Source organism: Shewanella violacea DSS12 (genome assembly GCF_000091325.1).
Lineage (GTDB): Bacteria > Pseudomonadota > Gammaproteobacteria > Enterobacterales > Shewanellaceae > Shewanella > Shewanella violacea.
The window spans coordinates 2133848-2191518 of the sequence record NC_014012.1 but is presented as its reverse complement, the minus strand read 5'-3'; the positions used below and the strand labels follow the sequence as shown (position 1 = coordinate 2191518).

General features: G+C 42.7%; 43 protein-coding genes and 4 tRNA genes (1 of these 47 cut by a window edge). 12 read left to right on the top strand and 35 right to left on the bottom strand.

Features of this window, described 5'->3' with window-relative positions; translation table 11 throughout:
• Nucleotides 1–147: 147 nt before the first annotated feature.
• Nucleotides 148–360, bottom strand: a complete 213-nt coding sequence (locus tag SVI_RS08975) for a cysteine peptidase family C39 domain-containing protein (RefSeq protein ID WP_013051179.1) — start codon at nt 358–360, stop codon at nt 148–150.
• Nucleotides 361–721: 361 nt separating this feature from the next.
• On the bottom strand, nt 722–2023 hold the full coding sequence (locus tag SVI_RS08970) for an IS4-like element ISShvi2 family transposase (protein ID WP_013051177.1): 1302 nt from the start codon (nt 2021–2023) through the stop codon (nt 722–724).
• A gap of 705 nt (nt 2024–2728) precedes the next feature.
• Between SVI_RS08970 and SVI_RS08960 the strand changes: the two genes are divergently transcribed.
• Nucleotides 2729–3067 carry a hypothetical protein gene (locus SVI_RS08960; RefSeq protein ID WP_013051175.1) on the top strand — a complete coding sequence of 113 codons (339 nt, stop codon included), beginning with the start codon at nt 2729–2731 and terminating at the stop codon, nt 3065–3067.
• Nucleotides 3068–3384: 317 nt separating this feature from the next.
• Here SVI_RS08960 and SVI_RS08955 read toward each other — a convergent pair whose 3' ends face one another.
• Nucleotides 3385–3996, bottom strand: coding sequence for a LysE/ArgO family amino acid transporter (locus tag SVI_RS08955; protein ID WP_013051174.1), 612 nt, complete (start codon nt 3994–3996; stop codon nt 3385–3387).
• Between the two features lie 127 nt (nt 3997–4123).
• On the opposite strand from SVI_RS08955, the gene SVI_RS08950 reads away from it, so the two are divergent.
• On the top strand, nt 4124–5017 hold the full coding sequence (locus SVI_RS08950) for a LysR family transcriptional regulator ArgP (RefSeq protein WP_013051173.1): 894 nt from the start codon (nt 4124–4126) through the stop codon (nt 5015–5017).
• Nucleotides 5018–5095: 78 nt separating this feature from the next.
• Here the strand turns inward: SVI_RS08950 and SVI_RS08945 are convergent, their stop codons facing one another.
• Together SVI_RS08945 and SVI_RS08940 are read right to left on the bottom strand one after the other, a co-directional pair.
• Complete coding sequence (locus tag SVI_RS08945; RefSeq protein ID WP_013051172.1) at nt 5096–6178, bottom strand: AI-2E family transporter; 1083 nt, start codon at nt 6176–6178, stop codon at nt 5096–5098.
• 59 nt (nt 6179–6237) lie between these two features.
• A complete protein-coding gene (locus SVI_RS08940; protein WP_013051171.1) occupies nt 6238–6453 on the bottom strand; it encodes a sulfurtransferase TusA family protein in 216 nt (71 codons plus the stop codon).
• Nucleotides 6454–6737: 284 nt separating this feature from the next.
• Here SVI_RS08940 and bepA point away from each other — a divergent pair, with 284 nt between their 5' ends.
• The 3 genes from bepA (at nt 6738) to SVI_RS21425 (ending at nt 9117) form a co-directional block, all read left to right on the top strand.
• The gene (gene bepA / locus SVI_RS08935) at nt 6738–8198 is read left to right on the top strand and encodes a beta-barrel assembly-enhancing protease (protein WP_013051169.1); all 1461 of its coding nucleotides are present in this window, start codon (nt 6738–6740) and stop codon (nt 8196–8198) included.
• A 187-nt stretch (nt 8199–8385) separates the two neighbouring features.
• On the top strand, nt 8386–8736 hold the full coding sequence (gene arsC, locus SVI_RS21430) for an arsenate reductase (glutaredoxin) (RefSeq protein WP_013051168.1): 351 nt from the start codon (nt 8386–8388) through the stop codon (nt 8734–8736).
• A 9-nt stretch (nt 8737–8745) separates the two neighbouring features.
• Complete coding sequence (locus SVI_RS21425; protein WP_013051167.1) at nt 8746–9117, top strand: DUF2069 domain-containing protein; 372 nt, start codon at nt 8746–8748, stop codon at nt 9115–9117.
• A gap of 414 nt (nt 9118–9531) precedes the next feature.
• Here SVI_RS21425 and hda read toward each other — a convergent pair whose 3' ends face one another.
• The gene (gene hda / locus SVI_RS08920) at nt 9532–10242 is read right to left on the bottom strand and encodes a DnaA inactivator Hda (protein WP_013051166.1); all 711 of its coding nucleotides are present in this window, start codon (nt 10240–10242) and stop codon (nt 9532–9534) included.
• Between the two features lie 76 nt (nt 10243–10318).
• Nucleotides 10319–11425, bottom strand: coding sequence for a DUF2066 domain-containing protein (locus SVI_RS08915; protein WP_013051165.1), 1107 nt, complete (start codon nt 11423–11425; stop codon nt 10319–10321).
• Between the two features lie 193 nt (nt 11426–11618).
• Between SVI_RS08915 and SVI_RS08910 the strand changes: the two genes are divergently transcribed.
• Nucleotides 11619–12839 (top strand): uracil-xanthine permease family protein, encoded by a 1221-nt coding sequence (locus SVI_RS08910; RefSeq protein WP_013051164.1) that lies wholly within the window; start codon nt 11619–11621, stop codon nt 12837–12839.
• A gap of 388 nt (nt 12840–13227) precedes the next feature.
• Here the strand turns inward: SVI_RS08910 and grxD are convergent, their stop codons facing one another.
• Nucleotides 13228–13581, bottom strand: a complete 354-nt coding sequence (gene grxD / locus SVI_RS08905) for a Grx4 family monothiol glutaredoxin (protein WP_041419823.1) — start codon at nt 13579–13581, stop codon at nt 13228–13230.
• A 225-nt stretch (nt 13582–13806) separates the two neighbouring features.
• Between grxD and sodB the strand changes: the two genes are divergently transcribed.
• The 4 genes from sodB (at nt 13807) to SVI_RS08885 (ending at nt 19441) form a co-directional block, all read left to right on the top strand.
• Nucleotides 13807–14388: a superoxide dismutase [Fe] gene (sodB, locus tag SVI_RS08900; RefSeq protein ID WP_013051160.1), complete on the top strand. Its 582-nt coding sequence runs from the start codon at nt 13807–13809 to the stop codon at nt 14386–14388.
• A 260-nt stretch (nt 14389–14648) separates the two neighbouring features.
• Complete coding sequence (locus SVI_RS08895; RefSeq protein ID WP_013051159.1) at nt 14649–16583, top strand: PrkA family serine protein kinase; 1935 nt, start codon at nt 14649–14651, stop codon at nt 16581–16583.
• Between the two features lie 51 nt (nt 16584–16634).
• Complete coding sequence (locus SVI_RS08890) at nt 16635–17903, top strand: YeaH/YhbH family protein (RefSeq protein ID WP_013051158.1); 1269 nt, start codon at nt 16635–16637, stop codon at nt 17901–17903.
• Between the two features lie 8 nt (nt 17904–17911).
• A complete protein-coding gene (locus SVI_RS08885) occupies nt 17912–19441 on the top strand; it encodes a SpoVR family protein (RefSeq protein ID WP_013051157.1) in 1530 nt (509 codons plus the stop codon).
• A 62-nt stretch (nt 19442–19503) separates the two neighbouring features.
• On the opposite strand, the gene rplY is transcribed toward SVI_RS08885, so the two are convergent.
• The 16 genes from rplY to SVI_RS08800 all read right to left on the bottom strand — a co-directional run bounded on the left by rplY (nt 19504) and on the right by SVI_RS08800 (nt 37389).
• Complete coding sequence (gene rplY, locus SVI_RS08880; RefSeq protein ID WP_013051156.1) at nt 19504–19791, bottom strand: 50S ribosomal protein L25; 288 nt, start codon at nt 19789–19791, stop codon at nt 19504–19506.
• A gap of 143 nt (nt 19792–19934) precedes the next feature.
• Nucleotides 19935–20429, bottom strand: a complete 495-nt coding sequence (locus SVI_RS08875; RefSeq protein WP_408005168.1) for a DUF882 domain-containing protein — start codon at nt 20427–20429, stop codon at nt 19935–19937.
• A 164-nt stretch (nt 20430–20593) separates the two neighbouring features.
• Nucleotides 20594–21994: a L,D-transpeptidase family protein gene (locus tag SVI_RS08870; protein WP_041419822.1), complete on the bottom strand. Its 1401-nt coding sequence runs from the start codon at nt 21992–21994 to the stop codon at nt 20594–20596.
• A 172-nt stretch (nt 21995–22166) separates the two neighbouring features.
• Nucleotides 22167–22730, bottom strand: a complete 564-nt coding sequence (locus SVI_RS08865; RefSeq protein WP_041419821.1) for a type II secretion system protein — start codon at nt 22728–22730, stop codon at nt 22167–22169.
• Nucleotides 22731–23793: 1063 nt separating this feature from the next.
• Nucleotides 23794–23879, bottom strand: a tRNA-Leu gene (locus tag SVI_RS08860).
• 85 nt (nt 23880–23964) lie between these two features.
• Nucleotides 23965–24038, bottom strand: a tRNA-Cys gene (locus tag SVI_RS08855).
• Nucleotides 24039–24136: 98 nt separating this feature from the next.
• Nucleotides 24137–24212 (bottom strand) — tRNA-Gly (locus SVI_RS08850).
• Between the two features lie 152 nt (nt 24213–24364).
• On the bottom strand, nt 24365–24922 hold the full coding sequence (pgsA, locus tag SVI_RS08845) for a CDP-diacylglycerol--glycerol-3-phosphate 3-phosphatidyltransferase (protein ID WP_013051152.1): 558 nt from the start codon (nt 24920–24922) through the stop codon (nt 24365–24367).
• Nucleotides 24923–25380: 458 nt separating this feature from the next.
• Nucleotides 25381–26313 carry a LysR family transcriptional regulator gene (locus tag SVI_RS08840; protein WP_013051150.1) on the bottom strand — a complete coding sequence of 311 codons (933 nt, stop codon included), beginning with the start codon at nt 26311–26313 and terminating at the stop codon, nt 25381–25383.
• A gap of 66 nt (nt 26314–26379) precedes the next feature.
• Entirely contained in the window at nt 26380–27966 is a 1587-nt protein-coding gene (locus SVI_RS08835; RefSeq protein ID WP_041419820.1) for an MFS transporter, read from the bottom strand.
• Between the two features lie 723 nt (nt 27967–28689).
• The gene (locus SVI_RS08825) at nt 28690–30300 is read right to left on the bottom strand and encodes an MFS transporter (protein WP_041419819.1); all 1611 of its coding nucleotides are present in this window, start codon (nt 30298–30300) and stop codon (nt 28690–28692) included.
• A gap of 166 nt (nt 30301–30466) precedes the next feature.
• Nucleotides 30467–32134: an amidohydrolase gene (locus tag SVI_RS08820; RefSeq protein WP_013051146.1), complete on the bottom strand. Its 1668-nt coding sequence runs from the start codon at nt 32132–32134 to the stop codon at nt 30467–30469.
• A gap of 26 nt (nt 32135–32160) precedes the next feature.
• Nucleotides 32161–32997, bottom strand: a complete 837-nt coding sequence (locus SVI_RS08815) for a hypothetical protein (RefSeq protein WP_013051145.1) — start codon at nt 32995–32997, stop codon at nt 32161–32163.
• Between the two features lie 550 nt (nt 32998–33547).
• A complete protein-coding gene (gene uvrC / locus SVI_RS08810) occupies nt 33548–35377 on the bottom strand; it encodes an excinuclease ABC subunit UvrC (protein WP_013051144.1) in 1830 nt (609 codons plus the stop codon).
• Between the two features lie 103 nt (nt 35378–35480).
• Nucleotides 35481–36125 (bottom strand): UvrY/SirA/GacA family response regulator transcription factor, encoded by a 645-nt coding sequence (uvrY, locus tag SVI_RS08805; protein WP_013051143.1) that lies wholly within the window; start codon nt 36123–36125, stop codon nt 35481–35483.
• A 1173-nt stretch (nt 36126–37298) separates the two neighbouring features.
• Nucleotides 37299–37389: transfer RNA gene (locus tag SVI_RS08800), tRNA-Ser, on the bottom strand.
• Between the two features lie 311 nt (nt 37390–37700).
• Here SVI_RS08800 and SVI_RS08795 point away from each other — a divergent pair.
• The gene (locus tag SVI_RS08795) at nt 37701–39470 is read left to right on the top strand and encodes a S16 family serine protease (protein WP_013051142.1); all 1770 of its coding nucleotides are present in this window, start codon (nt 37701–37703) and stop codon (nt 39468–39470) included.
• A 68-nt stretch (nt 39471–39538) separates the two neighbouring features.
• Nucleotides 39539–40054 carry a bifunctional 3-hydroxydecanoyl-ACP dehydratase/trans-2-decenoyl-ACP isomerase gene (fabA, locus tag SVI_RS08790; RefSeq protein ID WP_013051141.1) on the top strand — a complete coding sequence of 172 codons (516 nt, stop codon included), beginning with the start codon at nt 39539–39541 and terminating at the stop codon, nt 40052–40054.
• Nucleotides 40055–40145: 91 nt separating this feature from the next.
• On the opposite strand, the gene rmf is transcribed toward fabA, so the two are convergent.
• The 11 genes from rmf to SVI_RS08740 all read right to left on the bottom strand — a co-directional run.
• Nucleotides 40146–40322 (bottom strand): ribosome modulation factor, encoded by a 177-nt coding sequence (rmf, locus tag SVI_RS21060; protein WP_013051140.1) that lies wholly within the window; start codon nt 40320–40322, stop codon nt 40146–40148.
• A 239-nt stretch (nt 40323–40561) separates the two neighbouring features.
• Nucleotides 40562–42472, bottom strand: a complete 1911-nt coding sequence (locus SVI_RS08785; protein ID WP_041419817.1) for a DUF3466 family protein — start codon at nt 42470–42472, stop codon at nt 40562–40564.
• 39 nt (nt 42473–42511) lie between these two features.
• Nucleotides 42512–44431 carry an ABC transporter ATP-binding protein gene (locus SVI_RS08780; protein ID WP_013051138.1) on the bottom strand — a complete coding sequence of 640 codons (1920 nt, stop codon included), beginning with the start codon at nt 44429–44431 and terminating at the stop codon, nt 42512–42514.
• Nucleotide 44432: 1 nt separating this feature from the next.
• Nucleotides 44433–44666, bottom strand: a complete 234-nt coding sequence (locus SVI_RS08775; protein WP_013051137.1) for a glutaredoxin family protein — start codon at nt 44664–44666, stop codon at nt 44433–44435.
• On the bottom strand, nt 44656–46791 hold the full coding sequence (gene rlmKL, locus SVI_RS08770) for a bifunctional 23S rRNA (guanine(2069)-N(7))-methyltransferase RlmK/23S rRNA (guanine(2445)-N(2))-methyltransferase RlmL (protein WP_013051136.1): 2136 nt from the start codon (nt 46789–46791) through the stop codon (nt 44656–44658). The genes SVI_RS08775 and rlmKL overlap by 11 nt, the downstream gene beginning before the upstream one ends.
• 524 nt (nt 46792–47315) lie before the next feature.
• The gene (locus tag SVI_RS08765) at nt 47316–47849 is read right to left on the bottom strand and encodes a cell division protein ZapC (RefSeq protein ID WP_013051135.1); all 534 of its coding nucleotides are present in this window, start codon (nt 47847–47849) and stop codon (nt 47316–47318) included.
• A 178-nt stretch (nt 47850–48027) separates the two neighbouring features.
• Complete coding sequence (gene pyrD / locus SVI_RS08760; RefSeq protein WP_013051134.1) at nt 48028–49047, bottom strand: quinone-dependent dihydroorotate dehydrogenase; 1020 nt, start codon at nt 49045–49047, stop codon at nt 48028–48030.
• Between the two features lie 61 nt (nt 49048–49108).
• Complete coding sequence (locus tag SVI_RS08755; protein WP_013051133.1) at nt 49109–53950, bottom strand: NAD-glutamate dehydrogenase; 4842 nt, start codon at nt 53948–53950, stop codon at nt 49109–49111.
• A 266-nt stretch (nt 53951–54216) separates the two neighbouring features.
• On the bottom strand, nt 54217–56532 hold the full coding sequence (locus SVI_RS08750; protein WP_041419816.1) for an efflux RND transporter permease subunit: 2316 nt from the start codon (nt 56530–56532) through the stop codon (nt 54217–54219).
• Nucleotides 56533–56545: 13 nt separating this feature from the next.
• The gene (locus SVI_RS08745; RefSeq protein WP_013051131.1) at nt 56546–57571 is read right to left on the bottom strand and encodes a WD40/YVTN/BNR-like repeat-containing protein; all 1026 of its coding nucleotides are present in this window, start codon (nt 57569–57571) and stop codon (nt 56546–56548) included.
• A gap of 53 nt (nt 57572–57624) precedes the next feature.
• Nucleotides 57625–57671 carry the end of a DUF1329 domain-containing protein gene (locus tag SVI_RS08740; protein ID WP_013051130.1) on the bottom strand. 1318 nt of this gene lie beyond the right edge of the window, so 47 of the gene's 1365 nt are visible here — the last part of the coding sequence; its start codon lies beyond the right edge, outside the window; it ends in the stop codon at nt 57625–57627.

Sequence of the window (57671 nt, the reverse complement as noted above, 5' to 3'; positions counted from 1 at the left end):
ATTAATCGGCGGGTGCCTGTTTTAATCTCTACCGTGACTGACATACCAGGCTTTAACTTAACCCACTTGCCATTGACATTTATTTCATCTGTCGCTAATGACGCTTTAAGTGGAAATAATAATCCGAGTTGCTCATGTTCGATGGCATCAGCGGAAATGCCTAGCTATCGCAGGCAATACGTGTTCACTAAGCTTATCCGTTGTATCTGCAATAAATTTGGCTTTAAAACCGAGACTTTTAGCCGCACGAACTAAATTAATATCTGCCAAGGGCGAGTTCGTATCATCTGCATCATTGAATTGAAATTCACGCAACAGCGCACTCGGCTCAGCCGGGATTTGGTGAAAACGGGCAACCAATGATAAACATTGAATCCCAGAAAAAAGTTGCTCGACATCTTATTCCTGAGTCTTCTTCATCCTTGATGGCGGAAATATACCCGAAACACAACACACCCGCAACACATGTAAGCCATTGTTTTAGATTAATTTAACACACAGTGCAGATAGTGAGTAAAGCGCCAATTTAACACTATTCGTCAAAAATATGCTCAAGCACACTTTCTACCATCACACCCTCAGAATGTAACCGTTCACCTGTTCAACAAGTTTAAGGCTAAAGATCACCATGAAGTGGTACTTGAACATCTTAAGCAAGACTAATTCAATCAACTTATTCAAACAAAAGCCCGCTCATCGCGGTAATGCCGGTAAGTTAAGCTTACTGGCATTTTTTATTTCTGGCATATTTCTGTGGTCTGCGCTTGACCATCCTAGGGTAAGACCGAGTTCGTCGAGGTTCTAAAATCAGGCTCTCTGCCATGTCGTAGAAGTATTTAAGCTGACGAGGAATAGCACCTGGTGTCGAGTAAGGCAAACCCACTAATAGCCTCAAAATATGAGCCAAAGAACCATTAAAACTCAATTGATAAGGGAGATAATCCCCTTTGAGTTTATGACACATTTTCACCATCTGATAACGCACTAGATTGTAGGTGAGTAAGATCCCCCACAACTCCTGTTTTACAAGCTCTGGCAGTCGACTTCTCAACGTTAAACGATTACCTAGCATGTATTGTTTCTGCTCTCGATAACCTAATTCTATTTCCCATCGATGCACGTATAAGTCAGCTATGTCTGTAACTGGATAACGCATGGGATCTATCATTGATGTCAAAACCGAGTATTCCTTGCCATTAATCTTTCGACTTATTAACCTAACTTCCAGTTCATAAGGCAGCTTTGGCCATCGTTTTCTGGCATGTGGATTGCTTTTTAATTGGACGATTTTATCGTTGCGCCCCAAGCTACGAACCACCTCATATTGGACATTTTTTTTCAAAGGGATCAACCAGTGTCGCTCGTTACCCGTGGTTTGCCACTGATGAAGTAGCCCCAGTGAATAAAATCCTCGGTCAAACAGTGTTAGGCTATGATCCGGTGTCGAGTCGATGAGCTTTTCGGCCAAAATCATCTCATTAACGGCGTAATCATCGAAAGCACTAGCGGTAATAAGATGACTACTTAATTCCATTTGGCAGACCATACGAACTTGAGGATATTGAGTATCTTTTTGTCGAGAGAAGGCTTCTGCGTTATCTGGAGTATCTTCTGTCCGCCACACTACCCCATCGACTCCGAGTAACATCAGTCCATTCCAACTTGGGTGCAGGGCTTCACGATTCCAGTGAGCTTGAGTGCACTCAAACAGTGCTTTCATTGCCGCTTCACCCAGATCTTTGCGTCGTTGAGTTAATGCGCTCGGAGCAACAAATGGCTTGCCCTCCCTATCAACGATGTCGAGCATATTAACGATATGAGCCATCGACTTATCGTTATAGATAGCCATACCGATAAGAAGCCAAGCCATTGACTCTAAGGTTAATTTACGTTTTCTTATCGTGACTGTATCAGTCAATGAATACGCTTCCTCTATCAGTTCCAGAGGGAGTAAATCTGCGAGAGTTTCAACTTGATGAGGTTTGAGTTGGTTGATCATGTCAAAAGCTTGAGAAACTTGCATAAAAAATCCGAGGCCTAGAGATAGGACCCGGATTCTGAAGCATCTAGAAGATCAGTCAACCGATCGATAAATCACTAAATGATCGGCATTACGCTCATCGCGGGCTTTTTTGTGCTTATAAAACACATAAATAAAAAGTGCTACAGAGAAATCTAAGCGAAATAGGGCCATATCAAGACGCTAGCAATGGTCCAGATAACTCCAGATAAAGGCAGATAAAGGGGTCGGAACGAATAAGGTAAAATAGCCTAAAGTTTCATTCGTAACTAACACGCTTTGGGCTAAATTAGTTACAGCATGCTAGTAATCAAGCTCAAATTGAAGAGACCCCATTCTTGTAGAACAGCCAGTGTAGAGGCGGCTGCGAGCTTCGGCAGCATGGACGCTGCCGCAGAGACTACAGGGACCGTACTCGCGTCGTCTCGCAGAAGTAGCTGCACAATCCTCGCCGGACAGGCGTTAGGTTACAGTGAAGGTACAACCTTCAAACACTCGTCCCGATGTAAAACCAGCCAAATGAAACCAATACAAAATGTAACCAGTCTTCATTTGAAGGCTAGCAAGCTTTGGGGCAAAAACGTGTTTCAAGTTGGCCTAGTGAATGTCCGGTAATGGCACAGAATTACCGGCTTTAGCAACTAAATCACTACTAGGTTCTCCTCTGATAGTGATAAAATCTCAGCATCAGAATTAACGAGAAACTCTATGTTTATCCATCATGCTAACGGCATCGACTGGCTTGTGATTACAGCTTTTGAAGAACTGAAAACTATATTTATCGAAGAAGCCGGTGAGATTCCCTTTTGCTTCTCTACCGCTAGCGAATTGAACCTGATTGATCAAGCCAAGCGTACTTATGGATATTTGCCTACACTCAGCGGCGTAATCACCGATACCGGCACTTTTCAAAGTCAGGATAACGAAGAAGATTTGGACCCACAGCTTGCCTGCCTAGTAGAGGGGCGTGGTCGGGTGTTTATCTATCACGGCGGCTTTGTGGCTTTTGTGGATAACGAGCAAACCTTTATTACCCGAATGGACTGAAAATTATTCAGTAAGTTGAAATCAGCGAATTGGCATCCCTAGCCGTTCTTCCGCAAGCATTTCGTTTATTAACAGGGTGGAATCGAATGGAGCCGGATCCTAGCTTCAATAATAAAAGCAATGCTGGGTTAACTGGCGAGCTGTATCCCTAGCAAGGAATGGGGCATAAATGATTTAGGTCGACTGCACTAAGTCGTTTTGTCCCAAAGATCAATTGAAGCAAGACTAATTTAATCAACTTATTCAAACAAAAGCCCGCTTATCGCGGGCTTTTTTGTGCCTATAAAACACATAAATAAAAAGTGCTACAGAGAAATCTAAGCGAAATAGGGCCATATTAAGACACAAGCAATGGTCCACATAGTCAGGCAGATAAACCTGTCCAGATAGCACCAGGCCTTGGGTTTCTGAAATAATGGACTTAAATACCTAGCACCAAAACTTAAGCTGAAAAACCACACAAAAGAAGCCAGAACAGCGCCTGCGCCAAACAAAGGTCTATCGGCCCCTTCAAATTGAGCACTTATGCTGCCCAATAACACCACAGTGTCTAAATACAGATGAGGGTTGAGGAGACTGATGCCTAATGTGGTTAACACGGCCGCTTTTAGCGTCCCAGTGCCATGATTGCCCTCCTGGGCCATAACCTGCTCGCTAAATGATGATTTAAGCGCCCTGGCACCATAGACCAGTAGAAAAATGGCTCCACCAATACTGGCAATATCCTTTATCAAGGGAAATGTCACAATGAGATGGCCTAAACCCGCAACCCCCGCGGTGATCATCAAGGCATCTATGATAGAGCACAGGGCCGCAATGGGCAGAGAGTGGGAACGCATTAACCCTTGTTTCAATACGAAGGCATTTTGCGCCCCTACTGCCATAATAAGGCTCCCGCCTATTCCTACACCTTGAATGAATGCCTGCATCGGTTTTTCCTAAAATATCTGATTGATCGCAAGGGTACACAAGCTGGATAAATAAATATAACTAATATTTATTATGCTGTATAAGTAAAACTAATACAGCAGCTAATTTATTCTGAGGAGTTAAGCTTTGCTCGATTATGCACACCTGCGAGCCCTATCTGTAGTGATCTGTGAGGGCGGTTTCGAACGTGCGGCTAAGGTACTTTGCATCACTCAATCCGCCGTGTCCCAACGCATAAAACTGCTAGAGGAGAGAGTCGGTCAGGCCTTAGTCATTCGCTCCAGTCCTGTAGAAGCAACCCTTACCGGTAAACGTCTATTACGCCACTATTCTCAAGTGGAATTATTAGAAAGTGAACTCAGGAGTGAGATGGATGTAGATGACCCAAACTTACCCACCATAGTGAAAATAGCGGTCAATGCCGACAGTTTAGCCACCTGGTTCTTACCCGCACTGAGTGAGGTGTTTAAGCGTCATCAGTGGTTACTCGAGTTGATAGTCGATGATGAGTCTTACACCCATAATTTACTCAAGAATGGTGAGGCGGTCGGCTGTGTCACCACCAGCAAACAAGCACTCGCCGGTTGCAGCAGTGAATATCTGGGTGATATGGAGTACCTGTGCGTTGCAACACCTGAGTTTATCGCGCAATATTTCCCTGTCAGTGTATCTCAAACCTCGCTGGAGTTAGCACCTGCAGTGATATTCTCGACTAAAGATAAACTTCATGAGCAGTATCTAAGTCGATATTTTAAGATGCAAACGGGTAGCTGGCGTGAGCATAAGATCCCCTCCTCCGAGAGTTTTCTCGATGCTATATTGCAAGGATTAGGATACGGCCTAGTAGCCCATCTTCAAGCTGAGCCCTTACTAGAGAAAGGCCTATTAATTGAGATAACCCCAGGTAAACGTAAACGTGTGCCCCTGTATTGGCAACATTGGAACATTAAAGCCAAGCAGACGACCATCATCTATCGGTCTTTGGCGGTCACGGCGAAACAGTCCCTATACCATGATTAATGTCTTAACTGATTTATCGATGAATAGGCCATAAAAAAGGACCAAAGGCCCTTTTTTATGCTGGTATTGCTCATTAATTTACGATGCTTTTTCTACTGTTTCAACTTTAGGTTCCAGTGTCGGCCAGGCATTTAATACCGCCTTAACCAGAGAGGCTAATGGTATGGCGAAGAACACCCCCCAAACTCCCCATAGACCACCAAAAATCAACACCGCGGCGATAATAAACACAGGGTGTAGGTCCACTGCATCTGAGAACACAATGGGAACCAAAACGTTACCATCTAATGCCTGAATAATGGCGTAACCTAACATAAGATAGCCAAACTCTGGGCTAATCCCCCATTGGAAGAAAGCCACTAGCGCGATGGGCAGAGTCACTAACGTTGCACCTACATAAGGGATAAGTACAGAAAACCCGGTTAACACGCCTAACAGGGCTGCATACCTAAGATCCATTAGCGCGAAGAAGATGTAACTCACCACGCCTATGATGATTATCTCTATCACTTTGCCACGAATATAGTTAAATATCTGCTGATTCATCTCAATCCAAACCTTATGAGCCAGATCTCGATTAGTGGGAATAAATCGCTTACTGCCACTAAGCAGTTCATCTTTATCCTTTAAAAAGAAAAATACCAATAGCGGAACCAAAATGGCGTATACCATCAAGACTAACAAGGATGCCGAATAGCCAAGAATTTGCTTACCAATATCCAGAAGGTGTTGTGTATCCAACATTTTTTTCAGCTCAATAACCATACTATCTAGCTGATCTGGATTAATAAACTGTGGGTATTGATTGATATAACCTTGGGCAGTGATTAAGCCTTTATCAAGCATAGTAGGCAAGTCAGTAACCAGGGCAACGCCTTGTTTCCAGATGCTGGGGACCAAACCAAATATCAGCACCAGCATGACACCGACAAACATGAATAACACTAATGAGGCAGCTGTGGTTCGATTAATGCCTAGCCTTGACATCTGTGCCACCGGCCACTCGAGTAAGAAGGCCAGCACTAAGGCCACCAATAAAGGCGCCAACAAGCCACCAGCAAAATAAATAACTAGGGCAATCCCAATCAAAATAAGGACTAAGGTCACCGCTTGTGGGTCGCTAAAACGTTCTTTATACCAAGTTGTTAATAAAGTTAACATTCACCATTCCTGAAAATAAACTGTTGATCGTCTCGTTGTCACTGTGCAGTAGCTAAGGTCTATTTGACTATTTCTAATATTAAGACCCGATCATCATTTCTCACCTCTGAGTAACGATAACCGACTTTTTTTAAAAACCGGGGAACATCCTGCCTAGAGCCAGTGTCTGATAACGTAACCCTAAGTACATCGTCGCAGTTGAGCTTTTTCAATGCGAGTTTGACTTTAACTAACGCCAAGGGACAACGAAGTGCGGTTAAATCGATAAAAACCATAATAATCTTGCCATGAACAAACTTTGGCTATTATCCTAAGTTGCAACACAAACCACAAGGTAACCATGATGAATCTATCGCCTTGTGTTAAATGCCAAGTGTGATATTTATAATGAATATACACAAGTATGGAATATGCGCAAAACTGCAGGTAATATTAATCATAACAATAAGCATAATTACATGAGTTATTCGAATAAACTCAGCAGCTTGTTTAATAATGATTAACTTAGTCACTAGAGAATGGTCATAACAAGGCCTCATTGCCCATATTAAGGATAAGTTTGAGTAAAATTACATCAACCAAGTCTCTGTTAGCCGGTGCCATTTCACTTATTTTCTGTGCTACCGTGCCACTGGCTTTTGCAAACAATGATCTTCCCGATCTGGGTACTGCAGCCGTCAATACTTTTAGTCTCGAAAAAGAGACCATTTATGGCGATGCGTATATGCGGGTGATCCGCTCCTCGGCCCCCATGCTCAACGACCCGGTATTGAGCCAGTATCTCACCGAGCTTGGAAATAAACTGGTGGCTCATGCGACGGGCGTTAAGACCCCCTTCTATTTCTTCTTATTAAGAAATGATGAGATAAACGCTTTTGCTTTCTTCGGAGGACATGTCGGTGTTCACACGGGATTGTTTTTAAACGCCGATAATGAGAGCCAAATCGCCTCTGTACTGGGCCACGAGATTACTCACGTAACCCAGAGGCACTTAGCTCGTTCATTAGAGGCGCAGAATAAGAGTTCAACCGCAACAATTGTCGGCATGTTGGGTGCAATACTCCTGACCATAGCCGTACCACAGGCGGGAATGGCGGCACTGGCCACTACACAAGCACTGGCGACTCAGTCAAAAATCAACTTTACCCGAGCCCATGAAAAAGAAGCTGACAGAATAGGCATGCAGATTTTGGTTGATGCGGGTTTCGATCCCAATGGCGCTGCCGATTTTTTCGCTAAACTTGCCACTCGCTACCGCTTCACCAGCAAGCCGCCACAGATGTTGTTGACTCACCCACTTCCCGAGTCACGAATTACAGAGGCCCGTAACCGGGCGGCTCAGTATCCCCACAGGTATATTCCGGACAATATAGACTTTCAGTTAGCCAAGGCGCGAATCCAGGTAAGATTCTCCAGCTTCAGCGAAGAAGCGGCCCTAGCTATGTTCGACAAACAGCTCAGAAAAAGAACTTATACTTTCAAGAGCGCGGCACTCTACGGAAAAGCATTAGCTTTATTTAGAAATAAGCGTTTCGATGAAGCCGAGGCGATAATAGATAACTTATTAAAAGAAAATAGAAATAATCTCTTTTATATCGATACCAAGACAGATCTTTTAGTGGAACGAGAAGCGACTGATGAGGCCATTAAGCTACTCGAGGCCCAAGGTGAACTTAAACCATATTCTCAAGTAATTAACACTAACTTGGCCCATGTGTACATAGAAGCAGGCAAGGCAGCTAAAGCAATTCCCTTACTAGAGGAGCTCATCTTCCTAGATAAACAAAATCAATTGCCCTTCTTCTTGCTCAGCGATGCATACAAAAAGACCGGCAATAAAGCCATGGAACACTTTGTTAAAGCCGAATCTATGGCACTCGCTGCAGACTATAAAGGCGCGATAGATCAGCTCAACTTTGCTTATCGACTGTCAGAGGAAAACCCGTTACAGCTTGCCCGTATCGAGGCTAGAATTCGACAATTCAGGCAAGCTAATACCGCATTAGAAGCGCTTAAGTAACAGTGAATGACAACTAGGTGGCCTTGCATTTAGGTCACCTATATTCATCTCCCTCTGCACACACCTATCGGCTCGAGTTCCTCCCGCAACAAGCCCGAATCTCCCTCCTTATCTATGCTTTCTAATTGTGACTTTCATCACCTTTTCGAGTATGATGTCGGCAATATTTGCATTCGGACATAAGCCTATGACTATGGTCAGTATTATTCATAACCCACGCTGCTCTAAAAGCCGTCAAACCTTAGCTTTATTAGAGGAAAGAGATTGTGAAATCCAAATAGTTGAGTATCTGAAATCCCCTCTCAAAACCAATGAAATTGAAGCTTTACTGGCTAAGCTTGGTTTAACTGCGAGAGAGCTCATGCGCACCAAAGAGACTGAATATAAAGAACAAGATTTAGCCAATCCAAACTTGTCTGAACAGCAACTCATTCAGGCAATCGTCGATACCCCTAAACTACTTGAACGCCCCATAGTGCTGGCTAACAATAAAGCTGCCATCGGCCGTCCTCCTGAAAATGTACTTGCGATTCTTTAAGGCAGCCCAATGAATTCGACTCGTTTGTTTCATCTATGCCGGGCAGGTTATCTTGCATTAGTATTAATGCTCGGTGTTTGGTTCATCAACAAGGGAATAACGGGAGAATATTCTCTGGTATTTGCTGCAATGTGGTTAATCCCAATGCTACTTCCCTTGAAAGGCATCATAGAAGGTAAGCCCTACACCTATGCCTGGGCCAGCTACATCATCTGTTTGTATATGCTTCATGGTCTCACCTTAATCTACGTCACCGAAGAGCATTTCCTGTTTGCTCTGATAGAAGTGCTCCTACTAGGTGCCCTGCTGATAGGCTTTCCATTTTATGCTCGTATTCGTGGCAAAGAATTAGGTCTAGGGCTAAAGAAGAAAAAGAAGTAACTCATTTTTAATGACCCAATACAGTAAAAGCGCCTCAGGGCGCTTTTTTTATGTTCATTAATAACCAAGTCCCCTTCAATAAGGAGGCTTGACACATGAGCTTTAATCTATGCTCTAGCCCTTACGGCCTGTGCTTGTGGTTGTATTTGTATTTGTATTTGTATTTGTATTTGTGGAAGTAGCGCTCAGCTAACATAAACCTGTCACCAGTGACACTGCACGAGAAAGAATGGTGATAAGCCCAAGATGAGTCGGATCTCTCTTTACTGGATTAATACCAATTGGTATTAGTTGCCGAACTTAGAATAACGGTGAAAAATATACAATGAGTACGGCCAATAATAGACATTAAAAAACCGCTAATAATATGAATTATTACCGGTTTTTTAAATAGCTTAATTTAATCGCTTCGAATTAAAGCTTGAGCATCTTCTTAACGAAAGGAATAGTCAACTTTCGCTGGTGCACGAGTGAATCTTTATCTAATTTATCAAGTACATCAAACAGGGTCCTTAAGTCTCTGGCTAAACGACTTAGCAAGAAACGTCCCACATCATCCTCGAGTTGCAGGCCACGCATGGCTGCACGTCGCTGCAGCGCCGCCAGTTTCTCTTCATCGGCCATAGGCTGCAATTGATAATTGAGGCCCCATTGCATGCGAGAGACAAGATCTGCAAGACCAAAACCTGAATCTGTGGGTGAAACGCTACCACTGACGATTAAGGAGCAGTCATTATTTTCAGAGACTCGGTTATAGAGGTCGAAAATAGCTTCTTCCCACAGTGGATGACCGGCAATGGCATCGACATCATCGATACAGATAAGATCTAACTGCTCTAAACCTTCTAATAAGGCGGGAGAAATACTGGCATGTATGCCTAATGGTAGATAGAAACTACTTCTTTGATAATCGTTTGCATGGGCACAGGCTGCATGCATCAGATGAGTTCGACCCGATTTGACTGGCCCCCAGAGAAAAACAGCCTGGTGGACTTGTCCTTCGGCGCAGGCTTGTAAGCTTTGAATAAGCTCATCGTTACCCGCCGCAGGATAATAACTATTAAACGTCTCATCATCGGGTAGATGTACGGGCAAAGATAGTTGTAAAGGTGAGTTAGATTTCACTCAGATAATTCTCGGTTGTGCAGGTATTACTTAGGTACTCACTTTAACACGAGTACCTAAAGTTTCATATTCAAAACTAGCCGCGCCAGCGATACTCGGGGCCCTGAACTTGAGTATCAGGCAGAACATCGAATCCATCATCGGTCTGTGCTTCGTGTATAGCCGAATCTATGACTCTGACTCTAGGTTCAAGTTTCATCAGTCTGCGCAGATCATTTTCTGTGCCGAACAGATCCAACTTATACTTAGCCGAAGTACCTTGTAATTGAGTCAGTTGTACTGATTTAACGGCACTGAGTTGCTTGAAATACTTCTCAATTTCCACCAATTGCTTCAATTCAGTAATATCAATGAAAGTCACATAACTATCGAGCGCACTGCCCGAATCTGCAATCGCGTATCGTCCAACATAAAATTCACTCACAGCTGAGATGATTTCATGCACCGCAGTATCAAGATCATGCACCACCTTACTTTTACTCGTTAGGGGGGTCGACGTGGTTTCGCCACTGGATTTTGGATACAAGGCAAAGTTATATTTTACACTATCGCCGCGCGTATCCATGGACGCTATAACGAAATAATCAGCCTGGTAACGCTGAGATGCACTCGCTACAGGTTCGACAAACTTGCCTCGAATGTCATGAATATTGACTTTCATATTGTCATCGAGATCCATGACTGGGAATAGTACAGGGACCCCCTTTGACTCTGATACTGATTGAAACAGCTTTCGACTATCTAGCACAGAACCATCGTTGATGATTTGTTTAGATTCTGCATCGTCCTCAACCAGCCATATTAAGGTCAAAGGTCTCTGCTTGCCCCAAACAGGCAAGTGAGCATCTCGCAATAGCTTGATGATACGTTGATGATCGAAATTAACCTGTAAAAAGAGCTCGCCGTCGACCTCTTGATATCCAAATTGGCTAAGTAAGGAGGATGGATTCCTCATCTTGGCCTTAACACTGGGATGAGCAATAGAAGCTTTACTTCCAGAGTTTTTAAGAATCACTTCTCTAAGCCCTATTGATATGGCTTTTTTCTGCTGGACTAGGGAACGGGATTCAACCGGGACTAAGGTTTCATCCAGTTGATGAACTTCGGCAGCACTCACAAGATTAGCCTGCAATAATAAGCAGCTGGCACAAAAAATCGAAGAGTTTAATAGGTTTTTCAGCATCTTCACTGTTCTAACGGGGGACAAGATAGCAAAATTGTACCACAAGTTTGCCCACTCCAGATCATTCACTCGGCTATTTCATCGTTTCAGTGGCGTTTTGTTTCACATAAATTCAAGTCAAGATAAGACTAATAACTATGAAAGTTTCCTCATGCTGTTAACATTAGCATGCCCTCAATCACGGAAGATAATAATGAAAAATATTGCTCTCGCCCTCCAAGGGGCTCAAATGCTATTTGTCGCGTTTGGTGCCCTGGTATTGATGCCCTTATTAACCGGGCTAGACACCAATGTTGCCCTGTTCACCGCTGGCATAGGTACCCTTATTTTCCAATTAATCACTAAGAGGCAGATCCCCATTTTCCTTGCTTCTTCATTCGCCTTTATTGCCCCTATCATGTATGGCGTTCAGACTTGGGGGATCCCATCCACCATGGGGGGGCTCATGGCCGCCGGTGCCGTCTATCTTATTTTAGCCAGTCTGGTCAAAGTTCGCGGTGATGGCTTTATCAAACGTTTACTTCCTCCCGTCGTTGTCGGCCCTGTGATCATGGTGATAGGTCTAGGCTTAGCCCCCGTCGCCGTTAACATGGCCATGGGTAAGGGTGGAGATGGAACCTTGGTCATAGTGGACCAAAATATTGCATTAATCATCTCTCTCGCCGCCCTGCTTACTACTATTGGCATTGCCATCTTCGCTAAAGGGGTTTTTAGACTCATGCCCATCTTAGCCGGTATTGTAGTGGGATACGGCTTGAGTCTGAGTTTTGGTATCGTCGACTTTACTCCAGTAGCTCAAGCCAGTTGGTTAGCCATCCCCAACTTTATCGCTCCAGAATTGAACTGGCATGCTATCGCCTTTATGATCCCCGTCGCCATCGCACCGGCCGTTGAGCATATTGGCGACATTCTGGCCATCTCTAACGTCACGGGAAAAGATTACCTGAAGAAACCTGGACTACACAGAACCTTAGCCGGTGATGGTGTAGCAACCATTGCCGCCTCAGCATTTGGTGGACCACCAAACACCACCTACTCGGAAATTACTGGGGCCATCACTCTCACAAAAGCTTTCAACCCAGTGATCATGACATACACTGCCATTATCGCGATTATTCTCGCCTTTGTTGGCAAGTTAGGGGCCTTGATGCAAACAATCCCAGTACCTGTGATGGGCGGCATCATGTGCCTCTTATTTGGATCGATTGCAGCGGTAGGGTTAAATTCACTGATTAAAAATCAGGTGGATCTCACCGAGCCGAGAAATCTCTGTATCGTCGGCGTGACTCTGGTATTTGGTATCGGCGGTATGGCCTTGGGCATAGGTTCATTCAGCCTGTCAGGCATTAGCTTGTGCGGAATTGTGGCAATCACCATGAATCTGTTATTACCTATGCCTAAAGAAGCAGAGTAACCAACACTTAATGAGTTAAGCCAGTCAATCTGAGCTAAAGAGCTAGAGCGGTTTAGCGGTTTAGCGGTTTAGCGGTTTAGCGGTTTACACATAGCATTAGACTTCTAGGTGATTCAGCAAGCATCTAGTTTACCTGGAAATGCCCCCCGATAAAGTGGGCGCTATTCTGTGATTGTAATTTGGTTCTATCACAGCGATATGTTATTGGTTCATTTAGCCTGACGGGGATTAGTCTGTGCGAAATTGTAGCAATCACCATGGATCTACTATTACTTATGCCTAAAGATATTGAGTCAGAGTCGGCATAATACTCATAAGTAGAATGCTAGTCCCATAAAAAAAGCCTTTCAAATGAAAGGCTTTTTTTGACTGACTCATTTATCTGAATTTAAGCTTTTTCTTCATCTTCAGATGCATATTTTGCCGCAGTTTCAGTGATAAGCGTCTGTAGCTCACCTTTCTGGAACATTTCAGTCAAGATATCACAGCCACCGATCAACTCACCTTCAATCCAAAGCTGAGGAAAGGTTGGCCAGTTGGCGTATTTAGGCAACTCTGTACGGATATCTGGATGCTGTAAAATATCAACAAAAGCGAATTGTGCATTACAGTTGATCATGATTTGAGCCACTTGAGACGAGAAGCCACAACTAGGCAATTTAGGTGAACCTTTCATGTAAACTATGATTGGGTTCTCTGCTAGTTGCGCTTTGATTTTCTCTACTGTTTCGTTTGTTTCCATTATGATTCCTAACTCTACACACAAATAAACTAATAATTTAACCCTATTGTACTTCAGGTTCATTCAGAACAAAAACCTACTTTTAACAGGGCTATTAAATATAAACATTTTTATTGCTTTAATCGTAAAAATAACGATACTGATAGTGATTTTTTCGAGTAGAATCAATTCAAGAAGTATATCTAAAAAATAATAATTCAACCTAAACTCAGAGTGGAGCAACTCATGGCTTTCGAATTACCTGCATTACCGTATGCAAAAGACGCACTAGAACCTCATATCTCACAAGAGACTATTGAATTTCATTATGGCAAGCATCACAACACTTATGTTGTTAAGCTTAATGGTCTAGTTGACGGCACTGAACTTGCTGAAAAAAGCCTTGAAGAGATCATCAAGACGTCAACTGGCGGTATCTTCAACAATGCTGCACAGATCTGGAACCACACTTTTTACTGGAACTGTTTATCACCAAATGGTGGTGGCGTAGCAACTGGTGCAGTAGCTAAAGCGATTGATGACGCTTTTGGCTCTTTCGAAGAATTCAAAGCTAAATTCACTGATTCAGCTGTCAATAACTTCGGTAGCGCATGGACTTGGCTAGTTAAGAATGCTGACGGTAGCGTCGCTATTGTTAATACTAGCAATGCAGCTACACCTTTGACCGATAGCAGTGTGACACCTATCATGACAGTCGATGTATGGGAACATGCCTACTACATAGATTACCGTAACGTACGTCCTAATTACTTAGCCCATTACTGGGAATTGGTTAACTGGGATTTCGTTAACAAAAATTTCGCGTAACTTGCCGAAAAATATTGTGCAGGTTTAAGCCTAGCACTGTAATAAAAAGGAGCCATTCGGCTCCTTTTTTGTTATTCCAGATATGCCTCACGACAACCTCCCCCTAATTTACAAGTGCAACAGTTGCATTTGCAACTGTTTCTCTTTGTTTTATTTGACTTTTTTGTGACGAAGTTCATTTTTACGGTCTAAGATTAAAAGTAGGAGACTGGTTTTCCGTTATCGCTTACACACTTTTTAAGCGTTTCAGGGGGTGGAATATGGGCATTTTTGAGCATTACCAACAGCGCTACGAACAGAAACTCGACGAAGAGTATTCACTACAAGAATTCTTAGAGATCAGCAAACAGGACCGAAGTGCATATGCCTCGGCAGCTGAACGGCTACTACTGGCTATCGGTGACGCTGAAATTATAGATACTTCTAAGGATCCTATTCTCAGTCGTATTTTTTCAAACCGGCTAATTTCCCGATTCCCGGCATTTAAAGACTTCTACGGTATGGAGGAAGCCATAGAGCAAATAGTGGCTTATCTTAAACATTCCGCACAAGGTTTAGAGGAATCGAAACAGATACTGTATCTACTCGGCCCAGTCGGGGGTGGTAAGTCTTCTCTAGCTGAGAAACTTAAAGATTTGATGCAGAAGATACCTATCTATGTACTCACAGCCGATGGCGTGAGAAGCCCTGTTAATGACCATCCATTCTGCTTGTTTAACCCGGATGAAGACAGTGACTTGTTAGCAAAAGAATATAATATACCCATCCGATACCTTAAGTGCATCATGTCTCCTTGGGCGGTAAAACGTTTGCATGAATACGGAGGCGATATTTCCAAATTTAGGGTAGTAAAAGTCTTCCCTTCCATTATGGATCAGATGGCCATCGCCAAGACTGAACCTGGTGATGAGAACAATCAAGATATCTCCTCTCTGGTCGGCAAGGTCGATATTCGCCAGCTTGAGCATTTTGCCCAGAATGACGCCGATGCCTACTCATACTCTGGTGCCCTGTGCCGGGCAAACCAAGGCATCATGGAATTTGTCGAAATGTTTAAAGCGCCTATCAAGGTGCTTCATCCACTACTGACGGCTACTCAGGAGGGCAACTATAATGGCACAGAGGGCCTGTCAGCCCTGCCCTACAGCGGCATCATTCTGGCTCACTCTAACGAGTCAGAGTGGACGACTTTCCGCAACAATAAAACCAATGAAGCTTTTCTGGATAGGGTCTATATCGTTAAAGTACCCTATTGCTTGAGGATGTCTGAGGAGATCCAGATTTACAGGAAATTACTGTCTAACTCTGAGCTAACTAATGCGCCTTGTGCACCGGGTTCACTGGAAACCTTAGCCCAATTTAGTGTGTTATCGCGTATCAAGTCGCCTGAAAACTCATCTATATACTCCAAGATGCGAGTTTATGACGGTGAAAGCCTTAAAGACACAGATCCTAAGGCTAAATCCTATCAGGAATATCGCGATTATGCCGGCGTGGATGAAGGTATGCAGGGCCTATCTACACGTTTTGCATTTAAAATTTTATCTAAAGTATTTAACTTCGATCAGACTGAAATAGCCGCTAATCCTGTTCACCTATTCTATGTACTCGAACGTCAAATCGAACAGGAGCAGTTTCCTACCGAAACCGCCGAACGTTATCTGGAGTTCCTCAAGGGGTATTTAATTCCCAAGTACGTGGAGTTTATCGGTAAAGAGATACAGACAGCGTATTTAGAGTCTTACTCCGAATATGGACAGAATATTTTTGACCGATACGTGACCTATGCTGATTTCTGGATCCAAGATCAGGAATATCGAGATCCTGAAACCGGTCAGCTTTTCGATCGTTCGGCACTCAACGCTGAACTGGAAAAGATCGAAAAACCCGCGGGGATCAGCAATCCCAAAGACTTCAGGAACGAAATCGTCAATTTTGTACTGAGGGCAAGGGCCAATAACGAGGGGTCAAACCCTCTGTGGACCAGTTATGAGAAGCTCAGAACCGTTATAGAGAAGAAGATGTTCTCTAACACGGAAGATCTACTACCTGTGATCTCTTTCAATGCCAAAACATCCACTGATGATCAGCGTAAACACGACGATTTTGTCAACCGTATGATGAAGAAAGGCTATACCAAGAAACAAGTCAGACTTCTATCAGAATGGTACCTGAGAGTACGTAAGTCTTCTTAAAATAGACTAGGCCGGAAGCGAGACAGGCTTCCGGTATTCTAGGAGGTGCGCATGGCTAATTTCATAGACAGAAGACTCAATGCTAAAGGCAGAAGTACGGTTAACCGCCAACGATTTATCAATCGCTACAAGCAGCAAATTAAGAAAGCTGTCAGTGATGCGGTAACGCGCCGTAGCGTTACCGATGTCGATAAAGGCGAGAGGATTGGTATCCCTACCAAGGACATCAGTGAGCCTTCATTTCACCAAGGTCATGGTGGAATAAGAGAAAGAGTTCACCCTGGCAACGACCAGTTCATCAAAGGTGACAAGATTGAACGTCCACCTGGCGGTGGGGGTCAAGGCTCGGGTCAAGGGGATGCTTCCGATTCAGGAGAAGGCAGTGATGATTTCGTATTTCAAATTTCGAAAGACGAATATTTAGAACTTCTTTTTGAAGATCTCGAGCTGCCAAATTTACAGAGTAATAGACTCAATAAATTGGTCGAATATCAGGTATATCGTGCAGGCTTCACCAATGATGGTGTCCCTTCCAATATCAATATAGTCCGCTCATTGAGATCTTCACTGGCAAGACGCATAGCCATGTCTTCGAGTAAGAAGAAATTACTCGGCGAGTTAGAGACTGAACTTGAAGAGCTCGAGAATACACCGGGCGCCGAAGCTGAACGTATACTATTTTTGAAAGAGCAAATTGAGGAACTGAAACACAAGATAGCTAAAGTGCCCTTTATTGATACTTTCGACTTAAAATATAACAACTTTGCCAAGCGTGAAATCCCCTCTAGCCAGGCTGTCATGTTCTGCCTAATGGACGTATCAGGCTCTATGGATCAGGCAACTAAAGACATGGCCAAGCGTTTCTATATCTTGCTATACCTCTTTCTTACCCGTACCTATAAGAATTTAGACGTTGTCTATATTCGCCACCATACCCAGGCAAAAGAGGTCGATGAACACGAGTTTTTTTACTCACAGGAAACCGGTGGCACCATAGTATCCAGTGCGCTGAAACTGATGCACCAGATCCAGAAGGAACGCTACCCCGAGAGTGAATGGAATATCTATGCTGCCCAGGCATCTGACGGCGATAATTGGGCTGATGACTCACCCGGTTGTAAGCAATTGCTGGAGAAAAAACTCCTGCCTGTAGTGCGCTACTTTAGTTATATAGAAATAACCAACCGTGCTCATCAAACGCTGTGGCGCGAGTATGAGGGCCTACAGAAATCATTCGATAACATAGCCGTGCAGCATATCAAACAGGCCGAAGATATTTATCCTGTGTTTAGAGAACTCTTCAAGAAGCAAGCTGTATAGGGGGCGTTATGGATAACAAAAAGAAACGGACACCGCTCGATGATGGGCCAGACTGGAACTTTGAACTGCTACAGAAGTACCTAACCGAAATAGAGAGGATTGCAGCTCACTATAGGTTAGAGACTTACCCAAACCAAATTGAAGTGATCACCGCTGAGCAGATGATGGATGCTTATGCGGGTATCGGCATGCCTTTAGGTTATACCCATTGGTCCTTCGGTAAGAAATTTATTGAGACAGAACAAAGTTATAAACGGGGCCAAATGGGACTGGCTTACGAAATTGTCATTAATTCAGACCCATGTATCGCCTATCTGATGGAAGAAAATACCATCACCATGCAGGCACTGGTGATGGCTCACGCGAATTTTGGTCACAACAGTTTCTTCAAAAATAACTACCTTTTTAAAACCTGGACCGATGCCAGCTCTATTATTGATTATCTTGTGTTTGCCAAAAACTACATTAGCCAGTGTGAAGAGCTACATGGCATAGACCAGGTAGAGCTGATAGTAGATTCTTGCCACGCTTTAATGAACTATGGAGTCGATCGATATAAGCGACCAAGCGAAATATCATTTAAAGAGGAGCAGCTTAGGCAGAAAGAGCGAGAAGAATACCTTCAGAGTCAGGTCAACGATCTTTGGCGCACTGTGCCTAAGGCACATCAAGAGCAGGACGAGAAAGCCGAGTTAAGATTTCCCGAAGAACCTCAGGAAAACATTTTATACTTTATCGAAAAGCATGCGCCCTTACTCGAGCCTTGGCAAAGAGAGATAGTGCGGATAGTGAGGAAAATGGGGCAATACTTTTACCCTCAGAAACAGACTCAGGTCATGAATGAAGGCTGGGCCACCTTTTGGCATTACACGATTTTAAATCACCTCTATGATGATGGATTGGTGACAGACAGGTTTATGCTGGAGTTTCTCCAGAGCCACACCAATGTTATTGTACAACCCAGCTACAACAGCCCCCACTATAATGGCATTAACCCTTATGCATTGGGCTTCAACATGTTTATCGATATCAGGCGGATCTGTGAACACCCTACCGATGAAGACAGAGAATGGTTTCCTGATATTGCCGGCAGTGATTGGTTAGAGACCTTACATTTCGCCATGGAGAACTTTAAAGATGAAAGCTTCATTAGCCAATATTTATCACCGGCTATTATCAGGCAATTTAAACTGTTCAGCATCTTAGATGACGATAAGAAAAACTATCTTTCTGTCTCAGCGATTCATGATGAGCAAGGATACAAGGATATTCGTCAAATGTTGTCTCAACAGTACAACCTTTCCAATCTTGAGCCCAATATTCAGATCCATCGGGTTGAAGTTACCGGAGATCGCTCACTGACCCTGGAGTATATTCCAACCAATCGAATGCCTTTAGCAGAAAGCTCCCATGAAGTGGTAAAACACTTACATAGGCTCTGGGGGTTTGATGTGAGGTTAGAAGAGGTTAATGAACAAGGAATATCTAGTCTCATCGCAGCTTGTCCCGATAAACACAAGGAGTCAGATGACCTTTAGTAAGCTAAAGAAAAAGCATAAAAAAAGCGCCAATTGGCGCTTTTAACATTCACATACTGAGCTTATGCGAATGTAAAATCGACATGTTCAATAAGCGCTTTGAAAGCATGACGCTGCATAGCCTGCACGCGAACTTTAATTTCTTTACCATCAATAGCGATAGTAAGTTCACCCGTGAAGAAATCTTTGTTTTCTTGGATGTTGATGATATCTTTTTGGTTAAACTTGATAGAGATAGACTCTTTACCAGCACCATAGATAACAGCAGGAACTTTGTTCGCATGACGTAGGCGGCGGCTCGAACCTTTCCCGATTTCAGTACGAATTTCAGCAGCAATAGTGTAAGACATGTTTTTCTCACTTAAAAATAAATTAGTTTCAGAGTGTCCCTACTTTCGACCAGCAGGGACGTTTTTTATGCGGCGAAATATTGACATAACATGACCGAGCTAACAAACTGTTTTATTCAGATGACTATCAATACAACAATCATCTATGCCCAACTGCGCACAGGCCCTGTATCGACATGAATAAAACCGGATCTGGGGTAATAACCTACACCGCCTAACTTAAGCTCGATGGCCGCATCTCGAAGATCACTCAAGTTCACATCCTCAATCGCGATATCCATAGCCATACCTTTCATATGGTAACTTTTCTTAGCAACGCCACTGGTTTTAGCCGCTAACATGGCATTGGTTTTAGGTGAACGATATCCGGAAATAACATTGAATTCCTGCTCAACATTGAGTGACTCTTTGAGCTTAAATAGCAAATCATAAAGACGCTTATCCATAGGCACAGATTCATTACGCCTATGATCCCTCAAAATATGGCTAAAATTTGATAATATCTTATTTTGGTAATTTCCATCCACCCAATAGCTTCCCTGCCCTCTCTCCCCGGTATGCAAATTATGAAACCCTAAACTGCGAACGCCTTTCGTTGAACGACTTGCATAAACTTTAGAAGGAATCATCGAAAACATTGCAGCGCCACTAAGACCTAGTAACAACTGCCTACGAGTTGGACATACTACAGACACACAGCCACCATTGATTGTTTATCAAGCAAAACAGAAGACAAAATTATACTGAAATCTGATTAATATCAAGTTAACAATAATAAAGGTAGAGCATGAGAGTGATTGATTTATGGTGACCCGTGAGCCAATGCCAATTTAAACGTAGGATTTTTATGGTATATATCATTTCTAAATTGAGCGTTACCCCATTGATCGACCCAAGCGGTCCAGTAAACCAAATAAATAGGTAAGCTCTGCTCCAGAGAAAACCATTGGGTTTTATGCCGCTCAGGTTGCATATCGACCCAAGTCTGCTTATCTCTGACTAAATTAGATGCCATCCAGTTAGCGAGTCCCTCGACATTTTCAATACGTATGCACCCAGATGACAGCGCACGGTTAGACTCTTCAAACAATTCCTTGTCTACAGTATCGTGTAAGTAAACACTGTGTTCATTCTCAAAATAAAACTTATAGCGGCCTAAGGTATTGCCTTCTCCTGGAATTTGAACGAGACGATAAGGAAAATGACCATGGGCTAAATCCTGCCACTCTTGTGAAGTTTTACTTACTATCTCCCCATTATTGTCGAAAACATCGAAATTTCTAGCCTGAATATAACCACCATCCTCTCTGACTTTAGGCAATAGGTCCCGAGTTAATAAGCTCCTAGGTACACGCCAACTTGGATTGATCACAAGATTTGAAATTCGACTGCTTAACTGAGGAGTTTGACGATAGGGCTTGCCCACGATAACCCGAGACTGTAACGCCACTTGGCCATTATCGATAAGTTCTAATTCGAATGCTGGTATATTTATGATTAAAAATCTAGGCTCAACAGACGCTAAATAACCCGTTTTATTGATAAAGTTAATCGCTAACAATTCTGCCCGTTTCACCGGTTTCATATTGATCCAGCTGAGTGTTTCGGGGCCAATAATTCCGTCTAATGTTAAACCATGGCGCAATTGAAAACGTTTAACCCCATTATTAACATTAGCATCAAACAATGTATTGATAGGATCGTATTGTCTCAGATCGCCTAACACTTTTAATCTGCTACTAATTTCAGGAACCAAGCTGTGGCTATCGCCCAGCTTTAGCCAAGTATTAGACGCTAACTCACTCCAGTCGTCCCTCTGTTCCAGCCATAATAAGTAACGGATCTTATTACTGGTGGTTAGGTAGTCCTTAGAGATTGGCTCCAGAGAAAGAACCTGTTGAAACAGGTCCTGCGAACTCTTCATATTCACGGCATTGGTGGGGATCCCAAGGGTTCCCCAGAATTCTTGTAACTGAGATTGAATCTGCTCGACTCTGGCCTGTTTTACTTTCGTAGGCCCTAAGCTTAACGCCCTATAATCAAGTTCAATTTGCTTAGATGGTTTAATTAATCGTACAAATTGAACTTGATTAAGCAAAGAGTTGAATGCGGCTTCAGAGCGCTCAATAGCAAGTAATGGTCTAGTAACCAGCAAGCTCATTAAGAGAACGACCACTATGACAGTTGAAAGCCTTACAAACATAAATTGCCCCATGATCCGCAGATACAAGCTGCGAACCTTTAACCGACTTTAAAAATAAAAATCTAGTGGTTTAAGTATGGCAAAATTTAAGGCGTGAAGAATAGAAACGAAAGGAGGATTTGGCTAACCCCCATTTAAAAATTTGAGTTCAATCGCTAAAGTTAATAACCGATTAGCTCAAAGTTGCTCGAGTCACCACTGTTTTCCCTGTTCCAGGATAATATTGTAGCTGCCAATTTTCTGAACCCTTAGAGCGATCATCGGATATATAATTAAAATAGCAGTACGAACCACCACTGATTGATGAACCCGCGCCATACCAGTAAATGATATCGGTCTCGCCACCAAATGAAGAGTCGGTATGAGGAGCTAACACATAGTCATCCCCCTCGAGCAAGCCTTGCCACACTTCTTTACAACTATCAGCTGACAATATAGTCCCATCGCCACCATTGGTCGTACTCAAGGGATAACCTGTAAAACTTGAGTCTAGAGTGCCATCACCATAACAGGCAAGATCTTCCACACGATCACTGGCTCCCGATGCAGCCCAGCAGCTATGATACATAGTAACCCCAGATTTAAATGCACCAAAAACGCCTTTAGCCGCAGAATCATGAGCATCTTGACCTAGATTAATGAACTTAGGCAGAGCAATAACCGATAGAATGCCTAAAATAATAATAACCACCACAAGCTCGATAAGCGTAAAACCTTTTGAAACAACACCTTTCATAACAAACAACCTTAAACTACTGATACGAAACAAATCGCATACATTATATCGCACCCAAGCATTCATAGTCACGAAATTGATAGCATATCGGCTCAATACTTAACCTAGGTCACAAAACAAACAGGTTTGAGCAAATAATACTGACAGTAGGGAACTTATCTAATGATGCAGGACACTCAGTGGATCAAAGACCTCTCGGCACAGCATCCAAAGACGGTAAACCTGAAATGAGAAAATAGCACCCCACCTAGTAAAAATTCTCAGCCTGGATGATCTGCGAAGAACTACGAAATAGTCTTATTGCCTTGGCGAAGGTATATGGTGGCAATTAAAGACTATCCAGCTTGTGGAGGCCTTCTCAGGGCCTTTCCACTGCAGATATATTAAAGCCTAGAAGCTAACGCCCTCGACTAGTTGACCAACCTATTTAAGGCAGCATTTTACTCAGCAAGCAGGATATTTATGTTGTTGGATATTTAGATACAAAAAAACAATTTTCTTTGAGGCTTATTGCCAATTTTCAAAGAGAAATGATGGTACCCGAGGCCAGTCTAAGAAGTAGATAGTTGAACAGGCACATTCCCGCTCTTATCAAGAGAAGAGTAGCGAGGGATTTAAAATGTGTTTCTGGATCTTTAGATACAAAAAAGCCCTGACTATTGTCAGGGCCGTCTTGTCATCTTAGTGATGGTACCCGAGGCCGGACTTTAATTGGTACGTGGCCTATGAAGAGTAGCGAGGGATTTTAAATTTTTACTGGATATTCAGATACAAAAAAGCCCCGACTTATGTCAGGGCCGTCTTGTCATCTTAGTGATGGTACCCGAGGCCGGACTTGAACTGGTCGTGGCCTATGAAGAGTAGCGAGGGATTTTAAATTTTTACTGGATATTCAGATACAAAAAAGCCCCGACTTATGTCAGGGCCGTCTTATCATCTTAGTGATGGTATCCGAGGCCGGACTTTAGTTGGTACGTGGCCTATGAAGAGTAGCGAGGGATTTTAAATTTTTACTGGATATTCAGATACAAAAAAGCCCCGACTTATGTCAGGGCTTAAATGATGGTACCCGAGGCCGGACTTGAACCGGCACGCCTATTAAGCGAGGGATTTTAAATCCCTTGTGTCTACCGATTCCACCACTCGGGCAAACTCGTTGATTTTGATGATACGTATTATCGGTAGTTAATACTGTTTACTCTTAATAAGAGCCAAACTCATCACAATCTAAATGTGGAGGCGCGACCCGGAGTCGAACCGAGATCGACGGATTTGCAATCCGTAGCATAGCCATTCTGCCATCGCGCCAAAATTTATTATCTTGTAAGATTGGAGCGGACTTCTCTTATAAAGAGAGGTTCGAACCTGTGACCTATACCTTGGCAAGGGCACACATCTTGTAAAATTGGAGCGACATATCGGGTTCGAACCGATGACCTATACCTTGGCAAGGTATCGCTCTACCAACTGAGCTAATGTCGCTTATATCAATTTATCAATCTTACTTGCAGCAAGTTGTTTCCTAAGAAACTTTCCCCTGACTGCGGAATGGCATTCTACCGATTTAGTACCAAGAGTCAATCGTATATTTAACGATAAATGACTGCTTGGACACTAAATAGTCTTATTGCATTTTAATTATCCGATTCCGCCGTCAAATCTCCCCAAGCAGCCAAAATATAATTCATCATTGACCAAAAAGTCAGGACTGTGGCGACGTAGAAGAGTGCATATGCAGCATAAGTCAGGACACCATTAGGATGCCAGATAAGACCTGTAACGGCCACCATCTGTGCCGCCGTCTTATATTTACCGATCCATGAGACTGCAACAGCTCCCCTCTTACCTATTTCAGCCATCCATTCACGAAGTGCGGAGATAACGATCTCGCGACCAATCATAAATAATGCGGGTAATGTGAGCCACATACTATTGTAATCAGCTACAAGTAGAACTAGTGCGGTTGTAACCATGATTTTATCGGCTACGGGATCAAGAAAAGCGCCAAATCGAGTAGACTGCTTTAATTTTCGAGCAGCATAACCATCTAATGCATCTGTAACTGCTGCTAACCAAAAAATAAAGGCCGCAGCAAAAGGTGCCCAGGAGTATGGAAGGTAAAAAACCACTATAAACACAGGGAGTAGAAATAATCTGAACAAAGTTAAAGCTATAGGTATGTTAAACGGCATGAGAAAACCAATAGTTTAAAAGCTGTGCCAATCTTGCCTTAATTTAGCTAGCCTCGCAATGAATCATGTCTTGTTTGTACCATTTCTAGGCGGATCTGTGGCAATTTTATTCAATCGGCCAGCCTTAGCCCTTCAATTACTGCGTAACGCTTACAAAACGATGCTTGAGGAACGTGTAGCAGTTCAAACCACAACCAAGCTAAGGAGTCGGTATTGGCTATCTATAATGAGTGATACCTGTCACCTATCTCAGTTTCCAGCCATGGAAAAGTGGTTTGAAACATCAGTCATGTGATTACTGAGCAAAGCTAAAATTCGCTAAGATAGAGGAAGTTAGTCTATTTTCCCTAGAACTAACTTTCCATAATTGAAGGGCGAGCCGCTATACAGCAGCTTTTACTATGGGGGGGAGTGAGGAATAGCGCTAATTATAAGGTCTTATCACGCCTTTCATCAGCTCATGTTAGACTGTTTCCCCCACCTAATATTCGCTTTTTAGCCATGCCATTTATATTAATTAGCTCTTCTTTCAAATGATTATGGAACAAGTCACCACTCATGAGTTCATGCCAGTAGATCCGGCAATTTACCACTAATTTAGGAAATGAAAGATTCAAACTAATTAGGTCTGATGTATTGAATAGATTATCGGGTAAAAAACAAATTGCATTAGATTCTTTTAGAATTGACGCGACAGTTTCATATTTAGACAGCTTTAGTGATGGCTTAGCTATATCTCTGATTCGTAAGGTAGAATCGGCACTTTCATGTGCTTCCAACTCAATGATTTGGTATTTATTAAGTTCAAATATGGAAACAGCAGCAGTTGAATTGACTAATGGATGATCTTTTCTTACATAAGCTGAATAAGAGATATCCATTAAATGGGCTTGATGAATACTATTGGGCAGCCCAGTATAGCTTCCGATTAAAAAATCTATGTCCCCTCGTAGAAAATCATTTATACAGTCATGGTACCTGTCAGTCATCTGAAAAGAGGTATTTTCATAGGTCTTTGACATATTAAAAAAGAGTTTGGTGACTAGGTCTGAAGCTGCACAATTAATCATACAAATGCTGTAATTGTTTTTAGATGGTATAAGTTCCTTATTTTTTATTTTATAAACTTGCCCAACTGAATCAAGTACACGGTGTAATAAAGGGTGCAACTTCATGGCCACCTGAGTCGGAACCATTTTATTTTGTACTCTAACGAGTAACTGGTCATCGAATGTATGTCTTAGCTTGTTCAGCTGCTGACTCACTGCTGATTGAGAAATATACAGCTGCTCGGCCACTTTCCCCACATGCTTAAACTCAATTAAATAATATAGAGTGACTAATAAATTAATATCTTCTCTAATCAAGTCTTGAGGGAAAGTATTATCCATTTCATTCTCCGCCTTTTGTTAATTTATAATTTAAATTCTTGGTCACTGTCATAATTGAGCTAATTGTCACTTAGGTTTATTTTCAACCATTCGACCGGCTTTTATACTTAAAAGACACATAATACTAGATATGTAAAGAGCATTCTGTAACGCCATTGAACGTGCGTTATTATTTAACGTGTCGATGTTTGTTGGTACGGGAATGTTAAAATCAGTCATCATCTGATGCAAGCTATTATTTGACATAAAACTTAACGCTAAATAGAACTCAGATTTTACATTCGCAGCAACATCTGACAGTCCACTACCGATAAAAGCGCTATCTAACAACTGCCCTTTTGTCATTAAGGTCAGTCCGCTAGTAAACAGTGCAATGCCTATTACATAACCGATATTTCTTGCAGAAACCTGCAGGCCAGAAGATTGTTCAGACAAAGAAGCGTCAACAGAATTGTTTACCGCTATGTTGGACTTAGATGCAATAAACCCACAGCCTATACCTATGCTCGTCATACCTAAATATATAGGCATAATAGATTCTGTGCGGGTTATTGACCAAGCTAGCATAGCTAAGCTAACCGTCAATATCAGTAATCCAATGGTATTTAGACTAGAAATGGTTAGGTCTTTCCCTTTACTCGCAATGAGTACTGATACAAAAAACATAGGTAAAGCAAACACGGTAATGGCTATGCTTGAATCAAATATATCGTATGTCCCCAATGATATGTAACTTACAATTGAGAAAAGCACACCACCGTAGATTAAATACAGAAACAATAGGATATAGAGTCCAGCAATCATTTCCTTATTCACAAATGATTTAGGTATGATAGTGATATATAAATCATTCCTATTAAGCTTGGATTTCATTCTATCGTGGGCAAAGAAAACAAATGATAAAATGATAGCCGTTATTAACATCATTGTTGGTATCGTTAGATTATCCAATACTGAATGATTTTCAGCTGTCGAGAGAAAGCCTAAAGAAGGTGCTAACGACACAGAAACTAAAAACAGTCCCACTATCGACACAATCAAGCTGACCGCAACTAGATCGATCTTTTTCTCTGTCCTGTCAGGCGTTATATTTTTAAGGTTTCTTGATAGAATTAACGCTGTCAGGGAAATAAAACCTAAGAATAGAAAGCTTCTTCTCCAATCAGTGCTGGTGATAAGTGCCAACAGCATGGGCGAGATCATACTTATTATTGCTACAGATGCCCCCCAGATGCTAAATGCAATCATTCTATTTTTAACCTGTATCCTAGTGGTCAGTAAGGCGACACTCGAGGCTAAGGTTAATGCTGCACCTATACCAAATGCAAGTCTAGAAATGCCGATAAACGGGTAGAAATCATGGATAAATAATGCCGAGAATTCTCCGGCGGTACACAGAAACAAGCCAAATTGAAATATTTTTTTCCAACAGAAAAAATAGCCTAGTAGCCCAGTAACTATCATTAGCGGAGCTGAAATCACGGAATAGGATGAGGTTACGATTTGGCCTTGAGCTATGCTGACCTGGAAAGACATCATGATGTCTTTAATAAGCAAAGCTGTGGTTATGTTATCTGCTGAGACTGCAAATTGAGCTAAGCATACACATAATAATATCTTAGCCTCTGCTTTGGTAAAACCCATTACTGACATAAAGAATAAATCTTAAAATAATTTAGGCCAATTATAACAAAGTAAACCTATGCGCCTTCACGTTATTTGTTGAATGTGTGACCTAGGCATAGGATTATACTTATAAATGGGATGTAGGTTTGTAAAGAAGAGTTCACTAACCAACCACTGTTTAGTCTTCATACTGGATAGGTTCTCTTTGATGCCTATGAGCGCGCTTCCTTCACTCAGGGCAATTCTATGACGCTCATGATATTGGGTGCTCACAATCTTTAGCTTAGCATTATTAATGCCTTGTACATATTTCACCCTCCAGATTTCATTAGGATCTGCGGCATTGATTTCATCAAAAAATTGAAAGGGTCATCCATGCCTGCCGCTTATTTCTAATCCAGGCAATTGCCTATAAAAAATATAAGAGCACCTGTATTAATGAACCGATAACGATCGGAATCAAGTTTTTAGCTGGCCACGATGCTGAGATATCTCTGCAAGCCGTTTGAGTTAAAAGGGCTCAATGGGTACGAGTTAAGGAGAGAGCTGTGCTCAGATTAAGAGCTAGCTTTTATATTTAGACTGAATAATTTTGGCTGTATTACATTAAGAAATGATTGCAGACGGGAAGGAAAATATGCGTGTATTTTGAATAAAAAAACGATTGAAGTTCTTACAGAACTTCAATCGTTATAGGCTGACACTATAAACTTAAACTTAAAACATAAACTGTAAGCTTAAGTCATAGGATTATTCAGATTTAGCCATTAGGCTTCTGTTAGGCAAGTTTCGTAATGAGAACAAAAATAACAGCATGAATATACCTACAGCAAACAGACCTGATCTTGCAGATTCAAGACGTGCTGTCTGATTGATTACTACAAGTTGCTCTATTTCATTCGCATCAGCAACTTTATCTTGCATCAATACAGAGAAGTCATTATCGCTTAGGTAAGGAACTGTCACCATCTCACTCACCATAGTGCGAGTTTCAGCAGTCAGTGACTCATTTTGGTCCACTTGGTCTTTAAAACCAGACGTCATAACTGTAAGCATGGTAACACCCATGATTGCAATACCGATAGCGTAACCAATATTTCGAACCGTAGCTTGTATACCACCAGATTGTTGTGCTTCTCTTGGCTCCAGTGCATCGGTAACGATAATTGAACACTGTGAAGCCATAGCACCAACAGAACAACCCATCAATGTTTGACCTAGGATTAATAGAGAGTTAGTGCCACCAAGCTCTAGGCCATATGCCATTGTAACTGCTGCGGTTGCGGCTCCGATTAAACTTAAGCCACATACAGTACGAACCTTGACATGACTTAGTTTTGCAGGAAGAAGCATGGCAACTGAAATTGTACCTATACTCATTCCGATAAGAGTTAGACCGGCTTGCGCTGCAGATAAACCGCCTACAAGTTGCATATAAGGCACAGTGATAGATACTGGGGCAGCTGAGCCAACCCAGAATAAAGCACCAATGAATAGACCAGTTTGTACCTGCTTGTTGTAGATGATTTTTGCAGGGATTAATGCTAATCCACCCTTTGACTCATAGCGTTTTTCCCAACCTAGTAAGGCTACCAGTACCAATAGACCCACGATAACCATAACAATCGCTGGAGAGAAACCCATTACAGAGAAAGAGGTAATTGCTGAAATCATGCCCCAAATTGGCATTTTTAATGTACCAACGATGACAAGTAATAGACCTACTGCTGCGAGTAAAATACCGATGAAATCAAGTTTCGGCTTATTTTTACTCACTTCAACATCTTTAACTTTTGAAGAAGCTAGCAGAACAAGAACGAAAATAACCCCTAAGGTTAAAAACGTGACCTTAAAGCCCGCTACATCAAGCAAGGTGCCAAATAGCACAGGCATTGCCGCAGCGGCGACGCCTGATGCGGCTGCTAACGCACTGAAAGCGATAGCCTGATCTTTTCCTTGGTAATTACCGGCAATTAGCCCGAGTACCGCAGGAATAGTTAAACTTGCGCCAGCACCCGTTAACACACGAGCACCATAAATAAAGGTATTAATATCTGGAGAGAATGCCGCGACGACTTCACTAATGGCAAGTAATACTAGACCGATCCTGAACGATTTGCGCCATCCTAGGATGAGACCCATCAAGCCGCCAGCAATCATCATTGCACCAGCAATCAATGAATAGGTGGCATTGGCCATTTGAATTTGGTCCATTGAGGCACCAAATAATTTGGTTAGTGTCGCTGCTGCAACACCTACGGTGCTGTTATCACCACTTGTACCCACCTGGGCAGCACAAAGAACGAGCAGCGTCGTCCACTTGTTTGAATTAGATTTTGAATCTGTGTTCGAGTTTGTCATGATTCTACCTGTAACAATCAAATGACTTATGATTGAAATTAGTTAGATAAGAAGATAATTGAAGTGTATTTATATGAAACCCAACCTGACTTTAATTATGTAATTAAAGTCAGGTGGATAAAATTAATACCTGAGTGTTAATTTTGTATTTTGAGAATCTTCTTGATTAAGACTTTTCGCCGCCGACGTAACAAGCTTTAGCATCCAATGCCGTTAGCTTAGCTAGGTCATCCTGCATCCAGTCAAATTCAAGCACGGTAAAATCAGCTAGCTTACCTTTCTCAAGTGTGCCGATCTTATCAAGTCCATGCTGCTCTGCAGCAACCTTGGTAATCGCTTTTAATGCATCTTGTCGTGATATAGCTTCTTCAGCAAGAACAACGTTGCCGTCGATATCTAAACGAGTCATTAATATGTATGCACCCATCATAGGGTTTGTTGGCATTAACGGAATATCAGCATTAAGGCTGACACTCATACCAGCATCTAGTGCAGACTGAGCTCGTTGTAGCTGATTAAAACACGACTTAGGCAAAATTTGTTCTTTCTGCCAAGACGAATAGAAGTGATAGCTGTAATAAGGTGTCACGCTAGCACTAGGCTTATATTTCATTGCAGCAACACGTTCGAAGAACTCGTCATCGGTGAAGCCCATGTGCTGAATAAACATCTGCCCATCTCTTCCCTTGCCACTCTTAGAAAGAGTATCTACCGCGTCAAGCACTTTTGAGTGAGCCTGGTCGCCTTGGGTATGAATAGCAATGGAATAATCATTATCCCAAAACTTAGACATATCTTCAGCTAATGTATCTTCTGTTCTATCTGCGAAACGATGCAACCAGCCAGTAACACGATTATCTTGAAATTCATCTTTAGTGATAATTTCATAATCAGAAACGGCACCATCAGCAAAAAACTTAATGCATTTTACAGGGAATAACGTGTTGTTATCTTTGTTACTCTTGTAGTGTTGATCAACAAAGTCAAAAGTCTTCTGGGCATCTAAGTCCTGACCTTCATAAACTTTTTGCCAACCAAACATATAGCCTTTTCTACATTTTGGCATCGTAGGAATTGCATCAGCCGCTTGCAGTAACTTCAGTTCCATCTCGTAAGGCATTGAGATACCTATGCCCATATCGACACAAGTAGTCACACCTTTTGAGCGTCCCTGTTCAAGAACACTTTGCAAGCTTTGCATCATGTCTTGAGGCGAAACTTTCGACACAATATGCTCAACAGCAGTTTTAAACATTGCCTGCTCAATGAGAACACCAGTAGGAAGCCCTTCAGCGTCTTTAATCACGCCCCAAACACTGTCTGGAATGTCTTTCACTTTGAAATCTTCAACAGCCTTGCTGTTAAGGATCAGCTTATGAATAGACGCTCCCCACATTGCAAATGGACGTGTACTGTCGATCTCATCGAGGATCTCTCGGGTGAGTTCGCCATGAAGAGGTTCATAATGGCCCCATAACACTAAGGTTTCACGATCACTGAACTCTTTAACACGTTCCTTCATTGTACTAACGAAGGCTTCTGGTGTTCTTACCGCTTTATAAGTGCGGCCATTAATAGTCCAATCAGTGAAGCTGACTGGTATTAACGCAGCAAACATGGATGCACTACCTAGGATATGCAGATGTGGCTCAACAAACCCTGGGTAAATGAAATCATTTTCATATTCAGTAATAACTTCAGCAGCCGGATATTTAGCCATCAAGCATGACAAATCATCTAGCTCTACAATCTGTTCACCCTCAATCGCCATGGCGTTAGTGTGAGTGAAATCCTCATTTACTGAGTAGATTTTTTTTGCTGAATAGATTTTCATCGTTTTCTCCAGATAATTAAACTTATTTAAAAGATATAAGTTACACCAACGCGGAATTGACGCTTGTCATCGTTGGCTTTATAAGATACATCAGGCATAGCTAGAGTCTTGTTGTCAAAGCTAACATCACTGATTGTTTCTTTGTATGTTGCACTGAACCACCACTTTCTGCTGTCAGTAAGCGGCATGCCGAATGTTGTTTCTACCATCAAATCTTGAGTTGTATATGTATCAAAATCTAACCAAGAGTACTGTGGGTTAATGGCCAAATATGCACCCTTCTTATTCAAATATATTGAGTTGAAGATGTTAACTTGGAAACCTTTACCGTCATCGCTGCCACCGGTTTTATATTCATCTTTCAAGTTCGCTTGAACGACTGCGATGTTTGGATACATAACCCAGTTTGCAAGAACTGGAACTTTAAGAACTCCACCGACTGCAATAATATGATCGATTGGATCTGAGTCATCATTTGAATGATCGACGTAATCGATTGAGTAACCTGCTTTTGGCATGGCTTCAATACCTGTTCCAAACACCTGGAACCAACGTGCACGGTACTCACGTAAATCAAAATCATCAGCATCCATAGACTCAGCAGAATCTTTAGTCGCGCCTTGAGCTGAGATCATAGTTAGGAAACTATTGTTTTTATTGAATGAACCGCCAATTTTCAATTCGGCTTCAACAGCAGCATCGTAATCATTGCTATTGGTACCGACGCTCACCTTTAGAGCTGTCAATACTTTCGTGACGTCCGCTGGATCCGGTACATCATCATTAGCACTTACATTAAATGCTGTCATTGCTAGTATAGAAACTGAAAGTATTGAAAGTTTGAAGATGTTAGTTTTCATCATAAATCCTATTTGTTGTGTGCCCCTATTTTTTCATTTTCAGGAAATATGGGAAATTAAACATACTTAATCTGCATATTAGCAGCGCTAATACCAAAGCCAGAAAACGAGCCACAAAAAACCAACGAAAACCCTAAACCTTTGATTTTCGACAACATTTAAAATCAGCAGCTCTAATGGCCATTAGGAGCGAATCTAGTCAAGGAAAGTCACAAAATAAACCATTTATTAACCCCTCCCCTAGGCATACACTCTGCCCCAGGCGGACCAACAACAATTAAAACCTTTTATAACATAGCCTTACATATTTAAATCCTGGCACTCGCGCCTAATGACACAATTAATGTAGGGTTATAGGCAGAATAAACTTAACTGATGAGAGACAGCTGTGGTGTTAAAAAACGTGATCTAGGATTTGACATGGTTTGCAATAAAGCTCTGCTTTAAGGAAATTGATGGGATGAGATGGCTCTCCAGAGAGTAAGAGCGAGCAAATTCTAGTAATAAAGCTGAGCATTTGTGGTTTTTACGGCATCAAACTCGCCAGTTCTAGCTAGCCTCGCAATGAGTCATGTATTGTTTGCGCCATGTCCAAACTTATCCCCGGCACTTTCGCAAGTTCAACCACACTTGCGCCCTTCACTTCTTGAATTCCACCTAAAAATTGCAGTAAAGCCTTGCGACGTTTTGGTCCGACACCCGCAATGGATTCTAATGTCGAAGTGTTGCGCGTCTTCTGACGTTTATTTCTGTGGCCTGTGATGGCAAAACGGTGAGACTCGTCACGAATGTGCTGTATCAAGTGCAAAGCACCTGAATCTGCAGCGATAGAGAAAGATAGCTCGTTTTCACCATAGATTAGTGTTTCTAGACCCGGCTTTCTCCCCTCTCCTTTAGCAATACCAATAAGCAAGGGAGCGGTATCTATATTGGCAAATTTTTCATCTACGATTTTTTGTGCAATTCGTAACTGACCCAAACCACCGTCGATAAATAAAATATCCGGGATCTTGCCAGTTTTATCTATTTTATCAAATCGTCTAGTGATCGCTTGCTTCATGGCTGCATAATCATCACCCGGCGTGATCCCATTGATGTTGTAACGGCGATAGTCAGCCTTATTCGGCCCCTCTCGATTAAACACAACACAGGAAGCCACGGTACTCTCTCCCATTGTGTGGCTAATATCGAAACATTCCATCCGCTGTATCCGTGTAGTCATCTCCAAAGCCTCTTCTAATAATAAGAAGCGCTGTTCGACCGTATTCTTATGAGACAATCGGGTATTCACTGCATTAGTCGCATTGGTAACGGCTAAGCGTAAAAAATTAGCTCTCTCACTCCGCACACTCGTTTTTATTTCTACCTTTTTATCAAGCGCAGCTTGAATTGCCTCCTCTAATTGAGGCAAGTCATCGAAGCTGTGACTCAATAATATCTCTTTAGGTAGCGTCCTTTGGCTATCGCCATTGAGGTAAAACTGGATCATGAAGGAACTAAATATCTCATCCATATCGGTTTGAGCGGGAACACTTGGATAATAACTTCGACTACCGAATATTTTACCATTTCGAATAAAGAGTAGATGGAAACACGCCACACCCGATGCATAATAGGCACCAATCACATCCATGTCGCCAGTGCTACTCAACACTTCCTGCTGCTCAGCCACTCTTCGTAATGCAGTTATCTGATCTCTATAGCTGGCCGCTTTTTCATATTCAAGGGATTGAGCACAAGTCTCCATTTTCGAAACCAGTTCAATCATCACCTGTTGGTTTTTGCCCTTAAGAAATAAACTCGCCAATTTGACTTGAGCTTCATACTCCTCACTAGTGACTTTATCTACACAAGGGGCACTGCAGCGACCTATCTGATATTGTAAACAGGGACGAGAGCGAGATTTATAATAAAGATCGTCACATTGTCTGATAGGAAATATCTTTTGCATCAAATGCAAACTTTCTCTGACAGCCCCCCCATTTGGATAAGGACCAAAATAGGTCCCCTTATCCCTCTTAGGCCCACGATGATAGGCAAGCCTTGGATGCTTGTGGTTACTGAGTAAAATGTACGGATAGGATTTATCATCTCGGAGTAACACGTTATATCTAGGCATATACTGCTTGATATAATCATTTTCCAGAAGCAGTGCATCGGTCTCACTATGGGTCACAGTGACATCTATACTATTGATGTGAGACACCAAGGCTTTGGTTTTTATATGGACAAGGTTTTTACGAAAATAGGAAGTCAGGCGTTTCTTAAGATCTTTGGCCTTACCCACGTAGATGACGACATCATCTGCGTCGTACATACGATAAACACCTGGCGATGAAGATACACTTTTTAGAAAGAGTGCTGAATCAAACTGTACTGGCATAGGTAGAATGGCTAAAGTTATTTACGCTAAAGGATCGCGACAGTTTTTTACTCATGACTAAAGAATTTCTGACGCTATGTCTAACATTAGTCATGCTAAACGGCTAAAACTGCCCTGCATCTAGCATTTTATAACGGATCGCAAGGCGTGTCAGCTCAACATCACCACCGATCCCCAATTTTGCAAATAAACGATAGCGGTAACTGTTGACTGTCTTGGGACTCAAATTGAGTTGCACAGCTATCTCACTGACTTTTTCACCATTGGTGATCATCATCATGATCTGTAACTCACGCTCTGACAGTGATTGAAATGGATTTTCATCATTGGAGTTAAATTGACTGAGAGCCATCTGCTGGGCAATTTCAGGGGAAAGGTATCTTTGCCCGTGTGCCACTTGTCTAATAGCCTGTAACACCTCAGGTGGTGTCGCACCTTTAGTGAGATAGCCTGACGCACCGGCCTGCATCACCTTAGTCGGAAATGGATCTTCTGTTTGAATCGTTAGCACAATGATTTTGGCATGAGACTGATGACGTAAAATCTTGCGCGTCGCTTCTAATCCACCTATCCCAGGCATGTTCATGTCCATCAGGATCACATCAGCTTCGTTAGTTCGACTCCATTTGACCGCAGTTTCACCGTCACCCGCTTCGCCCACAACTTTAATGCCGCGCTCATCTTCAAGAATACGGCGGATTCCGGTGCGAACTAGCTCATGATCATCGACTAAATATACTGAAATCAATTCAAATTACCTTAGGTGTATCGTGAAGAACCTTAGCTTATTCAGATTCTTATTTAGTGCTAATTTAGCCCATAAACCATTAATAAGAAAGCTCCTTTTTGAATAACCTAGCCGATAAAACCAAAGTAAGCCCTTACATCGAGTGGATAATAACCAAGGCATTGTATTTCTTTATTATTTATTTATTTTATGCCGTAACTCCCCCCATAATTAGTCTCAATAAACCAGCGTTAAACCACTTCCAATAAGACAGGTAAGCAAGCAGCCGATTATAAGCAGCCTAATAAGGGAGAACAAGAATCATAGGTCGGATCTATCGCTATACAAACTCATGTAAACCCAGAAAGTCTCCAGGGTCAGTTTTGTACTTACAGCGGCTCAAGCATATTCAACGTTTAAATCACTAGAGCAATACATAATTTGACCCATAGATGGCAGCTGGCAAGTGGCAGCTGCCAGGTCGCAAGAACCTCGAAAAATCACACCATGGAAGTACGACATAATCTGAAACGAAAAAGCCCGCTACCTTTCGATAACGGGCTTCGTCTGACACTTGTTCGAGACAAATACATAGAGATAGGAATTCCCCCCTTAATTAAAGAGCTATAAACCCAAACTTCTTATAAAGAAAGCTATAACGAAAAAGCCCCAACATTTCTGCTGGTGCTTCATCTGACTCTTTGTTTGAAACGAATGCACTGAGATAGCTGATTTTAAAACAAGAGGAAGCCTACATTGATACGCTATAAACCCGTGACTCAAAAAATATATATTTATGAACGAAAAAAGCCCCAACATTTCTGCTGGGGCTTCATCTGAATGTGGCAAAGAGATAGCTGACTTTAAACAAGAGGAACCCCAGGGTTCATCTTCCTATCAGGTAATTTCTTTCCTAAACGAAAAAAGGCTACTCTTTCGAGTAGCCTTTCGTCTTGAATGTGGCAAAGAGATAAGGATTTGAACCCTACACTGATACGCTATAAACCCGTGGCTCAAAAAATATATATTTATGAACGAAAAAGCCCGTTATCTTTCGATAACGGGCTTCATCTGAATGTGGCGAGAGATAGCTGACTTTAAACAAGAGGAACCAAGGGTTCACATTACTATCGAAACTATCATTTTCTTTAACGAAAAAAGGCTACTCTTTCGAGTAGCCTTTCGTCTTGAATGTGGCGGAGAGATAGGGATTTGAACCCTAGATGGGCTATAAACCCATGCCGGTTTTCAAGACCGGTGCATTCGACCACTCTGCCATCTCTCCGAACGCAGCGAATACTATAAGTAACTAAGAACGAAGTAAACTCTTTTTTTTAAGATTAAGTTCAACTGACTATCTAACACTCAATTTTGAGAATTAAGACACCAGTTAGCCCAGACATAGGCTTAAATTGAGAAGTTTTGCCTAAGATTCAAAGAAAAAACATGAAATCATGTCTAGCAAGGTCGAGTTTCAATGGTTCGACTCGACATAGGGGTCTGTCAGAGCGATAAGAATATGGGCAACAGAACTCATGTGCTAACATATCGCCAATCACTATTCTGATTTCTATATTTAAAGTAGCCAATGTCTCTATGAATCCAAACGTCATTCCAGTGTCATCATTAACGCCTCAGCATAACCTCCCTGCTCTCTCTACGCTAAAAAATGAAAAGAAAAGTCTTCTTTTAGGTCAAGAGAGAGTCGTTGACGCTTTCACTCTTTTGACTAAAACAGCACACCAGCATATGTATCTGGCAGATTTGGCTGGTATAGATAGAGAAGCATTCATAGACGCATTAGTCAGTGCCCAAGACGATAGAGCTTGTCAGCTACTCATAGGTTCAAATGACAATAATAAACCCAGTTTTCAGTGGATAGATGAACAAGACTTTAACAAGACTGATGAGAAGAAGCCGGTCATTTTCAGCCATAAAAGGCAAAGCTACGCTTACCTATCGGGCAATATCAAACGTAGCGATTTGATCGGTAGAATATTAAGTAGCGGTGACCACACCTTAGATACAAATAACCTTGATAAGGTCCAATATCAAGCCGGTGCATTGGCGCAATGCCACACCGTCTTTATCTGCGCCGATTCTCTCTGGAAACGTGAAGGCATGTGGGAGCTACTCCTGACTATCTTGGCGGCTAAAACCTATCAAATCCATTCTCAACTTCCTCATGTACCACTTAATTGTAAAATCGTACTCGTAGGTTCAAGTACGCTATATAGTATCTGCTGGACAGAAGAGAGACAGTTTTCTACTCACTTCCCTCTACTGGGAGAAATGAACTACGAACTGGATTTAACCAGTCACAGCGAAGCAGAATATGGCAACTGGTTAGCCTCTGTGGCAGCGCTCAATAAAGTGTCTCTATCTCAATCAGCCTTAGCCCCCCTGTTTCAGTACAGTGCCCGATTGGCCGATCATCAGCGACGTCTAAGCTTATTATCATCTCAAATAGGCCAGCTTTTATCCCAGGCTATCGCATATAGTGGTGACTCTGAAGTATCGGCAACTAACTTAGCCTACGCATTAACGCGTTATCAGCTCCGCCATAATGCCTCTGAGACACTATCGGCACANAACTTCGATGATAAATTTATAAACTTACCCACAGGAGGGGAAAGGGGTGGCCAAATCAACGGACTCCCTGTACTCGAGACTGTGGAATACGCCTACGGAGAGCCTGCACGCATTACCGCTTCAGTTCATTATGGCGATGGAGAAGTTGCCGACATAGAAAGAAAATCTGAACTAGGAGGAAATATTCATGCGAAGGGGATGATGATCTTATCTTCTTGCTTATATCGCATCTTCGGTAAAGATGCCCCACTCCACTTAAATGCCAATATAGTATTCGAGCAATCCTATCAAGAGATCGATGGAGACAGCGCATCCCTTGCAGAATATTGCAGTTTGATATCAGCCATTACAGAGAAGCCGATTAATCAAAGCATTGCGGCAACTGGCGCCATAGACCAATTCGGTCAAGTACAAGCCATAGGGGGCGTCAATGAGAAGATTGAAGGCTTCTTTAACTTATGTGAACGTCGTGGACTCACAGGCAATCAAGGGGTCATAATCCCAAGATCCAACACCCAACAACTCAACCTTTCAACTAAACTCGTCGCAGCAATTGAGGCTGGTCAGTTTAGTCTATTTCAAATAGAACATATCGATGAAGCCGTCGAGCTTCTCATGAAGGTCACTGCGGGTGTTGCCGATGAGAATAATGATTTCCCAAAAGGTTCACTCTATGGCATGGTCCAGAGCCGATTGGCAAATTTAGCGGGCTATACTGATGAAGAAAGTACGTTTTTTGAGAAGTTGCTCCGAAAAATGAAGTTTTTTAGCTGATCGGAGTTGTTTAGCGTACACGTGTTCGCTAATCTGGGCACCTCATATTGTTGGAGTAAAGTAAATCAATGAGTAATGCAAACAGTTTCAGTAAAGAAGAACTTATCGCCTGTGGTCATGCTGAGTTATTTGGTAAAGACTCACCTCGTCTGCCCATAGACAATATGTTGATGATCGATCGCATCGTCAAGATAAATGCCGATGGTGGTGAATTCGGAAAAGGTGAGATTGTTGCTGAGTTGGATATCGACCCCAAATTATGGTTTTTCGGCTGTCATTTCGAAAATGACCCAGTTATGCCCGGTTGCCTAGGTCTAGATGCTATGTGGCAACTAGTTGGTTTCTTCCTTGGATGGGAAGGCGCCGAAGGTAAAGGACGAGCTCTGGGAGTGGGAGAGGTTAAATTCACCGGCCAAGTGCTTCCCGATGCTAAGAAGATCACCTATAAACTGACGATCAAGCGTAAAGTTTACCGTAAACTTACCATGGGTATTGCTGATGCCACCATGGAAGTCGATGGACGAGAGATCTACAGCGCTAAAGATTTAAAAGTCGGCATCTTCACGGATACCAGCAATTTCTAGACTAAATTCTATACCAGTAATCTAGCGCTACAGGTATAAAAATGCCCTCTTCGGCTACAGTTTTCTGTGACTAGGAGGGCAAAATGCTGCGTTACTTATTAAATAAGCCTGTTACTCGACCATCTACGCCTTCGCGCCATCCCCCTAACCATTGTGACTTAGAATCAAGTGTCGAGTACGGACATTTCTCCTTTGAGCGACCACCAACTCCGGCTTGAAATCCTTTCGAAAAAGCTCTATCTAAACGATCTCTTTTTTGTCTCTTCATGCAAGCATCCTCTGTTTTACATACAAAGAAGCAATAGCTTCACTTGATAGAAATAGATCTTTTTCGACTCAAGATCAATCAAAATTTAACCAATTTGAGTGGGTATTTTTTAAGCTGTTGAGTTTTTTGAACAAAAAAAATCGAGGCAATTGCCTCGATTTTTCTATGAACTTATTCTACCAGAGTCAGTATTAGCTATAACAAGCACTCACCTTAGCTAATTAGCATCTAGTTTCGGCCTATTTAACCGAATAACGACGACGGAACCAAAGTAAAGGTAGAGCAAATAACCAGGCAAAACTGGCTGCGCCTTTACGTTCATAATCGTCAGGTTCTTCATTACCATCGGTACAATCATTGGCCTTAAGCCAGTCATCACTCGCTTCGGCTCCGTTGGTTTTTAACACCAACATGCGAGGCAAGTATGAAGTCAATGGATCGCCATTTCCGTTCACTTCAAAAACAGGCAGACCATTGTCACCTATGACCAAATTACCTTTAGAATCGAACTTATACTGAGGTTTACGCACAGATACAGTGCCGACAATTAGCCCCTCTTCATTGATGCTGTTAGCTTCAACCACCACAAGGTCTTCATTGTAGACTAGCTTCTTCCCGGTACCATCTATGACTTCGACTGTTTTACGGACCCACTTGTCATCAACCTTCTTGAAGCCCTTAGACTCACAAGTTAATAGCTGGTTGAGGTTTCTAAAGTCATTGGTATTCTTATCAAACAGGAAACCAGCCTTAGGACGCGGCTTCTCTTTATCATGGGTGGTTTCGATATAACCGACTACCTGGCCCTTATTGTTGATATCTTTTGGCTTACTGCTTAGGTCTGAGATTCCAGTGCTGCTACTAAAATCATAAGGAGTAACTAGGTCACCAGTGCCATTAGTATCAAAGTAGAAAAATTTATCTCTTTCATATCCTTGTAGATACTGTTTATAGCTGCCGACTAATATACCGTTATCGTTAATATCAAAGGCGATCGACTGACGTCGGTCATCTATCATAGGAACCCAGTTGTACTCATAGTCCCCAGTAGCTTCATTCTTAGTCCAGTATGCCGCATCGTAGGCCAGTTTATCTTTATTCCCCTTGCGATAAACATGAGAACGTCCAACAACTGTACCTTGGGTATTAGCACTAAAACCTTGAGCAGTATAAATAGTCGTAGAGCTTGAACTTGGAGTTAAGCCTAATGGTAACTCAGTCCCAGAAGCAACAGCTGTCCCTTCTGCATTTAACTGCCACACATAACCGCGCACCTGATAATTTATGTATGAACGGTCATAACTATCGTAGGGGAACTGTAAATTCTGCACACAGACATCGACTGGATAGCTTGTACCTGTAATACAGCCATTTATACGATCTTTCGCATTCTTAGATAACTCTGTGCCAACGAAACCGACAACAAGCCCATTAGCGTTCACTTTAGCCGCGACAGAATATCCACCCACATTGACAGCTGGCGTACCATCACCTTTGTCATATTCGGTGAGCGGCGGCACTAAAGCAGTCTCTATACCATCGGCATTTTTAACAAAACCGCGCTCTTCGAAATCTCTGTAGTACCAGAACTCTTGATCAGGTGTACTGCCAGTATAAGGCGCTGTTTGTTCTGGCGCCGTCATGGCTCCCACTTTAACACCTGCATCATTTATCGCGTAAAAGTATGCATCAACTGAATTGATCGTACTTGGAACGACTGGATCCGTTAAACTCGGATCCGTAGTTCCATTAACGCTGTCAAATGTCGGTAACCAAGGCTTAGAGGCTTGGTCATTTTCTTCAGCAGTAAAAGTAAAGTTATTGGCCTTAATTGGTGTATTAATGGAAAGTACGATTCTCTCTTCTGGCGCGATGCCATCTTCGATATCGATAACGCCATCATCATCCTCGGATACACTGAGGTACTTCTTACCTTTTGCTAGGCCCACAGCTTCGCCATTGGCATTAACCGCCATACCATAGCCACTGCGTGTACCTTTGAGTGTGCCGATTAATTCAGCGCCGTCAGCCTGACTATAAATTTCGTCTAGGTTTTTAATTTCATACACAGGTGCAGCATTGGCACCTTGCAAAACACTAATTACACCGACTGCAACTAATGATAGTGCTTTATCCATTTTCAACTTCATTAACGCTATTCCCATACTATTTCTAGTTTTAATTTTGTATTACTTGAGCGACTCTAACTCTTCCCATCGCTCGAAGCACACTTCCAACTCTTTCTCTTTGTTGGTTAATTGGCCGAGTTGGAGATTAATTTTATCTTGATCTTGAGCATAAAAATCTGATCCACCAACTGTCTCTTGCAAAGCTTTAACTTCCGTTTCTAGTTGCTCCATTTTAGCTGGTAGCCCTTCGAGTTCACGCTGAAGTTTATAAGATAACTTTTTTTCAACTTTTGGTTTCTCGGCTAGTTTTACCTCTTTAGCCTCAACCTTCTGAGTTTGGACACTCTTAGTATCCTTAGGTTCCTCAGAATAAAATTTAGCACCTTGAGACACGGCATCTTCATAGCCACCAACATATTCACTCCAACCACCATTACCGGTGAACCACCAGCTACTGGTCACAGTGTTATCGATAAAGGCTCTATCGTGACTCACTAAGAGAAGTGTCCCAGGATAATCACTTAACAGAGACTCTAACAATTCCAAGGTCTCAATATCGAGATCGTTGGTTGGCTCATCGAGTATAATCAAGTTAGCTGGTTTTAAAAGCAGACGTGCCAGCAATAACCGATTTTTCTCTCCACCTGAAAGTGCTTTTACTGGTGTTCTTGCTCTCATAGGAGAGAAGAGGAAATCTTGCAGATAGCTCAAAATATGACGGTCTTGACCGTTAATTGTGACGGTTTTCTTACCTTCACCTACGTTCTCTTCAACCGTCTTTTCAGGATCCAGCGCTTCTCTGTATTGGTCGAAATATGCAATTTCGAGCTTAGTACCAACCTTTACAGAACCCGATTGGGCTTCAAGCTGACCAATTAAGAGTTTGACTAAGGTCGATTTACCACAACCATTAGGACCAATAAGCGCGATCCTGTCTCCGCGCATCACAGCCGAAGTAAAGTCCTTCACCAGATTTTTATCTGGCAAGTTGTAATTCAGATTTTCGATATCGAAAACAAGCTTACCGGAGCGGTCGGTATCGGCCACTGCCATTTTAGCGCCGCCTTGTCGATTGAGGCGCGCCATACGTTCGACTCGCAAAGCCTTTAATGCACGAACACGACCTTCATTACGTGTACGTCTGGCCTTAACACCTTGACGGATCCAAGTTTCCTCTTCCGCAAGCCGCTTATCAAACAATGCATTTTGCTCGGCTTCGACGCGCAGCCACTCGGCTTTTCCGTCGAGATATACTTGATAGCTGCCGGGCCAAGAGGTAATAACACCACGATCGAGATCCACGATACGGGTCGCCATACGCTGAATAAATCCCCTATCGTGACTGATAAATACGATGGCGCCTTTGTAACTTAACAAAAACTGCTCTAACCACTCGATAGTGTCGATATCCAGATGGTTGGTGGGCTCATCGAGTAATAGCAGGTCCGGCTCACTCACCAAGGCTCTGGCCAAGGCGACTTTACGTTGCCAACCACCCGACAACTCATTCAAGGAACTATCGGGATCTAGACCCAATAGTTCACAATTTTGATTGATTCGACTATCTAATTGCCAGCCATTTAGGTGATCTATGTCATCCTGAAGTCGCTCCATCTGCTTCAGCATGCGATCCATCTGTTCAGGATCTGCTGTGCCTAAATCATGGGCCAGCTGATGATAACGTTCCAGCTTCTCACCCACGTCTTTGAGACCGGCAGAAATATAGGAATAGACTGAACCTTGCTCGGCTTTAGGTGGATCTTGCTGTAGACGACTCACCTTAACGTTGCTGGCGATATTAAATTCGCCCTCATCGAGCAGAACATCACCGCTCAACACTTTCATTAGGCTGGACTTACCGGCACCATTTCGGCCAACGATACAAACACGCTCACCGGGTTCAATAGTAAAATCAGCTTTTTGTAATAGTGGGGTGTAACCATAGGCTAGAGAGCCACTATTAATACGAACAAGACTCAATTTATGCTCCTAAAAATTTCTTTAATACATCTTCATCAAATGGCCAATTCAGCTCATTTTGAGAATCTATCTGTTTTAGCACAGGAATACGAATACCATATTGTTCAGCGAGCTTTTCATCATCACAGATGTCTGTTTTTATGTATGAGATACCAGACATAGTTATCAGCTGCTCGGCTAACTCACACAGATGACAGGCATCTGTGTGAAACAAAATATAGGTCTTACTCGGCATGTGTTAGCAACCAAGTATTATGGATTTGTGGATTACGCTTAAAGTCCATAGGTAAGGTTTGATCATCGATATTTTTTACCTTGATACCCACAGCTTCGAGGGCTTCTATCTCCATTTTAAACTTTCGCTTATTATTGGAGAAGATGATCTCACCGCCTGGCCTAAGTATCTTAATTACATCAGTCAGCAAAGCGACATGATCACGCAGTACATCGAAAGAGTCTTCCATACGCTTCGAGTTTGAGAACGTCGGCGGATCGATAAAGATAAAGTCGTAGGTATCATGGGTACGTTTTATCCAGGTTAAACAGTTCGCCTGAACAAACGAATACTTTTTGTCGTTTAACCCATTTAACGCGAAGTTCTCTTTCGCCCAGCTAATATAGGTATTAGACATATCAATAGTCGTAACCGTTTTAGCCCCACCCAGTGCTGCATGCACTGAAGCCGTGCCCGTATAGGCAAACAGATTGAGGACATCGCGATTGTTAGACTTTTCACCCACGAGTTTACGGGTCAGACGATGATCGAGGAACAGACCAGTATCGAGATACTCTTTAAGATTTAGCTTAAATTTGGCATCATATTCAGTAGTGATAAGCTCAAGCTTAGACGTTGAAAGTTTCTCATACTGATTAGTGCCTTTTTGGCGCTCACGCTTCTTTAAGATGATATTTTTAGGATCGATACCAATCGCGCTAGGTAAAGCGATAAGCACATCGGTCAAGCGACGCTTGGTCACCGACTCGGGAATATCCATTGGCGCGGTATACTCTTGGATAACGACATAATCCAGATATTTATCGACGGCAACCTTGTAATCGGGTAAATCAGCATCATAGATACGATAGCTGTCGATCCCTTCTTTCTTAGCCCACTTCTTAAGTTGCTTATAATTCTTCTTTATACGATTAGCGAAAGGCACGGCGATATCGCTAACATCCCCTTCAATCTTGATATTCTCTGGGTCAACACGGCGAGTATTCTCGGCATGAACAGTATAGAGATTGAATGCACAATCCAATGGACCGTTACTCATCTTCATCTGTTTATCGGCTTTAAGCTTTAAAGCAGATAACAGCTCTTTATCACTGTTTAACATGGCTATTTTCCAGCCACCAAATTCAGACTTAAACCTATCGCCCAGCTGATAATAGAGCTGAAGCAGCTCAGTAACAGTACCAAGACGCTCACCGTAGGGAGGGTTACTGATAAGGTAACCCGATGCTTCCGGCGCTTTAACCTCTAAGACATCGCTAACATTAAATTCGATTAAGTCACTAACACCAGCATTCTCTGCATTTTGTTTAGCTATAGAGACAAGATGAGGCTCTATATCTGAGCCATAGAACTTAGTGGTACAGCGTGTTATGCCAATAGAGGCTCTAGCACGTGCCTCATTGAGCAATTCTTGCCAATGTTTATCATTATGTCTTAGCCAGTGCTCAAAACCAAAGCGCTCACGATGAAGACCCGGCGCAATGTCACAGGCCATCATGGCAGCTTCAATCAAGATAGTTCCACTACCACAAAAAGGATCAAGCAGTGAAACGGGCTCTTTCTTCCAGCCACTACGAACCAGCATGTTGGCGGCAAGGTTCTCTTTTAAAGGGGCCTCACCTGTGGTGGAGCGATAACCACGCTTATGCAAAGCAGGTCCGGAGAAGTTCAAACCTATGGTGATCTCTCCACGACGATAGTGTGCATCGATTCGAAAATCTGCCTCGTGGCGGGAAACATCAGGTCTTGAAAAATCATCGTCGCGAAAACGATCGACTATGGCATCTTTTATCTTAAGTGCACCGTACATGGTGTTATTAATGAAACCACCTTGACCATGAAAATCGATGCTAAATGTGCTGCGATTAGAAAACTGCATCTGCCAATCTATACCGTAAGCTGCATTATAGAGCTGCTCGGGTGACTCACAGGGTCCTTTATGTATAACGAAAATGATTCGACTCGCCAAACGTGACCAAAGCGTAATTCGATAACCTAGTTCGAGAGATGCGGTAAAGTAGACACCAGCAACACTTTCTTTAATGTCAGAGGCACCGAGCTCAGCTAACTCCAGCGATAACGCATATTCATAGCCCCTAGGAGCCGCAGCAAAAAAATTTAACATCGTATAGATAGACACACAGTAAAAATTAATCAGACATTATACCTTGATGAGCACTGAAATGATAAAAAGTTATTCGCACCTGAGAGATTATTCCCGTTCTTACCCTATGTTTTGCACAAAGACCGCACTTTTATGCCAACAAGTATATGAAGTCGACCGATTCAGAGTTACGTTTGACAAACAAATTCAAGGGAAAACAGAATGAAATGAGACAGAAATCAGAGGGGGATCAGAGGGGAATCAGAATGAAATGAGGGGATATGATAAGCCAGTTTAACCTTATTCTAGTCGGTATAAGACAGTGAGTAACTCAGAGTTATTTTCAGCAAACTAACTCAAGGGAAATCAGAACGAAATAAGCAAGAAATGAGAGGACATGATACGCCGTTTTGACCTTCTTCCTGTCCATATAAGCATGCAACCGATTCAGAGTTAAAGCTCTTCTGGTGTGCAAACAAACAAAACTGAATCACTGAGATGGGAACTGAACAAGATGGATAATGAAATAGGACCGGACAAGCAAATTAAGCCGCGACAATCTGTCGATTAACCAAAATTGGATGCAGTCTATCGTGCATAACTTTAATACATTCAAATTGGGCTAATGATTTACTATCACTTAACTGTAGCTTTTCATCCAACAACATCACTAATGAGGCCTGAACACTGGTTTCAACCACTAAAACCTGCGCATTAACCTCTCGGCAAGACAGCTTAAAAATTTTCCCAAGCTCGCTAAATACACACATACTACTGGTAGCGAAAAACCATGATTTAGGCATTTGCGGCTTTAATAAAAAATGGGCTGCTGTGGCATTGAGCGCTAGCTGAACCTTAAAAGCGTCCGCTATGCATGATAAATTAGTCAGCAGTTCCAGAAACTCAATATAGAACTTTGCGTGTTCCACACTGAAATCTAACTCCATCAAAGCATCCGGAATTAACATTTTCATTTTATAAGGGGTCAGAAATTCCATCTCTGAACCTAATGAGATGCTTAACACACTATACGCATCATTATATTTCCATTGCCAATCCCTCTTTGGCATTAGTAACATAACGTTCACCTATCATATTAGAATACAAGTTAATGATAGATTAAATTTCACTCAACAGCAAAAGGATAATTAAATTAAATCAACCTAAATAACAGCATCTTATATCGATCAAGCGCGATCAAACCGAGATCGCGCGATCATTAAAAGATCATTAAAAGATCATTAATAGATCTTTTAATTAACGAACTCGATATGCATTGACTATGTCTTTGACGAGTTCAGGTCCCTGATAAATAAAGCCTGAGAATATTTGTACCATACTTGCACCAGCATCGAATTTATCCAGTGCATCAGATGCAGAGTTAATCCCACCGACACCTATGATCGGCAGCTCACCTTTAAGACATTCAGAAAGCTGTTTTATTACAGATGTTGACAATGAATTCAGAGGCTTACCACTTAGACCACCGGCTTCATTTGCATTTAAAAGCCCGCTAACACCATCACGGATTAGGGTAGTGTTGGTCGCAATGGCACCATCAAATTTGTTGCGTATGAGCGAATCTGCAATTTTTTCAATCTCATCAGAGGTTAAATCTGGTGCGATTTTTAATGCCAGTGGGACATACTTACCATGCTTCTGTGCGAGATCTTTCTGCTTATCTTTAAGTGATCTCAATAGATCATCAAGCAGATCGCCATACTGCAAGCTTCTCAATCCAGGTGTATTAGGAGAAGAGATATTGACAGTAATATAGGCCGCATACTGGTACACCTTCTCCATACAGATAAGATAATCATCCTTGCCCTGCTCTACCGGAGTATCTTTATTCTTACCTATGTTGACACCTACTAACGCACCTGACTTTACTTGTTTCAGGTTGGCAATAAGATTATCGACTCCCTTATTGTTAAAACCCATTCTATTGATGATGGCTTTCGCAGGTTTTAATCTAAATAGCCTGGGCTGGTCATTGCCAGACTGAGGCTTAGGAGTCACTGTGCCCACTTCGATATGACCAAAACCCATGGCATGAAAACCATCGATACATTCACCATCTTTGTCCATACCAGCGGCTAAACCAACTGGATTGGGGAATGTAATCCCCATAAACTCAACTGGTGCAGGTTTAAACGTCTGGGCGTAGAAACAATCTAACGGGCTATTCGCCGTGGATTTAAGGCTGCTGAGTGCAAAATTATGTGCTCTCTCAGGATCCATCTGGAACATGACTTTCTGAGCGATTTTGTAAAACATGCTTTCTCCTAGACCGAAAAAAGCCCCGGCAAATGCCAGGGCTGATTAATATTATTAACTCTTAACCTTCACAATGAAGAATCAAAAGATTTAACTCACGTAAGGCGACAGAGAACTTGGCAAACTCATGGCTTTGCGAAGTTTTAAAGTCTGCGAGCATATGGAACCATCTCTCCAACAAGCCCTGGTTGGAGTCTATCCATTGATTAATTATGGTATCAGCATCACAAGTCGAGGTACATGATCTTAATACCACGGAACTCAGTGAACGCTGTTGCCAATCTAACTCTTCTCTAAATGCCGCTCTGGCAAGTGCTTGCCAGTGGTTAGCGACCGGTTGCTCACTGATCTGTTCGAGGAACCAATGTAGATCGACACGTGCACCTAACTTGAAATAGGTCTGAGCGACCAATGAAATAGGCTTCTTTTCTAACTCTGCTATTTGAGCAATATCCAGTGCAGAAAATAGCGTACTCATGTTAACCACATTTGTCGCTATAGGTTCATCGACACCCTCTTTCACCAGTGCAGCAATTTCCGAACGTATGCCCTCAGCTTCAGACTCGACCATATAGCCGTGAACATTGGCTTTTAAATCGGCGAAAACAGGACTGAAAAATGCAACAGACTGCTCAATACTGTGACTACGATTACGATGACGTAGGAACCAACGACAAGCTCGACGAATATTACGGCGTAATTGATGCAACATCTCACCTTGCACTACCGCTGGGATAATACCGTTGAGTGAAGTGATCTCTGTCGTTAAATCTGCTAGACCAAATATTTCACGCGCCATAGTATAACAAATCGCGGCTTCGGCGACTGAGGCACCTGTCTCATCCTGCATACGTTGAACGAAGTTAAGACCAAGATCATTAACCAGTTCATTTGCCAATGAAGTTGCGATAATTTCCCCGCGCAGAGGATGAGCAGCCATACGATCGCTGTACTTCTCTTGTAATTGTCGAGGGAAATAAGCAATCAATAATTGACTCAAGAAAGGGTCTTCGGTGATTTCTGGTGTCAATAACTGCTCTTTCAATACCATTTTAGCGTATGCAACCAGCACAGATAATTCAGGACGAGTTAACGGCTTACCATTGGCTAAGCGTTCGGCCAGCTCATCTTCCGAAGGTAAGAACTCAAGACCTCTATCTAGCTTGCCATCTTTTTCCAGATGATGAATGAAGCGGATCTGCTCTTTAAGCTGCTCAGCTCCACGAACCTGAGTCACAGAGATAGTCCTGGTTTGATCGTTACAATCTTGAAGGACAATACGCCCCACTTCATCGGTCATCTCAACTAAGAGACGATTACGTTGCTTAAGCGTCATCTCACCATCGGCAACTAAGGCATTGAGTAAGATCTTAATATTCACTTCATTATCGGAACAATCGACACCGCCCACGTTATCAACGAAATCGGTGTTAATGCGTCCACCTTGGGTGGCATACTCAATTCGACCAAGCTGAGTACAACCTAAGTTACCGCCTTCACCTATGATCCTTGCGTTAACTTCATCACCATTGACACGCAATGTGTCATTGGCTCTATCACCCACTTCTGCGTGAGTTTCAGTCGATGCCTTCACATACGTGCCGATACCACCATTCCAGATAAGATCGACATTCATCTTCAGCAGCTCTTTAAGTAGCTCTGTCGGTGTCATCGTCGTCTTCTTGGTATCTAACATCTGCTTCATCTCTGCAGACAGAGGGATCTTCTTAGCCGAGCGAAGGAAGATTCCGCCGCCTTTAGAGATCAGTTCCTTGTTGTAATCATCCCAACTAGAACGAGGCAGTTCGAATAAGCGAGCACGTTCCTTATAACTGGATGGTGCATCTGGGTTTGGATCGATGAAGATATGCAGATGGTTGAAAGCTGCAACAAGACGGATATGTTCCGAGAGCAACATACCATTGCCAAATACATCTCCCGCCATATCACCAATGGCTAAACAGGTGAAATCTGTTGTTTGACAATCGATACCAATTTCGCGGAAATGACGCTTAACAGACTCCCAAGCACCACGAGCCGTGATACCCATCTTCTTATGATCGTAGCCATTGCTACCGCCAGAGGCGAATGCGTCACCTAACCAGAAGTTGTACTCCTCAGAGATACTGTTAGCGATATCAGAGAAAGTCGCCGTACCTTTATCCGCAGCAACAACCAGATATGGGTCATCATCATCATGACGGACAACATTCTTTGGCGGAATAACCTCACCTTCAATGATGTTATCAGAGATGTCGAGCAGACCACGAATGAAGATTCGATAACATGCTTGGCCTTCCGAGAAGAAGGCTTCGCGGCCACCATCGGTTGGTAGCTGCTTACAAACGAATCCACCTTTCGCTCCAACGGGAACAATCACGGTATTTTTAACTTGTTGCGCTTTAACTAAGCCCAGCACTTCTGTTCTGAAATCTTCACGTCGGTCAGACCAACGCAAGCCACCACGGGCCACTTTCCCGCCCCTAAGATGTACGCCTTCTACTCTTGGTGAGTAAACAAATATCTCAAATTTAGGTAGTGGACGTGGCATCTCCGGAATCTCTTCCGGCGAAAATTTAAATGATAAATAAGGTTTATTAGCACCATCATCGGCAACTTGATAGAAGTTAGTTCTTAGAGTGGCATTAATAAGATCCAAATAACGACGAATGATTCTGTCATCATCTAAGCTAGATACATCATCTAAACGTAGATCTATCTGTTCAACGAACTTGCCTAAAGTACGAGTCTTAAGTTTAGGGTTAAACTTACGAATGAACATCTTAACCAGCAAATCGGCGAGCTGAGGGTAGCGGGTAAACGTCTCTTCGATATACGCTTGGCTGAAAGTCGCATCAATTTGACGCATATATTTAGCATAAGCACGCAGTATAGAGACTTCACGGCCGGTAAGACCCGTAGCCAAGACCAAACGGTTAAAGCCATCATCTTCAAGCTGCTTTTTCCAGACTTGAGAAAGCGCGTCCTGGAATCTGTCTTGACTCTCTGCAACATTCTCAGTGGTAGAACCCCGAACTGTCATCAGAAAGTCTAAGATCCAATAAGTATCACCAACTGAGGTTTTTATCTCATAGGGACGCTCATTGATCACCCTAAGACCAAAGTTTTCCAGCATGGGCAAGACATCTGAAAGATGGATCGGCTCATCCTTGTGGAACAGCTTCAAGCGTACTTTACTGTTATTTAATGCCGTTTCCTGGGGGAGATAAAACAGCATCCCAAGTTTATGAGCATCATCCAAGGCTTCCAGTTGCAAAATATCTACAACGGCTGAACTGGGTAAGACCTCTTCTTGATAACTGCGTGGAAAAGCGGTGACATAACGCTTCATTAGACTCGTGCCTGACTCTTCTCCACGAGCACTACAGAGGGAATCATTAAGCTTATCTTCCCAAGAACGAGCAGCTTCGGTTAAATTATTTTCAATGGCGGCCACATCTACATCCATAGTATTGCTGTCGACTTTCACTATATAGTGAGTACGCGCAAGGGTTGATTCAGAAAAATAGGTCGTAAACTCAACCTGGGCATTGCTATTAAAATGCTGGGCTAATATACGTTGAGTATCTTCACGTAACTTAGTGTTGTATCTGTCTTTAGACACATACACTAGACAAGAGAAGAAGCGTCCGAAGCCATCTTTACGCACGAACAACTTTAACTTGTCCCTGTCTTGCATCTCGAGTACGCCATGGGCGACATAAGCTAGCTCTTCGACATTACACTGTATCAGTTCATCTCTGGGCAAGGTCTCGAGTATGTGCATCAAGGCTTTATAATCATGAGAGCGAGGTGTTAATCCAGAGCGGTCGAGAACGCGCTGCACTTTTTCGGCCAATAATGGGATCTCTCGTGGGCTGCGGTTATACAGATTTGAGGCATAAAGGCCTAAGAATCTATCTTCCCCAATCACATTACCTTGCTTATCGAAACGTTTAACACCGACATAATCCACATAAGCTGGACGATGAACTCGACTTTTTTCGCTGCTCTTAGTCAACAGGAGTAAGCTATGATCTAGGGCTTCTTTGCGGGCACTTTCCGAAAAATTGGACAATAATAATCCAGTACCAGGCTGAGGTTTACCCTTAATGGTCATCAAGCCCAGGCTTGATGACGTATCAGGAATAAGATCTAGATCGCCTTCCACTTTTCGCAAATCATAACGACGATAGCCTAACAGGGTAAAGTGATGATTATTCAGATAGTTAAGAAAGTCAGTAGCCTCTTTAAGCTCTTGTTTATCACCCGGATATGGGCGTATACCAAGATCTTTAATGGTTTCATCAAGCTTAACGGACATAGCAGCCCAGTCATTGACTGAGGCAGCAACATCGCCGAGTACAGATGCTATTTCTTTTTCTATCTGCTTAATATCATCTTTACTACTGAGCCGGCCGATCTCAATCAGGAATACGGCAACTTTTTCCAGTTTCCCTTTGCCATTGTCGTCACCATAGATGACTTGAGTGATCGCATCTTTGCTGCGCTTAATCGACAAGGGTGTATGCAACATCATATGGGTAGTGATGCCGATACGATTTAGCGCCATGCCCACAGAGTCCACTAAGAATGGCATATCAGGTTGAATGATTTCTATGATGGAATGTGTTGATTGCCAACCATGTTTGGACTGACTGGGATTAAAGACTCGAATATGCGACTCGCCTTTCGCGGTCATATTCGCGGCATTCCACAGACTTAATACGGCACCATAAAGATCACTGTCATTACGGGACTTAAGATCGTCTTTAGACATGTGTGCATACAAACAGGTAGCAAACTGCTCAACCTGTTTTACTTGTGTAGTAGGTACTTTAGAATGAATAAGATTGACTACGTTTTCGAGTAGTACTGAAGGCATTGCATCTTTCAAGGCCATGTTGCTGTTTCCTTTAAGGGTCTATGGCAGCGCTTTTATAATTTTTTGGATGCTTGTTACAAATGATAGATCAAAATAGTGTGATCTATGTCATGCGCGAAGTTTATTACTAAAGCTGCCACATTTCGAGAAGTATTTTAGTGGTAGATCCTCCTTAAAATCAGTTACAGCAATATTTAGACCCGAAAAATGAGAAATCAATCGGCATTACAGCGTAACTATGCATTTCTTAAGCAATAAAAAGGGAGCCTAAGCTCCCAGTTTACTTATACCGCTCTGGGTTTTCGCCAGATAACCGCCCCTATGGCCGGTAAAATAATTATGGCCCCTAACATATTTACTAAAAACATAAATGTCAGCAGTATTCCCATATCCATTTGAAACTTAAGCTCAGAGAAGAACCAGGTGCTAACACCGATAGCTAATGTGAGCCCGGTAAAAATAACCGCACTGCCCCGCTCAACTAAGGCCTCGTAATACGCCTGTTGCACCGGCATCCCCTCTCTTAATCTCCCTGCCATCGTAGAAAGGATATAGATACCATAGTCGACACCAATCCCGACCCCTAGGGCTATCACAGGTAAAGTACTTACAGCCAAACCTATATCCAGTTGTGTCATCAAGGCCTGAGCCAATGTAGACACCACATATAATGGCAAGATGACAGATATTGTGGCTTTTAGAGATCTAAAACTGATCAGACAAAGGAAGAATACGGCCCCATAGACATATAACATCATAGGTAATTGAGCCTCAGCCACAGCTTCGTTCGTCGCAGCCATGACGCCAACGGGTCCAGATGCGAGTCGATACTGCACCTTGTCGTTATTCATAGTCGCAGATAATGCTTTCACTTTATCGATGACAACTTCTATGGTCTCAGCCTTGTGATCGGTTAAGAAAAGGTAAATAGGCATGACGGAACAATCACTATTGAGCAATCCGGAGCTTGTCGGTACGCGCCCAACTGCCTGTACCAGGCTAGCAGTGGTTCTAGGTAAAATCTGCCATTTAGGATTACCTTCATTGAAACCGGCATTTACTCGCTTAGCAACCGATGCCAAACTGGCTGTGGTCTCCACCCCCGGAGTGTTACGCATTAACCATTCAAATTCATCTATCTGTGTTAGCACAGAATGATAAGTACAAGCTTCAGGGAAGGCTTCGACGATAATCGTCATCACATCTGTGGTGATTGAGAACTTATCTGTGATGTAAAACGTATCCTGATTATAGCGAGAATCAAGATGCAGTGCGGGTGCCCCGCCCTGTAAGTCGCCTACTTTCATTTGGTTAGCTTGCTGTAAACCTATGGCATATAACGCCGTTGTAGCCACTAACACCCAGATAGCATATTTTGTCGTCGCAAATCGAGACAAGAACTCCCAGATTCGATTGGTACGCTCAATTGAGGCGTCACCGGATTTCACCGCCAATACTTGGGTATAGGAGATGATGAGTGGCAATAGGATCAGATTAGTTAATATGATCACAGCCACCCCCAGAGAGGCTGAGATAGCCAGCTCTCTGATGATACCGATATCTATGGATAGCAAGGTTAAGAACCCTACTGTATCGGACAGGAGCGCGATGCCCCCTGGGATCAATAAACTTCTAAAAGCAAGTGCTGCAGCTGCCTTAGTCGTTTCCCCTTCGAGCACTCGACGCCGTACGGCATTGATCATCTGCACACTGTGACTCACCCCAATGGCAAACACTAAGAATGGGATCAGAATCGACATAGGGTCTAGCCCAAATCCCACTACAGTCAATAAGCCCAACTGCCAGATCACCGCGATTAAACTACAGGTTAAGGGCAATAAGGTAAGAATAAATGACTTGGAGAAGAGGTAAACCATGATAGCTGTGACGACAATCGCGATCAGGAAGAAGAGCATGACGCCCTTAGCCCCATCGGCCACATCCCCTGCCATCTTGGCAAAGCCTATGATATGGATTTTTATATGGTCATTTTCATATTTTGTACGTAGTTCTTTTTCCAGCTGAGCCGCGAACGCTAAGGTGTCCAGTGGTTCTCCCGTTTGGGGATCGAAGTCCATCAACTGAGCCTTGACCATGGCGGCGGAGTAATCTTCAGCAATTAAGCGACCGACTATGCCCGCTTTCTCTATATTATCCCTTACAACTGCCAGGCCTTCCTCTGTGGTAGAAAAATCTGCCGGAATGACCGGACCGCCAGCAAAACCATCTTCGACTACTTCGGTAAAACGTGTGGAAGGGGAAAATAGGGATTTGACTTGCGCCCTGTCAACACCTGGAATGAAGAAAAGCTGATCATGGACATTCTTTAACGCATCAAAAAAGTTTTCATTGAAAATATCACCACTGGTGTCTTCAACGGCAACCATGATGCTATTGGCACCGCCAAAGTCATTTTGGTGCTTCAAGTAAGTTTTCATGTAGCTGTGGTTTAGCGGAATATTCTTGATAAAGGCCGCATCCATTTTCAGATTACTGGCCTGAAATGCCAAGAAAATGGTGGTCAGGATAAACAGCAAGATGACGAAGGCCCGTCGCCTGAACAAAAAGGATTCTAATCCATTAACTATTTTTTCTAACATCATAAAGATCCTATTATTGTTGTTTGAAGAGGCCTTTGGTACCTGCTATCCAGGTATGACCTTGGGGATCTTGAGCTATCGACACTAAATTCTCACCTTGGCGCTGCTCAATAAGCTGGCTTTTACCCGCTAATGTGACATCGATAACCACACCGGCATTACCCACCAGACGAAGCTTGCCGTCTTTTTTTACCATGACGCCATTGATGGTAGAGGTCACAGGTAATGAGATTTCGATCCAGTTTGTCATACTGGCATCAGTCTTAAAAACATGTCCCCTTAAGCCCATAACAAATAATGTATCTTTAACATAAACAGCGTTGAACATTGAGCCTTCATAGATGAAGTCTAGCTTCTGCCAGTTGCGCCCTTGATCATTGGAGACTGCCACCAACCCTAGCTCTCCCACCATGACTAATTGACCATCTATGGTCGAAATAACTCGGTTAAAGTGTGGCAGTAAGGTGCTTCTCTCACTCAAATAGAGCGCTTCGTCCTCGGCCTTTAATTCGGCCAAATAATCGACATCCTCTTCGAATAATAATTCTTGATGATACTCACTTTTCCAGCTTTCTCCTCCATCGCTGGTGCGATAAAACAGCCCATAAGCACCGACGGCGATGCCATTTAGTTCATCGAAAAAATGGATATCCAATAGGGGTTTTTCAATTTCCTTGGACTCCATCTGTAACTGCCAGGTTTCTCCCCCATCTCGAGTGTGTATTATGGTCGCGTCATGGCCAACGGCCCACCCGAGCTGTGGGGTGATTAAGAATGCCTTGGTGAGATGGGCGCGGGTAGGACTCGATACCTGCTGCCACTGAGGGCTTGCCTGCTCATCAAAAATAAATACATGACCACGCTCGCCAACGGCCAGAACCGTGTCTCCATTAGTCGCAATATCGAGAATAATCGAATCAATGGCTAAAGCTTGTATTTGACCTTTGACATAGGAGGGATCAATTTCCAGCGCACTCGGCTGAAAAGAAATAATTAAAAACAGACAGATAGATACTGATCGAAGCATGCTAAACAACATACAGACTTCCTTAAAGAATAGAGGGGCGGTAACCCGCCCCTTGAAACTGAGGGTTAACGAATACCTGCACGTCTCAACGCTGCTGGAGTGAAGTTAGCTT

What these genes read in the sequence shown, in the direction of transcription:
- SVI_RS08970 (WP_013051177.1), bottom strand. Translation starts at nt 2,023, where the DNA reads ATGCAAGTTTCTCAAGCTTTTGACATGATCAACCAACTCAAACCTCAT.
- SVI_RS08960 (WP_013051175.1), top strand. Translation starts at nt 2,729, where the DNA reads ATGTTTATCCATCATGCTAACGGCATCGACTGGCTTGTGATTACAGCT.
- SVI_RS08955 (WP_013051174.1), bottom strand. Translation starts at nt 3,996, where the DNA reads ATGCAGGCATTCATTCAAGGTGTAGGAATAGGCGGGAGCCTTATTATG.
- SVI_RS08945 (WP_013051172.1), bottom strand. Translation starts at nt 6,178, where the DNA reads ATGTTAACTTTATTAACAACTTGGTATAAAGAACGTTTTAGCGACCCA.
- SVI_RS08940 (WP_013051171.1), bottom strand. Translation starts at nt 6,453, where the DNA reads ATGGTTTTTATCGATTTAACCGCACTTCGTTGTCCCTTGGCGTTAGTT.
- arsC (WP_013051168.1), top strand. Translation starts at nt 8,386, where the DNA reads ATGACTATGGTCAGTATTATTCATAACCCACGCTGCTCTAAAAGCCGT.
- SVI_RS21425 (WP_013051167.1), top strand. Translation starts at nt 8,746, where the DNA reads ATGAATTCGACTCGTTTGTTTCATCTATGCCGGGCAGGTTATCTTGCA.
- SVI_RS08915 (WP_013051165.1), bottom strand. Translation starts at nt 11,425, where the DNA reads ATGCTGAAAAACCTATTAAACTCTTCGATTTTTTGTGCCAGCTGCTTA.
- SVI_RS08910 (WP_013051164.1), top strand. Translation starts at nt 11,619, where the DNA reads ATGAAAAATATTGCTCTCGCCCTCCAAGGGGCTCAAATGCTATTTGTC.
- grxD (WP_041419823.1), bottom strand. Translation starts at nt 13,581, where the DNA reads ATGGAAACAAACGAAACAGTAGAGAAAATCAAAGCGCAACTAGCAGAG.
- sodB (WP_013051160.1), top strand. Translation starts at nt 13,807, where the DNA reads ATGGCTTTCGAATTACCTGCATTACCGTATGCAAAAGACGCACTAGAA.
- SVI_RS08895 (WP_013051159.1), top strand. Translation starts at nt 14,649, where the DNA reads ATGGGCATTTTTGAGCATTACCAACAGCGCTACGAACAGAAACTCGAC.
- SVI_RS08890 (WP_013051158.1), top strand. Translation starts at nt 16,635, where the DNA reads ATGGCTAATTTCATAGACAGAAGACTCAATGCTAAAGGCAGAAGTACG.
- SVI_RS08885 (WP_013051157.1), top strand. Translation starts at nt 17,912, where the DNA reads ATGGATAACAAAAAGAAACGGACACCGCTCGATGATGGGCCAGACTGG.
- rplY (WP_013051156.1), bottom strand. Translation starts at nt 19,791, where the DNA reads ATGTCTTACACTATTGCTGCTGAAATTCGTACTGAAATCGGGAAAGGT.
- SVI_RS08875 (WP_408005168.1), bottom strand. Translation starts at nt 20,429, where the DNA reads ATGTTTTCGATGATTCCTTCTAAAGTTTATGCAAGTCGTTCAACGAAA.
- SVI_RS08870 (WP_041419822.1), bottom strand. Translation starts at nt 21,994, where the DNA reads ATGTTTGTAAGGCTTTCAACTGTCATAGTGGTCGTTCTCTTAATGAGC.
- SVI_RS08865 (WP_041419821.1), bottom strand. Translation starts at nt 22,730, where the DNA reads ATGAAAGGTGTTGTTTCAAAAGGTTTTACGCTTATCGAGCTTGTGGTG.
- pgsA (WP_013051152.1), bottom strand. Translation starts at nt 24,922, where the DNA reads ATGCCGTTTAACATACCTATAGCTTTAACTTTGTTCAGATTATTTCTA.
- SVI_RS08840 (WP_013051150.1), bottom strand. Translation starts at nt 26,313, where the DNA reads ATGGATAATACTTTCCCTCAAGACTTGATTAGAGAAGATATTAATTTA.
- SVI_RS08835 (WP_041419820.1), bottom strand. Translation starts at nt 27,966, where the DNA reads ATGTCAGTAATGGGTTTTACCAAAGCAGAGGCTAAGATATTATTATGT.
- SVI_RS08825 (WP_041419819.1), bottom strand. Translation starts at nt 30,300, where the DNA reads ATGACAAACTCGAACACAGATTCAAAATCTAATTCAAACAAGTGGACG.
- SVI_RS08820 (WP_013051146.1), bottom strand. Translation starts at nt 32,134, where the DNA reads ATGAAAATCTATTCAGCAAAAAAAATCTACTCAGTAAATGAGGATTTC.
- SVI_RS08815 (WP_013051145.1), bottom strand. Translation starts at nt 32,997, where the DNA reads ATGATGAAAACTAACATCTTCAAACTTTCAATACTTTCAGTTTCTATA.
- uvrC (WP_013051144.1), bottom strand. Translation starts at nt 35,377, where the DNA reads ATGCCAGTACAGTTTGATTCAGCACTCTTTCTAAAAAGTGTATCTTCA.
- fabA (WP_013051141.1), top strand. Translation starts at nt 39,539, where the DNA reads ATGAGTAATGCAAACAGTTTCAGTAAAGAAGAACTTATCGCCTGTGGT.
- rmf (WP_013051140.1), bottom strand. Translation starts at nt 40,322, where the DNA reads ATGAAGAGACAAAAAAGAGATCGTTTAGATAGAGCTTTTTCGAAAGGA.
- SVI_RS08785 (WP_041419817.1), bottom strand. Translation starts at nt 42,472, where the DNA reads ATGAAGTTGAAAATGGATAAAGCACTATCATTAGTTGCAGTCGGTGTA.
- SVI_RS08775 (WP_013051137.1), bottom strand. Translation starts at nt 44,666, where the DNA reads ATGCCGAGTAAGACCTATATTTTGTTTCACACAGATGCCTGTCATCTG.
- rlmKL (WP_013051136.1), bottom strand. Translation starts at nt 46,791, where the DNA reads ATGTTAAATTTTTTTGCTGCGGCTCCTAGGGGCTATGAATATGCGTTA.
- SVI_RS08765 (WP_013051135.1), bottom strand. Translation starts at nt 47,849, where the DNA reads ATGTTACTAATGCCAAAGAGGGATTGGCAATGGAAATATAATGATGCG.
- pyrD (WP_013051134.1), bottom strand. Translation starts at nt 49,047, where the DNA reads ATGTTTTACAAAATCGCTCAGAAAGTCATGTTCCAGATGGATCCTGAG.
- SVI_RS08755 (WP_013051133.1), bottom strand. Translation starts at nt 53,950, where the DNA reads ATGGCCTTGAAAGATGCAATGCCTTCAGTACTACTCGAAAACGTAGTC.
- SVI_RS08750 (WP_041419816.1), bottom strand. Translation starts at nt 56,532, where the DNA reads ATGTTAGAAAAAATAGTTAATGGATTAGAATCCTTTTTGTTCAGGCGA.
- SVI_RS08745 (WP_013051131.1), bottom strand. Translation starts at nt 57,571, where the DNA reads ATGTTGTTTAGCATGCTTCGATCAGTATCTATCTGTCTGTTTTTAATT.